The sequence below is a fragment of the Undibacterium sp. WLHG33 genome (assembly GCF_049544815.1).
GTDB lineage: Bacteria > Pseudomonadota > Gammaproteobacteria > Burkholderiales > Burkholderiaceae_D > Undibacterium.
Window position 1 is genome coordinate 1668898 of the sequence record NZ_CP186697.1, and the last position, 56740, is coordinate 1725637.

Below are 56740 nucleotides of genomic sequence, written 5' to 3' on the forward strand. Positions count from 1 at the left end.
CCATGGTATTGACCATGCCAATGATGAAACCGACGACATACAACCAGCGCATGCTCACCAACTCCAGCCACCACGCCACCGGTACGCTGACGACGGCCAATCCTATGATAGTTTCGCCAGCGATATAGACCGGCAATTTGCGCATACGGTCAAGCCAGACCCCGGTAGGCAGCGACAACAATACAAACGGCAGCGTTTCCATCATCGTCAGTATGCCCATCTGGCTGGCGCTGGCATTGAGCATCACCGCGGCGGTCAGTGGCAACGCCAGCATAGTGATCTGTGCGCCGAATGAGCTGATCAGTATCGACGTCCACAGGCGACGGTAGATCCGATCCCGTAACAGATCGTTGGCTGGCAGTGAAAATCGCTTTTGTAAAAAATTTTTGCGCATGAGTGGCGTCGGATTTTGTTTTGTTCACACGATAGTCCGGGACATGGTCGTGCAGACTGAGATCATCACATGCGGCACCGCGGTCATCCGCGATTACAATGTAGGACATCGGTACTGGGGATGCCGTCGTTTGCATTTTTAGCGCTGGTAGCCAGCATGCACAGGCATATTAGAGGTGTGCAGCATGAGGATGGTAGATATTTTTACGCAGTTTTAGTTCCGGTGAATAAGAAATATGTTTGCACAAGCAATAGTGGTAATCGACTTTGAAACCTCGGGCATGAGTCCGGAGCAGGGTGGTCGGGTGACCGAAGTGGCGGCTTTACGCGTGGTGGGGGGCGAAGTCGTTGATCGCTACGTGTCCCTGATTAATTGCGGCGTACGTATTCCGTATTTCATCACTGAGCTGACCGGTATCACGCAGGCCATGGTGGATCAAGCTCCGGCTGTCACAGAGGTGATGCCGGCGCTGGTGGATTTTATCGGTAACGATACTCTGGTCGCGCATAACGCGAGTTTCGATGAAAAGTTTCTGAAAGCCGAAAGTGATCGTCAGGGTTTGTGGCCCGAACATGATGGACTGGTTTGTTCAGTCAAGCTGGCGCGGCGGATTTTTCCGGGCATGGAGAGCTATTCACTGGGGCGGCTCGCGTCTGCACTCGGCATCCGTTTTCAGGGCGCTGCGCACAGGGCAGAGGCCGACGCCGAAGTCACTGCCGCGCTGATGCTGCATGTGGCAGAAGAGTTGCGCCGTCGTTATGCGGTGGCGGCGATTGATCCGCAATTACTGATTGCGGTGAATCAGCTCAGCGCTGCCAAGGTGCCGGCATTTTTGCGGAAACAGTTTGCCCTCGCGTAAGCTGGTCATCCGGCACCGTCAGCAGATTTGCTGCAGACGAGGCATAATCTCGACCTGATGTTGAATTGTTGAAGGAATGCTGACGATGAACCAGCCACAAAAATACCGGCACTACAAAGGTGGTGTTTATGAACTGGTCTGTGAAGCGATACAGGAATCCGATCTCAGCCCGGTGATCGTTTATCGTTCCCATAACGGTAGTATCTGGACTCGTCCGAAATCGGTGTTTTTTGAAACGGTGGAAGTGAATGGTGTTCATGTGCCACGTTTCGCCGCGATAGACGACGATGAGGTGCAGCGCTTGTCATCGTAAGATTGGGCAATAACGGGTGTCAGACGCTGAAATTGCGTTCATCAACTGCCTTCGGAACCCTGAAATATACTCCCCCCCAGTATATTTAAACCCCCTTTGTTTATAAGGACATGAAGGTGAAATTGGCACATACTCCCCAATTTATCGCTAAGACAAAGGGTGTCACAGCAAACTGATGCGACGGAACTGCTGCCCAGACGACACTCCCACACGATACCGTTGTCACGAGAGCAAACAGGTTTCATGCGAAAATAACACCACTCACTTACAGGAACAGGAGAAATGATGAAACGCTTTATTCTTGCCATATCACTGACTTTGCTCGGCGCACAGACGCAACTCAGCGCTCAGGAAGTGCTGCGCCTGTCCACCACGACCAGTACCGAAAATTCCGGCTTACTGAAAGCCATTCTGCCGGACTTTGAAGCGAAAACGCACATGAAGGTGCATGTGATTTCCGTCGGTACAGGCAAGGCGCTGGAACTGGCGAAAAACGGCGACGTCGATGTCACGCTGGTACATGCGCGTGCAGCAGAAGATAAATTCGTTGCCGAAGGTCACGGTATTAACCGCCGCGATGTCATGTATAACGACTTCATCATCGTTGGACCCACGGAAGATCCAGCCGGACTGAAAGGCAGCAAAGATGTGATCAATGCACTGCGCAAACTGGTGGCGAGCAAAGCGAAATTTATTTCGCGTGGTGACAATTCCGGTACCGATCAGATGGAGCAGGCGTACTGGAAAGAAGCGGGCGTAAAACCCGCGGGCAGCGCCTATGTATCTGCCGGTCTGGGGATGGGGGAAGTGCTGACGATGGCTGCGCAGATGCAGGCATACACCCTGACTGACCGCGCGACTTACGGAGCGTATAAAGCGAAAACTGGGTTGGCAGTGCAGGTCGAGGGCGATCCTAAAATGTTTAATCCTTACGGCATCATCGCGGTTAATCCTGCGAAGTACAAGGACATCAATATTCGTGGCGCCAATAGCCTGATCGAGTGGATGACCTCGGCAGAAGGTCAGAAAAAAATTGCTGACTTCAAGGTTGACGGACAGCAATTGTTTTTTCCTTCTTACAAAAAGCAATAATTAACAATAACAGGACTTACGCAAAACCGCTTCGGTGACGTTGTGGCTCCCGGTCGTACTGTCCGAATGCCTTCGTCGCCATGCCTTGCCGGAGCAATTTTGTGTAAATTCCAGACAATCGATAAGCGGATTTCCTTTTACTTTTCAGTTTTTCGTTTTTATGGCAAGGGTGTTCGTCAGTTGAAGACCCTGACCGATGTCTTACCACCATGAACAATCATTATGGATAGTGTTGATCTCGAAGTGCTCAAATCCTGCGATGCCTGGATCAGGAGCGGGCTCCGCTGCGAGTTGGTGACAGTGATCAAAACCTGGGGTTCCAGCCCGCGTCCCGAAGGTTCTATGCTGGGTATTTGCGAAGATGGTCGCGTGATTGGTTCTGTGTCCGGCGGCTGCATAGAAGATGATCTGATCGCCCGGGTACAGCAGCATGGCATTACCCGCATTGTCCCGGAAATTGTCACTTACGGTATTACCGCAGATGAGGCGCATCGTTTTGGTCTGCCTTGCGGCGGTACGATACAACTGGCGATAGAGCCGCTGACTGATCGCAGCAGAATAGGTGAATTACTTGACCGACTTGCCGGGCACGAACTCACAGCACGAACCGTGGATCTGGCCTCGGGTGACGTCACGCTGGCGAAGGCCGATGCAAACGCGCAACTGATGCTGACGTCTGAGCGCCTGATTACTGTACATGGCCCGCGCTGGCGCTTGCTGATTATCGGCGCTGGTCAGTTATCCCGTTTTCTGGCGGGCATTGCCGTTGGTATGGATTATCAGGTGACCGTGTGTGATCCGCGTGAAGAATATCGTGTCGGCTGGCAGGTGGATGGTGTGCAGGTCGTTCATGCGATGCCGGATGATCTTGTGCTGGAAATGCAGCTCGACAGCCGCAGCGCCGTGGTGGCTTTGACGCATGATCCTAAACTCGATGATCTGGCACTGATGGAAGCGTTAAAGACCGAAGCGTTCTACGTCGGTGCAATTGGTTCCCGTCTGAACAATGCGAAGCGGCGCGAGCGTTTGAAACAGTTTGATGTCAGCGACGCGCAACTCGCAAAATTGCATGGCCCTGTCGGCTTGTATATCGGTAGTAAGACACCGGCTGAGATTGCGATTTCAATTCTGGCGGAAATGACCGCCGTCAAAAACAAAGTTCAGCTTCCCGCCGGAACCCGGGTTGAAGAAGCCAAATTACTTGCGGCTCAGCTTGCCTCTGAAGCGTATTGCGGTGTCTGATCATCGCGAATCGCCGCGATATCCGTTTTCTGCAGCGCTGGGTATGTAATAAGCTGCGTAATAAGCTTAATGCACGGAGCGATTTCGCGTAGAATTCCACCCAATATTAATCGGGCAGGAGATTTTGCATGAGTATCAAATCAGATAAATGGATACGCCGCATGGCGGAGTCGATGAATATGATCGAGCCGTTTGAGGCTGGTCAGGTACGTGAACGCGATGGTCAGCGTATCGTCAGCTACGGCACTTCATCGTATGGCTACGATATTCGTTGCGCCGACGAATTCAAAATCTTCACCAATATCAACAGCACCATCGTCGATCCGAAAAATTTCGATGAAAAATCATTTGTCGATTTCAAAGGCGATGTCTGCATTATTCCGCCGAACTCTTTTGCGCTGGCAAGAACCATGGAATATTTCCGTATTCCGCGTAATGTACTGACGATTTGCCTCGGTAAATCAACCTACGCGCGCTGTGGGATTATCGTTAACGTGACGCCGTTTGAGCCTGAATGGGAAGGTTATGTGACGCTGGAATTTTCTAACACGACACCGTTGCCAGCCAAGATTTATGCCGGCGAAGGTTGTGCGCAGGTCTTGTTTTTCGAAAGCGACGAAGTCTGTGAGACTTCATATAAAGATCGTGGCGGCAAATATCAGGGGCAGTATGGCGTGACCTTGCCGAAAACCTGATGCGCTAAATTTCAGATTGTTGCAGGTAAGAAAACGGATGGCGAATTTGCCGTCCGTTTTTATTTGCTGACGCATTTTTCTCGTGCTTTAATCCATTTCGGCGAGTGTCTGATGCACGAATGCCGACAGAATCAATCGGGATTGCGGTGTCAGGTTAATGAACTCAAAACCGAGGCGGAATTCGTCGCCTGTTTCCGTGGCGGCCACTGAGCGCAGTATCACGTCCAGTACCAGATATTCATCGTTACCGGCGGCATTCACTTTGAATTTGATGACACCTGTATCGCCTTTTTTTCCTATGGATTTTTTCAATATCCCGGAGGTTCCCCCCATGCTGATATCTCCCAGCGTGGCGGCGGCAGTCTGCTCCGGATGGCCGATCGTGATGGATGCAATGATCCTGACCGTTGCCCTTGCACCCTGACGGATGGTTGTCGAGCGGACTTGTTTCGGATAGCTCAGATGCAGATAAGAAAAGGGTGTGTAGACATATTTGATCAGGTTGGCAGTGAATGCATAGGCTTTTTTACCTGGGAATGCGCGGATGATAAAAGCTTGTCCTTCCCGTATTGATGCAGCTCTTCCGTCGATCGTCGGTGCCGTGACGAGCAGTGATTTATTTTTCACATAGCCTATCAGTCTGACCGTGTAACGGGTCGCTGCCTGATCGTGAGTTTGCAGATGAAACACTTCGCCGACTGCCCAGCGTACGCTGTCGAGCTCAACGATGCTTTCCTTATTGAGCTCGGCAGGCTTTGATGTCGTATCCGGTGTGGTTTTGGTGCTGAGTTGCTCGAGGCTGGGTAGTTTTGACGGAATACTGTCCCACAAATGATTCGCATCACAGTAGCCGACTTCTAACAGATGATTCAGCTGCTGCTGATCCGTGACATGGACGCCTGATTTAAACAGTATCTGACCTGCCTCATTGTATATGGGCCAGTGAATGGTCTGACCAACACTAACGTCGGCGTGTTTCAGAGACATTAATCCTTGGATTTCACCCATCTGTTTTTTCCATCAATTGGCCGCAGCGCATTGTTATTCACTTGTTGACGGCAGGCTGACCAGAGATCAGGGCTTCCGACTGTTTTTTTACTGCCAGACCGTACAGTTATTCCGGTGTTGCATGATTGTTTGTAACAATAAAACAAGCGCCTGAAAATTGAAAGATTTTCAGGCGCTTTTGCTGTTGTATCAGAATCGGAGTGAGGCTTATTTGGTGTTTTCTGCGCCAAGTTTCACGCAGTCAACAAAGTAACCGAGTTTGCCATCCATCTCTGCTTTGACCAGTCCATGGCAATCTGTTTCAAAACCCGGGAAACGCTCATTGAAGTCGCGGACGAAACGCAGATAATCAACGATGGTGCGGTTGAAACGCTCGCCCGGAATCAGCAGCGGAATACCCGGTGGATACGGTGTCAGCAGAATCGCGGTGACACGTCCTTCCAGTTCATCGATGGAGACGCGTTCAATTTCCCGGTGCGCCATCATCGCAAACGCATCGGATGGTTTCATCGCCGGTTGCATATCAGACAGATACATTTCCGTGGTCAGACGGGCGACATCATGACCTTTGTAGGCTTCATGAATACCTTGGCAAAGGTCTTTGAGTCCGGCACCTTCATAGCGTGGATTTGCTGCCGCAAACTCAGGCAAAATGCGCCAGATAGGCTGGTTTTTGTCGTAGTCATCTTTGAATTGCTGCAATGCTGTCAGCAATGTGTTCCAGCGGCCTTTGGTAATGCCGATGGTAAACATGATGAAGAAGGAATACAGTCCGCATTTTTCAACAATGACGCCGTGTTCCGCCAGATACTTGGTCACGATGGACGCCGGGATACCGGTGTCGCCAAATTTACCTTCCAGCGACAAGCCCGGGGTGACAATGGTTGCCTTGATCGGATCGAGCATGTTGAAGCCCGATGCGAGGTTGCCGAAACCATGCCAGTTGTCTTCCGCACGGATCACCCAGTCTTCACGTGAGCCTATACCGTCGTCTGCAAATTCTTCCGGTCCCCATACCTGGAACCACCAGTCTTTGCCCCATTCCTGATCGACTTTACGCATCGCACGGCGGAAATCCAGTGCTTCCAGAATCGACTCTTCTACCAGTGCAGTGCCGCCCGGTGCTTCCATCATGGCTGCAGCGACGTCGCATGAGGCGATGATGGAATATTGCGGCGAGGTTGATGTATGCATCAGGTAAGCTTCATTGAAGCTGTCGCGATCCAGTTTAACGGTTTGCGATTCGCGCACCAGAATTTGCGATGCCTGAGAAATCCCTGCCAGCAATTTGTGTGTCGATTGCGTAGAGAAAATCATCGATTGCTTAGCGCGTGGCCTGTCTTTGCCTATCGCATGCATGTCTTTGTAGAACTCATGGAAGGTCGCATGTGGCAACCAGGCTTCGTCGAAATGCAGCGTGTCGATTTCGCCATCCAGCAAGTCTTTCAGCACTTCAACGTTGTACAGCACACCATCGTAAGTCGATTGTGTGATGGTCAGAATACGTGGCTTCTTATTTTTAGCTTCGCGTGCAAACGGGTTCGCCTCGATTTTGCGACGTATGCTTTCCATGCTGAATTCTTCCAGCGGAATCGGGCCAATAATGCCAAGGTGATTACGGGTCGGCATCAGGAAGACCGGAATTGCGCCGCACATAATAATCGAATGCAAAATCGATTTATGGCAGTTGCGGTCAACGACCACGATGTCGCCGGGCGCGACAGTGGAATGCCATACCATCTTGTTCGAGGTCGAGGTGCCGTTAGTGACGAAGTAGCAGTGATCAGCATTGAAAATGCGTGCGGCATTCCTTTCAGAAGCAGCCACCGGGCCGGTATGATCGAGCAACTGACCGAGTTCTTCCACCGCGTTACAGACGTCTGCACGCAGCATGTTTTCACCAAAAAACTGATGAAACATCTGGCCGATCGGTGATTTTAAAAACGCTACGCCGCCGGAGTGACCCGGGCAGTGCCACGAATATGAACCATCATTCGCATAATGCACCAGCGCGCGGAAGAATGGTGGCGCCAGACTATCCAGATACGATTTTGCTTCACGGATGATGTGGCGCGCGACGAATTCGGGCGTGTCTTCAAACATATGAATGAAGCCATGTAATTCGCGCAGAATATCATTCGGAATATGGCGCGACGTGCGGGTCTCGCCGTACAGATAAATCGGGATATCCGCATTTTTGTAGCGGATTTCTTCGACGAAGGCGCGCAGCGATTTCAGCGCGTAATCGGTTTCTTCGTCAGTACCGCCGCCAAATTCTTCATCATCAATCGAGAGTATGAAGGCAGACGCGCGCGATTGCTGTTGCGCAAACTGGGATAAATCGCCATAGCTGGTCACACCCAGCACTTCCATGCCCTCAGTTTCGATCGCATCGGCGAGCGCGCGAATGCCGAGACCTGAGGTGTTTTCAGAACGGAAGTCTTCGTCAATGATGACGATGGGGAAGCGGAATTTCATTGAGGTCTCCAAAAAAGCCTGGTACTGGGGAGACGCCTGGGCAAGTTAAATCAACCGCTTGCGCGCCGAAAAATTCAAAGAAGCGAATTCTCTCAGATATGTGGTCCGTTATGTGAAAAAAAACAGTGATTTTAAGCAATCGGAGTGTAATTTCACGGGATTGTCATTTACTGCGGAATATCGCTATTTTTTGATGTTAAAAAAGCTAATTGAGGCGCGTTTTCCTGATTAAAAACGCTATATAAAAACAAAAAAGTGAGTACCGCTGCCGATACTCACTTTCGCGGTCAGCATGCGTATGACTCAGAAGCGATAACTTGCCGCAGAGAAGACGGTGACCGGTGTTTTGTCAAAAACGAACGGACTTTTCGCTGCATCGCCAGACAAGCGGCTGATGGAGGCGCCGGTCGTCAGCGACCAGTTGGTATCGATAGTCCAGTGCCAGCTCGCACCAAGGCGGACATCGGTGATACCGGCGGAAGGCGTGAATTGCGCATAACCGCTGGCAGCCGACTGACGTGCATTCACGCCGAAATAGGATTGTGCATAATGACTATTAGCCCAGTTTGCACCGATGCTGGCTGAGATCCGGTGATCTTTGTTGAGCGCGGTTGTTGCACGGGCACCGAGGCTGACTTGCAAGCCATTATGATCGACGCCGGAACCATAGCGTAACGACGACACCAGAGAATAATTCGGATTGAACGAGTAATTCAGGAATGCGCCGGGTTCCAGCGCGGTGCTGACGTCGCCGAGTCCACGCAATTTGCCAGAACGGGATTCGTCACGCGCAGCTTCCAGCGACATGCGCAGGCCATATTGCAAGCTGGCGTTTTTAGAGAAGTTATAGCCCAGGCCGTTGAATGCGCTGAAAAACGCGCCATTTTTCCATTGTGCGTCGAACAGGGGATAAGCGGCAACGCGGTGTTCATCGGAACCTTTGTATTTAGGGATGAACAATACGGCACCGCCGAGGGAAAAGTTCACATCTTTCGCTAAATACGCTTCAGGAACCAGATTGACGAATTCCGCTGTCTGCGCCTGCGCTGAACAGGCACTGACCAGTAAAATAAGACTGATAAGTTTTTTCATTCTGATCTCTCAATATTAAATATGAAACCAGGCGAGCCCGGCAAGCGCTACACCAATACCGGCCACACCATACGATGCATATTGCAACCATTTCTTTTTAGTCAGTAATGTGATGGCGGCCAGCGAAATAGCAATCTGCACCGCCGTCATTGCCTGCGCCCAGCGATGGTGCTGATGCAAGGCGTTTTCTGATTTTTCTTCCCATTCTTTCGATTCAGCTTCGAGTTTTTCCGCGTCTTTCTTGATTGCTTCTTTCTCGCTTTCGTAACGGGCTACCTTGACTTTGTATTTTTCTGCGTCGGCACCGGGCAATACCATGGCGAGTTCAGCCAGATTTTGCTTACTCGATTTTGACTGATAAAAATTCCATTGGTTCGCTGCTTCAGTCTTTTTGATCGCTGCTTCATTTTTAAACATGGCTGCGTCATTTTGTGTAGCGCCACCTTCGTAACCAAACAAGGCGCCGACGGTTGCCATAATCGCGGTCATGACCGCAATACGGCTGGCAAAATCATCGTTACCATGCGCTGCATGCTCTAATTCATGGTCATGTGGGCCGTGTACGTGAAAGCCGTGTCCTGACATCGTGTTTCCCTTTAAATTTTTTCGTATGTAACGAATGCGTAATGTAATTGTTTTTGTTCTGAAAAATGCTCTTCGCGTTGCGTTTCTTTCCATACCTCTGGCGCTATCGCCGGAAAGAAAGCGTCGCAGGCAAATGCCTGGCCGATTTCGGTGACGATCAATTTATCGGCGAGCGGTAATGCCTGCTGATAAATTTGCGCACCGCCGATGATGAAAGCATCCTGACCATGTGTTGCCGCCTGTGCCGCCTCTATCGAAGGATAGGTTTCTACTCCTTCATGCTGCCACGCCGGATTGCGGCTGATGACGATATTACGCCGGTTCGGCAGTGGTCGCCCGATGGACTCAAAAGTCTTGCGTCCCATAATAATCGGATGACCGCTGGTTGTCCGTTTGAAATGTGCCAGATCTTCCGGCAAATGCCAGGGTAGGGCGTTATTGATGCCTATGCCTGACTGGCTATCCGTGGCGACGATAATGGTCATGGATGACATGCTGATGACTTTCGTTTCTTTTTTTACACCGCAACCGGTGCTTTGATATGCGGATGGAATTCGTAGTTGCGGAATTCGAAATCCTCAAACTTGTAATCGAAAATCGATGCTGGCTGGCGCTGAATGACCAGCTGCGGCAACGGTAGCGGCGCACGCGATAATTGCAAATCAACCTGTTCCATGTGATTTGAATACAAGTGGCAATCACCGCCGGTCCAGATAAAGTCGCCAACACCAAGACCTGTTTGCTGCGCAATCATGTGCGTCAGCAGGGCATACGAGGCGATATTAAACGGCACCCCGAGGAAAATATCGGCGCTGCGCTGATAAAGCTGACAAGACAGTTTGCCGTCGGCGACATAAAACTGAAACAGCGCATGGCAAGGCGGCAGTTTCATTTGTGGAATATCGGCCACATTCCATGCCGAAACGACTAAACGACGCGAGTCAGGATTGCTTTTGATTTGCTCGATCAGCTGCTGGATTTGATCGATATGCTGGCCGTCCGGCGTGGGCCAGTTGCGCCATTGCGAGCCATAGACAGGCCCGAGATCGCCATTCTCATCGGCCCAGTCGTCCCATATAGAAACGCCATTGTCTTTGAGATACTTGATATTGGTGGACCCGGCCAGGAACCAGATCAGCTCATGAACGATGGATTTCAGATGCAGTTTTTTTGTCGTGACCAGCGGAAAACCCTCATTCAGGTCAAAACGCATCTGATAGCCGAAAACGGACACAGTGCCGGTACCGGTACGGTCAGTTTTTTTTGTTCCGTGATCGCGTACGTGACGCATGAATTCGAGGTATTGACGCATAGAAATGGGGTAAAACTGTACGAAATGAGGCAGCAGTATACATCAGGCGGGCATCTGCCTGCAGGCGTCGTTGTGTGAACAATAGTATTTGTTGCACTGCATACGATACGGCAAGTGTTGCGCTGCGGGAAAAACGAGTATTTTTGATACTCCCTCTATAAATTAGCAAAACCGGCTGAATCTCAGCATCAGCATTGGGGTTTTTTATATACTGGGGGGAGTATTTTTAAGCCGGATTAACTCTCTGTCAGCAGCGGATCGTTAGAATGATTATCGCCCGGTGCGACCAGCGGTAATCTGATTTCAAAGCGGGAACCCTGATCCGGTTTGCTCGAGACATGAATCGTGCCGCCAAGTACATTGGTGATAATGTTAAACGTGATGCTCAGGCCAAGACCGCTGCCGCCCTGACCAAACTTGGTGGTGAAAAACGGCTCAAAGATGCGGTTGATAATTTCTGGTGGTATGCCCTTGCCATCATCGGTGAAGATGATGAGGACGAATTCACCTTGTTTGACTGCAGTACAGTGCATAACGCCGTGGCTACGACCTTCTAACCCGTGGATGACGGAGTTATTGACGAGATTATTGAAGACTTGTCCCAGTAAGCCCGGATAACTATTGAGCTCGATATCGTCAGGAATATCCAGCTCCAGTGTGAATGGTGTTTTGCGCAGACTGGAATGCAGCAATGCAGATAATTCCTGCAGTGTGACTTTCAGGCCAAAAGTACGTCGTTGCGCGCTCGACTGATCGACTGCGACCTGCTTGAAATCACCGACCAGATGCGCGGATTGCTGTAAGCCGCGCAATAACAGTTTGGATGAATCCAGTGCGGTGGTCGCATAACGGGTCAGGTCGGAACGTCTGATTTGATTATCTTCCACCATTTTCAGCAACTGACGGGTTTCTTCTTCGAGTGTGCTGGCGACCAGCAGACAGTTGCCCAGCGGTGTATTCAGCTCATGCGCGACCCCGGCGACCATGGAACCCAGTGCTGCCATGCGTTCTACCCGCGCCAGCTCAGATTGCGCGGTGTTAACGTTGTGCAGCGCAGCTTCAAGGTTGCGGTTAACCGATTCCAGTTCTTGCGTTCTTTGCCGTACTTTGGATTCCAGCGTGCCTGAGTATTCCAGTAATTGCTGGTTTTTGATTTCGAGTTCGCCAAAGGAGCGTTTAAGCGCCTGACGGGTCATTTCCAGACTGTTCGCGAGGTGACCTAACTCATCTTCGCGATTGAGGTTGATCGGTGCATTCAGTTCGCCATTGGCGAGGCGGTCAGACTCATCCATCAGTAAGCGCACTGGTTTGACCAGACGCCATTGCAATACCATCAGAATAAAGACGATTGCCAGAAACAGTGAGAGCACGGCGGTTGTCACATAACGGCGGAAGTCAGAACGCAGGCTTTCGCGCAGTAAATCTTCAGCAAGTGTCAGTTTGACTTCACCGATGACCTGGCCGCCGTGCTTGATCTCACGAACCATGCTGGTGAATGGTCCCACCTGGTTTTGCATGTGAACGTCATTTTTAATGAATTCTTTGCGGTCTGGCAGGGTGATGACTTCGATCTTCGCAACGCGCGGATCGGAATAAACAACTTCGCTCGAAATATTCGCGATTTCCGGTGTGATTTGCCATAACGGTTCGCTCAGAATCACAGACAAAATATCAACCAGACGCTTGTGATCTTCGTTATTGCGAATCCTTGCCGCGTTTTCTATCGTGCTCAGATGGTAAGGAACGAGAATGGCTGCGGGAACTGCGACACCGAAGATGACCGCGAGGATAATAGCAAGGCGTAGGGTGATGCGGCTGCGGATGGAAGAAAGAAAGTTTCGAAACCGCATTACTATGTCCTTGAACGTCACAGTTGTGTGGAATGCCGGGGGGATCAGTTGTACTGGTTGCGAACTGATCCTGAGCACAATGTCAGACGAGTCAACCGGGCGACCGGAGATGCAGGATGCTGCATCGGCAAATCGGTAGACAATCAGGAAATATTAAGAGGTTTTTTGTTTTTGAGCAAGATATGCATGTGATTGTTTGTGCAATCCACATGCATTGCGTTGAGATAGCAACAAATAGCTTTTTTATTTGGCTTCTTCTATCCAGGCGGCCTGGATTGCTTCGAGAACTTTTTCTCCGCCACGCGCGTGATCGTCGTCAAACTCTGCAAGATCGACGATGCGGTTATGCAGGTCAGTGAAGCTTAAGCTCAGGGGATTAACATCCGGATATTGATCGTATAAAGCTTCGGCGATGCGATGTATTTCAGACCATTTCATGGTGGCCACCTTGTTCAGTGATTTTCGCGGGCGTGATTGATCGTGTATTTCGGAATCTCTATCGTGATGTTCTGCTTGCCCAGTTTCACCTGACAAGACAGACGGGAAGTAGCTTCCAGTCCCCATGCGGCATCGAGTAAATCTTCTTCATCGTCAGACGAGGCATTCAGTGACTGGAAGCCTTCGCGTATGACCACGTGGCATGTGGTGCAGGCGCATGACATTTCACATGCGTGTTCGATTTCAACATCGTTTTCAACCAGGGCTTCACACAGGGATTTACCTTCCGGTACTTCGATCACGGTACCTTCGGGGCAAAGTTGAGGGTGGGGCAGAACGGTAATTTGTGGCATGTCAGTCTCAGTATTAGTCAGTGTTGGCCAGTGGCGATGCGGCGGAAATCAGGCGATCTCGTCAAGTGTTTTTCCAGCCAGGGCAGAGCGTACGCTCTGATCCATGCGGCGTGCCGCAAACTCTTCGGTACCGTGCGCCAGATCGGTAATCGCGTTATGTAAAGCCTGGTGGTCGTCTTGCTGTGCCAGATGTTTTACTTGTTGCATCAGTTGCGAGATAGCATCGTATTCAGCGTCTGAAATCAGATGACGATCGGCTTCTAATGCCGATTGGGTTGCCAGCAAAATTCTTTCTGCCTCGACCTGCTCTTCGCGCAACGCCCGTTGCTGCATATCTTTATCTGCGGAACTGAATGAATCCTGCAACATGCGTGTGATGTCGTCATCGGCCAAGCCATACGACGGTTTGACGGTAATGCTGGCCTCAACGCCGGAGCGCAATTCGCGTGCAGAAACTGAAAGTAATCCGTCGGCGTCTACCTGATATGTGATGCGGATACGTGCGGCACCTGCCGCCATTGGCGGAATGCCACGCAATTCAAAACGCGCCAGTGAGCGGCAGTCGCTGACCAGTTCACGTTCGCCTTGCACGACATGGATCGCCATTGCCGTCTGGCCATCTTTGAATGTCGTGAATTCTTGTGCGCGGGCACAGGGAATGGTGGAATTACGTGGAATAACTTTTTCTGCAAGTCCACCCATGGTTTCCACGCCCAGCGACAGCGGAATCACGTCCAGCAGCAGCCAGTCATCACCGGGTGCGCGATTGCCGGCCAGCAGATTAGCCTGTATTGCTGCACCGAGAGCAACGACTTTATCCGGATCGATATTTGCCAGCGGCATCGTATGGAAAAATTCACCGACTGCTTTACGTACATGCGGCATACGTGTCGCACCGCCGACTAGTACCACGCCATCGATGTCATCCGCCGACAAACCTGCATCGCGTAAGGCTTTGCGGCAAGGTGTAATGGTTTTCAGCACCAGATTCTGCGTCATCTCTGCGAACTGCGCGGCGCTGATCTGCAGATGTACGCTTTCGCCTGAATTCAGTTTTGCGTCGATATACGTGCTGGTCTTGCTGGATAAAATTTCTTTGGCTTCGCGCGCCTTGATCATCAGCGTGCTGGTATCTTCGTCAGATAACGGGGCCAGTTGCGATTCCTGCAAAATCCAGCAAAACAGCCTATGATCAAAGTCATCGCCGCCGAGAGCAGAATCGCCGCCGGTCGATAAAACTTCAAATACGCCTTTGCTCATTTTCAGTATCGAAATATCGAAAGTCCCGCCGCCCAGATCATAGACTGCGTAAGTGCCTTCCGATGCATTATCCAGACCGTATGCAATCGCAGCGGCGGTTGGCTCATTCAGCAATCGCAATACATTGAGACCAGCGAGTTTGGCGGCGTCTTTGGTTGCCTGCCGTTGCGCATCATCAAAGTAAGCAGGAACGGTAATGACAGCACCGACCAGATCGTCGCCCAGTACATCTTCGGCTTGCTGACGCAGTGTGGCGAGAATCTGCGCGGATACTTCGACCGGACTTTTAATGCCGGCGATCGTGTTGATCTGCACCATGCCCGGGGCATCGAAAAAATCGTAAGGCAGACTCTCAGCGTGAGCGATATCTTTCAGACCGCGGCCCATAAACCGTTTGACGGAGACAATCGTATTTTTCGGATCGTTACTTTGTTCTGCCTGTGCTTTAAAGCCGATATGTGCATGACCGTTAGGAAGATAACGGACGACAGACGGAAGCAAAGGGCGTCCTTCTTCATCATTCAATACTTCGGGAATACTGTTGCGTACAGTCGCGACCAGAGAGTTAGTCGTACCAAGATCAATTCCGACTGCCAGACGGTGCTGGTGCGGAGCTGTGGACATGCCGGGTTCGGAAATCTGCAGTAAAGCCATGGTGTTATCTACGTGGATGGCAAGCCATCAGATGGGCGCAGTCATGCGCGGGGTTATTCGGATTCAGTCTTCCAGCGCTGCAATGTCGGTGATGAATTTTTCCAGGAACATGCAGGTGCGTATGTGCAGCGTTGCAGCCTTGTAGTCCTGCGCGTCAAGCGCTGAGCCAACTTGTTGTAATTCTGATTTCAGTGCGCCATGTAATTCATTTTCAAGTGCCATCAGGGCACTGATGTCGTTGGCATGACGCGCATCTTCAAACGCTTCGCGCCATTCCATTTGTTGCATCAGGAAGGCGGGAGGCATACTCGTATTCGATTCTGTCTGCAAATCTATCCCCTGTAACTGACAGAGGTAGCTTGCGCGTTTCAGAGGCTTTTTCAGCGTTTGATAAGCCTCGTTGGCGCGTGTTGCCCATTGCATTGCGACACGTTTTTCTGTTTCACTGGCTTGCACAAACTTGTCCGGATGAACGGTGTTCTGGACTTCGCGGTAAGCGCGGTCGAGTTGTGCGCTATCCAGTGCGAACTGTTGAGGCAGGTGAAACAGCTCAAAATGATTTTGCATGCTGAACCTTAAATCCGGAAGCTTTCGCCGCAACCACATTCATCCTTGACATTCGGATTGTAAAACTTGAAGCCTTCATTCAGACCTTCGCGAGCGAAGTCGAGTTCGGTACCGTCGATGTAAGGCAGGCTTTTCGGATCGACAAATACTTTGACGCCATGAGATTCGAAAATCTGATCATCACTACCGACTTCATCCACATATTCAAGTTTGTATGCCATACCTGAACAGCCGGTCGTGCGTACGCCAAAGCGCAGGCCTATGCCTTTGCCGCGACGCTCCATATAGCGGGAAACGTGTTTTGCTGCTTTTTCTGTCAGTGTGATTGCCATGGTATTTCCAATCTCTACGGCAGCATCGCTGCCGTATTTTTAGTCAAGCCTGATGCTGCCTTGTTGATACTGATTGATACGTATTGCGGATCTGCTTATTGTGCGCCGTGCTTGTTTTTGTAATCCAGCACTGCTGCTTTGATCGCATCTTCCGCCAGAATGGAACAATGGATTTTGACCGGCGGCAAAGCAAGTTCTTCTGCAATCGCGGTATTTTTAATTTCCAGTGCCTGATCCAGCGTTTTGCCTTTCACCCATTCAGTAACGAGCGAAGAAGAGGCAATCGCAGAGCCGCAGCCATAGGTTTTAAATTTTGCATCTTCAATCACGCCATCCGCGCCGACTTTAATTTGGAGTTTCATGACGTCGCCGCAGGCAGGTGCGCCAACCATACCGGTACCAACGGTTTCGTCGCCTTTTTCAAAAGCGCCGACGTTGCGTGGATTTTCGTAATGATCTAAAACTTTATCTGAGTATGCCATGATGATGCTCCTGAATTTTTTACTATCTGTTTTTCTGGTGAACCATATCACCAGAATCCGGATATGTTAATGAACGTGCTGCCTTAGTGTGCTGCCCACTGAATTGTCGAGATATCGATGCCTTCTTTATACATATCCCACAGTGGTGATAATTCGCGCAGCTTTTCTACTTTGGTTTTCAGCAGATTGATCGCGAAATCAATGTCTTCTTCAGTAGTGAAGCGGCCGATCGTAAAGCGTATCGAGCTGTGTGCAAGTTCATCGCTGCGACCAAGTGCGCGTAATACATACGATGGCTCCAGACTTGCGGAAGTGCATGCGGAACCGGATGAAACAGCGATGTCTTTAACCGCCATGATCAGGGATTCGCCTTCAACATAGTTGAAGCTGACGTTCAGATTATGCGGTACACGGTGCGCCATATCGCCATTGACATAGGTTTCCTCGATTTCATTGAGACCTTTGGCCAGTCGATCACGCATCGCACGCACATGTGTGAGTTCACTTTGCATTTCTTCTTTCGCGATACGGAAAGCTTCACCCATGCCTACGCATTGGTGCGGTGCCAGTGTGCCGGAACGGAAGCCGCGTTCATGGCCGCCACCATGCATTTGCGCTTCAAGACGCACACGCGGTTTGCGGCGGATGTACAGCGCGCCTATGCCTTTTGGGCCGTAAGTCTTATGGGCAGAAAAAGAGACCAGGTCGACTTTGACTTTTTCCAGATCGATCTCTACTTTACCGGTCGCTTGTGCTGCATCTGAATGAAAAACGATGCCTTTTTCGCGGCACAGTTCACCGATTTCAGCAATCGGCTGAACCACACCGATTTCATTATTCACCCACATCACCGAGACCAGAATCGTGTCTGGGCGGATGGCTGCTTTTAATTGCTCAAGCGTGATCAGACCATTGTCCTGTGGTTGCAGATAGGTTGCTTCAAAACCCTGGCGTTCCAGTTCGCGCACTGTATCGAGCACGGCTTTGTGCTCGGTTTTCACCGTAATAATGTGCTTGCCTTTGGCTTTATAGAAATGCGCTGCACCTTTTAAAGCGAGGTTGTTACTTTCCGTCGCGCCGGATGTCCAGATGATTTCGCGTGGATCAGCATTGACCAGTGCTGCAACATTGGCACGTGCTTCTTCCACTGCGGCTTCTGCATCCCAGCCATACATATGACTGCGTGATGCTGGGTTACCGAATTGCGCGCGCAAAAACGGAATCATCTTGTCAGCGACACGCGGATCAACCGGCGTCGTTGCCGAGTAATCCATGTAAATCGGAAAGTGTGGTGTTTTCAGCGTGTCGATCAGACTTTGTTCCAGAGGGGCATTCATTCAAGACTCCAAATATTCAAGTGGCAGTGTGATTGGCATGCGGCTGACGCATAACAATGACCTGGTTTTCCGAGATTTTCTGTTTTTGCTGATTGACCAGATCCTGCAGGGAAACTGAGTCAAGATAGTCGACCATTTTAGCGTTCAGCGTCGCCCATAAATCATGCGTCATGCAGTGCAGGCCATTTTCATGATCGCTACCATGACAACTGCCTTTGCCGCCGCATTGCGTGGCATCGAGCGGTTCATCAACGGCAATGATGATGTCTGCGACCGTGACTTGTTGGGCTTTGCGGGCCAGGTTATAGCCGCCGCCGGGGCCGCGTACTGATTCGACGATTTCATGCCGACGCAGTTTGCCAAACAGTTGTTCGAGATACGACAGGGAAATATCCTGACGTTGGCTGATACCGGCGAGCGTGACAGGACCCTTGTCCTGACGCAATGCCAGATCAATCATTGCCGTAACGGCAAAACGTCCTTTAGTAGTGAGGCGCATACGCTAGCTCCTGGTGCCTGAGACAGAAATTCCTGAATGCCCTGAGTTGTTGAGCATTTTGATCAAGTATAGCAAACTTGAGTAATTCTGTCAGGCAAGGGCTTTTTTTCCGATGGCGGGGAAGGTGCAGCGGGTGTCACGGCTTGCCGCGAATGTCAGCGCAGATCAGGATTGCAGAAATAGCTGTTCAACTTTTTCGCGTGCCCACGGCGTTTTGCGTAAAAATGTCAGGCTCGATTTTACACTCGGATCAGAAGTGAAGCAGCGCACCGGGATTTTTTGCCCTAATACTTCCCAGCCGTACTGATCAACCAGACGGTGAAGAATTTGCTCTAAGGTAATGCCGTCGAGACTGCGTTTTTCCATGATATGTGCCAATATTTATGCTAATAAAGGGGAGTATGAGTGATTTTACGGCGAATGTCCGCGTAAAGTCTGGGCTCTTAAATATACTCACCCCAGTATATTCAGCTGGTTGAAGTTGTTTGTACCTCTCTTTGACCTCATAGCGGCTGTCGTTGAGCGGTGCTACGACGCCGCCACCGTGTCTGCTGACACGAATAAAAAAGCCCCGGCAAAGTAGCCGGGGCAGAAGGCTGGAGGCAAACCCTGATTCAGATATCGAAGCTGATTCCCTGCGCCAGCGGCAGCGAGTTGCTGTAATTAAAGGTATTGGTAGCGCGGCGCATATAGGCTTTCCATGCATCCGAACCGGATTCGCGACCACCGCCGGTATCTTTTTCGCCGCCAAAAGCCCCGCCGATTTCTGCGCCTGACGGGCCGATATTCACATTCGCGATACCGCAATCGCTGCCAGCTGCAGAGACGAAGGTTTCGGCTTCACGCATGTCGGTGGTGAAAATCGCGGAGGATAAACCTTGCGGAACCGCGTTATTCCATTCGATCGCCTGTGCCAGATCGTGGTAGCGGACGATGTACAGAATAGGCGCGAAGGTTTCGTGATGCATGGCTGTCGTCTGTGCCGGCATTTCTACGATTGCCGGGCGCACGTAATAGCCGGCTTCGCAGCCGGACACAGTAACGCGTTCGCCGCCAAACACTTTTCCATGTTCAGTCGAGGCAGTTGCCAGCGCAGTTTGCATTGCGTCAAACGCTGCCTGGTCAATCAAAGGGCCGACCAAGGTGGTTTTTTCTAGCGGTGAGCCGACAGGCAGGCCGGCATAAATTTTCTGCAGGCGCGGCACCAGTGTGTCGTAGATGCTGTCATGCACGAACAGGCGGCGCAGGGTGGTGCAGCGTTGTCCGGCCGTACCCACCGCTGAGAAAGTGATCGCACGTACCGCCATTTCCAGATCGGCGCTGGGCGCGACGATCATGGCGTTGTTGCCGCCGAGCTCCAGTATGCTGCGTGCGAGTCGCTGTGCGCATACGGCGGCGACCTGTTTTCCCATGCGTGTGCTGCCGGTGGCGCTGACGAGTTTGATGCGTGGATCGGCGACCATGCTGGCACCGGCATCACGACCGCCGATAATCAGTTCGGCTAAACCTTCGGGTGCATCGCTGCCGAATCTGGCAACGGCCTTCATGAATAAAGCATGGGTGGCAATCGCGGTCAGCGGCGTTTTTTCTGATGGTTTCCAGATCACGCTGTCCCCGCAAACAAAGGCCAGCGCGGCATTCCATGCCCAGACGGCAACCGGGAAGTTAAATGCCGAAATTACGCCGACTACGCCCAGCGGCAGCCATTGTTCCATCATCCTGTGTCCCGGACGTTCCGAGGCGATGGTCAAGCCGTAAAGTTGACGTGAGAGCCCGACAGCGAAATCGCAGATATCGATCATTTCCTGCACTTCGCCCAGACCTTCCTGCAAAATTTTTCCAGCTTCGAGCGTGACGATTTTACCCAGCGCTTCTTTGTGCGTGCGTAACTCGTCACCAAACAGGCGCACCAGTTCACCGCGGCGTGGTGCCGGCACTTGTCGCCATTGCTGAAATGCCGCATGTGCGCGGCTGATGCGGGCATCGATCTGCGCAGCGGAGTCGGCAGTCAGACTGGCGAGCGGCGTGCCATCGACAGGGGAAATGCTGTGCAGTTCTGTTCCCTGATAATGGCGGAGATCAACTCCCATGCTATTGAGTAAGGTGTGAAGTGTCGCGTTGTCCATAATCATGATTGCTCATTTTGGGGGAAGCGGGTCTTCTTGTGGATGACCCGCTTCGGTTAAAAATAATAACGTCACAGCAGAACGGCAGCCTGCCGGAGATCAGACAGCGTAATACTGACCAAAACGGTTACTTAGGAAATCAGATAACTTCGTTTGCTCTTGTCGCACCAGCCCGCGTTGTGGCAGCTTGCCGCTGACCACCAGATCCACCATCGCGCAGATGCCGGAAGCGGTTGTTAATTGTATGGCAGACAGCAACTGACCATTTACATTCTGAGCATAGATTTTTTTCGCGTACGATTCTTGTTCGAGTCGGCCAGCGCGCATACCGACCACGCTGACGAATACCAGCACCACGTCTTGCTTGGTCATAGGAATGGACGTTTCCAGCACGTCTTTCAGTATCGGGCGGCGTTCGATTTTCCCGAGTTCCAGATCACGGATCAGCATTTTGACGATGTCGCGATGGCCTGGGTAGCGCACGGTTTTGTAATTCAGATTTTGTACCTTGCCCTCCAGACTTTCGCAGAGTGTGCCGAGGCCGCCGGAAGTGTTAAAGGCTTCATAGTCGATGCCATCGAGTGAAAAATGTTCGATTTCTTCGAGTGCGGCGGTTTCACGTAGCTGGCCATCGACGATCGCTTCACAAGGATTGCAGTATTCGTTGATCAGACCGTCAGTGCTCCAGGTCAGGTTGTATTTGAGTGCATTGTTCGGAAATGTCGGCAGGGCACCGACGCGCATGCTGACATCACGCAGGGTGTCGAAACGCTGAGCGACATCGTTGGCAACGATAGAGATAAAGCCCGGTGCCAGACCACATTGCGGCACAAATGCCGAATGTGCTCCCTCGGCCAGTTGCTTGACGATGCGTGTGCTTTCCACATCTTCGGTCAGATCGAAATAATGCGAATTTGCCTCGCGCGCAGCACCGGCAATAATGGGCGTCAGAAAATAGGGACAAGCGGACAGCGTTACCTGATGGCCGCGTATCAGTTCAGTCACCGCAGCTTTGTCGCTCAGATCGGCCTGCACGATACGGGTGTGTGGAAATGCGGCCTGTTCTACGTACTTCAACCGTTGTGGGTCGCGGTCTGCCACCGTGATTTCGTAGTCGCCAGTGTGCGACAACAGGTTCAGAATTGCGTCGCCGATTTTACCTGCGCCGAGCAGGATGAGTTTGCTTGTCATGATGTTCTCCAAAACCTGATGGATGTTGTAAAAAGGTGCTGGAGCAAGTGTAGATGTAAATTTTGTCAGATAATAGCAGGTGAAATATCGTCAAAATGTAGTTAAATAATTCAATATGACGATATGTAAAAACAAAATGACGATATGAAACCTGCGCTCGATGAGATTGATCAGAAAATACTTGCCTTGCTGATGGATGATGCACGCACGCCGGTGACGACGATTGCCCGGCAGGTGGCGATTGCCCGTACGACCGTTATTGCCAGAATCGCGGCATTAGAAAAACGCGGCATCATCGAGGGCTACGGCGTCAGGCTCAGTCATACGATGCGCCAGCCTGCAGTCAGGGCGTATGTGGGAATGTCGGTTGAGGCGAAGTACGCACCATTGCTGATTCGTCATTTGCAGCAATTGCCGGAAACCGAAACCTTGTGTGCGGTTAGCGGAGCAATTGACTACATGCTGACTTTGCGCTGCGATACAACAGAAACGCTGGATCGTTTGCTGGATCAGATCGGTGCAATGGATGGGGTGCGGCAGACTTCGACTTCAGTCATCCTTAGTAAAAGAATAGACCGCGCTGCTTTATGATACTGCTGGAGACGAGATACTCCCGGTGAGTATGCTTAAAGAGTCCACGCCGTTACTTGAGTCCGGCGCGATGGCATAGGGGAGTATCTTACGAAATCAGGGCTTGTTCAGGAATTGCTGGACGCTTTAATCTGCGCTTTTTTATCGTAAGCACCGGTTTTTTTCGCGACGTTATTGTCTGAAAAATGGGTGTTCGACTGCTGCAGGATTTGCAAATGTACCGATGCGCGATCAACGCCACCACGATCAAGCTGTGTCTGAACTTGCGCACTTGCGCTGGCAGAGGCAGATTCCTGAGCGACGTCAACGGTGTTTCTGTCTTGCGGATTCTGCGGAATTGTCATGGATGTCATGGCCAACACGTTGCTGCAAAAGACAGTACCAGCCAGCATGGTGGCTGAAAGCAAACTCAGGAGTAGCGGTTTTTTTGACATGATTACCTGCTGATATGTGAATGCTGCAAACGAAAGTAAATGCAACTATAAGGTAAGTGTTGTGACTTGCCAAACAATTTAGTGTAAATTTTTTTTCAGATCGTCAGTTTATTTGCTGATTCAGACCAGCAAGGCTGGTTTTTTATACATTTTTGTTTTTGCTTGCTGAAGGTTCCGGTCCTGACGGTCAAATGCCAGTTTTTCTTCGGCTGTCAGACGTTTTCCTGTAATTTCCACGGTGTGTACAGTGGATGCGGATTGCGCAAGGTCGAAAGCGATCTTCTGTTGCTCCGTCATTCTCTGGGCTGTTATTGTAACGACAGGAATCAGTGGGTCGTTGATGGCTGTTTGCTGGAATGCTGTTGTCAATGCGATGGCTGCGGCAAATCCAGCGATGCTGAAGATGCTTAATTGTGAAGTTGTCAGTGATTTCATGGTTGCTCTCCGGTTGTTTGATTGGTGTTGCGATGGTTGTACTGTAAATAACGCTCCAACATATCGCCAGCGAGATGCGATGAAATGCAGAAAGCCGGGAATAAAGCTAAAAAAACAAGGACTGAAATGCGATGCATCAAGTACAACTTTGATGAACAGAGAGTAAGAATGACATTTTCCCGGAGGCGATATGCCTGAATTCAGAAGTATTTGTCTGTGCTTGATACTGAGTGCATTGTTGCCCGCAGTGGTGCAGGCGCAGTCCTGGGGCAGCTATCCGGCAATGCCGCCAGCGGTGGTGGAGGCAGTTCAGGCGGTGAAAGATCAGGCTCACCATGAAGCACCAGATCCTTTTCGTCTGTTTGAGCAAACGGAGCATGCGCAGATCAAGGACTGGCTGCAACGACAGAATGCGCTGACTGACAATGTCATTACACGTATTGACGGCCGGGAATCCTTACTGGCGCGTTTGCGGGGGCAGATGTTGTCTGAAGTGCCGAGCGTTCCTGTTGCCGGGAAGGCCGCTGTGATTGGGGATATAGAAACCACTGACAGCAGGATCTATGTTCAGACGGGTGCAGATCAGCGCAGCCGCGTGCTTATTCAAAACAGAGTCGTTGGCGCTGAGCGGGTCTTGTTTCTGACTGGAGACAATGAGCATATACAGCGCCTGTTACCCGCGCCCGACATGAGCAAACTGGGCGTGCTGACACAAATCAATCGTCATGGTCGCACAGAATGGTCACTCAGTCTTATCCAGATCAGTGACGGTCAGTTATTGGATGATCGCATTACGCCGGCTGATGATGCTGAAAATAATGCGTTCTGGAAAGCGGATAGCAAGGCAGTTTTTTATACCCGCTATGCTGATCGCCAGAACAATGGAATTCAGCAGGGAAAGATCGAAATGGCGCAGCACATCATCGGCGAGCCGGTGCGCATTGATAAAGTGGTCGTCGGTGCTGGTATGGCAAAACCTGTCCGCTTGTCGTCTGACGACACTGTGCGCATGAAAATCGTACCGGACGCGGCGCTGGTATTCGTTGAAGTGACGCACGCGAACGGCAAAGCAAAAAGCTACTTTTACGCAAAACAAAGTGATGTGACTGGTGTTGGCACAGCCTGGAAATTGTTTGCGGCGCCTGCGGATAAAATCGAGAGTCTGGCGTTCGCCGGTGACGCAATCTATCTGTTATCGCGTAAGAAAACGATTAATGGCAGTCTGTTAAAAGTCGATTTAAAAACGCTGAAGCTGAGTCAGGCAAAGCCATTGGTGAAAGATGGAGCCGCGATCTTGCATGAATTATTCGCAGTAAAAGACGCGTTGTATTGGCATGCAAGTGAAGCGGGAGTGAGTCAATTGCTGAAAGCTGACGCGAATAGCGGGAACATCAGCGCTATCGTTTTGCCTTTGCGGGGACAAGTCAGTGAAATATCGTTGGAGCCCGCCTCTGGTCAGCTTTCCTTTATTCTGCAGTCTGCCAGTGTTGCACCAGCCAGATATCGCCTTGGTAAAGACAGACAGCTTGTTTCAGTCTTGCCCGCAGGAACGGCAGCGCAGCCAACTGCCGATATTCTGAGTAAAACTTTCTATTTGGCCGCAGCCAATGGTGAGCGTATTCCTTTAACACTGATTTATCACGCTGGCCTGGAAATGGATGGCAGTCATCCTGCGTTACTGGTGACCGACTATGCGACGCCGCCAATCTTTGCCCCCGGGTTTGATGCAGGCAGAATGGCGTGGCTGGAGCAGGGCGGTATTGTGGCGATCGTGCAAATGCGTGACGCTACAAATGGCAGTGATGGCAAGCAATCCAAATCAGTGAAATATCCTTTGTCGGGGAACATGCATGCACAAAGTGCAAATGTGATTCTGGCGGCAGAGTATCTGGTCAGGGAAGGCTATACCTCGCCCGAAAAACTGACAGCGGAGGAGGTAGATTCCGCGAAAGATGCTGTGATGAAAGCGGCCTTGCGCCGTCCGGATTTGTTCGCAGCAGTGCATGTGCACAATGTCCGTAGTGAGGCTTTGCCAGCCACAGATCAGAAAAATACTCCGAAAAAAAATCGCACGACTAATGCTGACACCGTATTCGCGTTTGATGAATTGCGTTCTGGCGTGGCCTATCCTGCGATGCTGATATCCGCGGATGTCACTGATGCTACCGCGCCACTGTGGATGTCTGCCAAATTAGCCGCTGGTATGCAAATACTGAGTACCAATAAAAATCGCCCGGTATTCCTACGCACTTCCGGCAAGAAGCCGGGGGCTGATGAATTGTCAGTGTCGGCTGAACGCGCCGACGCGTGGGCGTTTCTGTTGTGGCAGGCCGGAGTCAGGAAGTTTTCTTTTGGTGCCGGGAAATAAGCGGACAGCGACAACTTTGCTATCCGCTTACTGGGGCAGTTTAGCTCTTGTCAGCAAGCCGCATAGTTCACAGTCACAACGTGAACTGCAAGGCCGCCTAATGAGGTTTCTTTGTATTTTGCCTGCATGTCGGCACCGGTCTGACGCATCGTTTCTATCGCATCGTCAAGCGTGACCTTATGCTGGCCATCGCCGCGCAGTGCAAGTGAAGCCGCCGTGATGGCTTTGACTGCTCCCATGCCGTTGCGTTCTATACAGGGAATCTGTACCAGCCCGCCGATAGGGTCGCAGGTCATTCCCAGATGATGTTCTATGCCGATTTCAGCCGCAGCCTCGATCTGTGCGTTGGTGCCACCGAGTGCTGCTGTCAGACCGGCGGCGGCCATTGCGCAGGCGACGCCGACCTCGCCCTGGCAGCCTATCTCTGCGCCGGAAATGGAGGCATTTTTTTTGCACAACATTCCAATTGCGGATGCAGCGAGCAAAAAGTTACGTATACCTTGCTCAGGGTTAGATGGCTTACAGTCTTCGGCATAATAGCGCAACACCGCAGGAATAATGCCGGCGGCACCATTGGTCGGGGCCGTCACAACGCGGCCACCGGCCGCATTTTCTTCATTGACGGCCATTGCGTACAAGCTGACTCTGTGCAAGCCATCATGTGGCAACACATCTGCGCTGGAATTCGCCGCGCGCCATAGATTCGCAGCGCGCCTCTTTACCTGCAAACCACCGGGTAATTCGCCGCTCATCTGTAAGCCACGGGCGATACAGGCTTTCATCACCGCCCAGATGTTATCGATACCCGCGTTTAACTCTTCGTCACTGCAGTGACAGTTTTCGTTCGCGCGTAACATCGTTGTGATCGACAAGCCCGTACGTTGGCCATGAGCGAGTAAATCTTCCATGGTGTTGAACGGGAATGGTACTGGTATTGCTGTGCTTTTTCTCTCAGTCGGAGTGGCTGCTAATTCCTCTTCAGAGTAAATAAAACCGCCGCCGGTGGAGTAGTAAGTTTTTTCAGAAATACTGCCGTCGCTGCGCGTGAGGAAAAATTTGAGACCATTCGGATGGCCGGGTAAGACTTCCTGTTTGAACCAGAGCAGATCGGTTTGCGGATCAAATGCCACGCTGTGCTGCCCGAGTAAATTCAGTTGTCGGGTCTGCTTCAGAATGGCAAGCTTTTCTTCGACGCTTTCTGGCGCAACATCTTGCGGAGTTTCTCCCATCAGGCCAAGCAGCACTGCTTTGTCGGTGGCGTGACCGACACCAGTCAGGGCGAGTGAACCATACAGCGCAACCTGCACTTTTGTTGCCAGATGCAGATCGGGTGTTTCTAGTAAAAAGCGCCTGCCAGCCAGCATGGGGCCAACGGTGTGAGAGCTGGAGGGGCCGACGCCAATTTTAAATAAATCAAATACACGCATGTCCATCGTCGTTACTCCAGTCTCAAATTTTTATTATGCAACCTTGTCTAATCCTTTGGCTGCTACGGTGATATTTTTCAGCATGTCAGCGACCAACGCATCGAGGCCAATATTCGCTTGCCATTTCCAGTCCTTCTGTGCCTGACTGTCGTCCAGACTTTGTGGCCAGGAAGCGGCAATTGCTTGTCTGCTGTCCGGGGCGTAGTGTATTTCAAATGCAGGCAAATTTTGTTTGATTGCAGCGGCCAATTCACGCGGATTGAAACTTAAACCTGCGACATTATAGGAGGAACGTACAGAAAGTTTGGTGGCGTCCGCATCCATCAGTGAAATTGTGGCGCGGATCGCATCTGGCATGTAGATCATCGGCAGCGTGGTTTCTGATTCCAGAAAACATTCATAAGATTCGCCACGCAGTGCAGAATGGAAAATCGCAATCGCATAATCAGTGGTGCCGCCGCCTGGTGGAGACTTATAACTGATGATGCCGGGATAGCGAATGCTGCGGACATCGACGCCATATTTTTCGAAATAATATTCGCACAGACGTTCACCGGCGAGTTTGCTGATGCCGTAGATTGTGCTTGGATCCATTACCGTGTATTGCGGCGTATTGACCGGCGGTGTGTTCGGGCCAAACGCGGCGATGGAGGAAGGCCAGAATACTTTCAGTGGTTTTCCCGCCTCACCGCGGATGCGCGCGATTTCCAGAATATTCAGCAAGCCGTCCATGTTCAGTTCCCAGGCTTTCAGCGGCGCTTTTTCACCAGTTGCCGATAACAGTGCTGCCAGCTGATAAACCTGCGTGATGTTGTACTGTTCTATCACTTCGCTGATACGGGCTGCATTCAGTACGTCGATGATTTCATAAATTTTTGCGCCGTACAGGCTGGCGGGGCTGATATCGGCTGCCACCACGTTGTCCGCACCATGCTGCAGTGCGAGTGCTTCAACCAGCTCGCTGCCGATCTGACCATTCGCGCCAATAACTAATATTTTTTCCATGTTGATTCCTTATTTAATCAGACCCAGTTCGCGGCCAGCTTGGGCAAAAGCAGCGAGTGCGGTGTTAAGTTGTTCTGTGGTGTGTGCGGCAGACAGCTGGACGCGAACCCGGGCTTGCCCCATCGGCACGACCGGATAGAAAAAGCCGGTGACAAATACGCCGAGCTCATACAGGCGCGCGGCAAATTTTTGCGCAACTGGCGCATCGAACAGCATGACCGGGACGACAGGATGTGTACCCGGTTTAATCGTGAATCCCAGCGATACGATCTCACGGCGGAAGTGTTCGGTATTCGCATGCAGACGATCCCGTAGTTCTGTTGAAGAAGACAGACGTTGCAATACCGATAAAGAGGCACCGGCGATTGAGGGCGCAAGCGTATTCGAGAACAGGTAAGGGCGTGATTTCTGACGCAGGGTGTTGATCACTTCTTTGCGCCCCGCTGTAAAGCCGCCCATGGCGCCACCCAGTGCTTTGCCCAGCGTGCCTGTGATGATGTCGACACGCCCGATGACATTATGATGTTCATGCGTGCCGCGTCCGGTTTTACCCATGAAGCCGGAGGCATGACATTCGTCTATCATCACCAGGGCGTCATATTTATCTGCCAGTGCGCAGATTTTATCGAGTTGGGCAATCGTGCCGTCCATTGAGAATACGCCATCGGTCACGATGATGCGGTGGCGTTTATCTGCAGCAGCTTGCAGTTGCGTTTCCAGATCAGCCATGTCGTTGTGTGCATAGCGATAGCGTGCAGCTTTACAGAGGCGGATGCCGTCGATAATCGATGCGTGATTCAGTGTGTCGGAAATGATGGCGTCATTTTCGTCAAACAGGGGTTCAAATACACCACCGTTAGCGTCGAATGCGGCAGCATACAAAATGCAATCTTCGGTACCGAGAAATTCTGCGATCGCTTTTTCCAGTTGCTTGTGTACCGTTTGCGTGCCGCAGATGAAACGTACCGATGACAAGCCATAGCCAAATTGTTCGGTCGCAGCGATGGATGCCTGCACCATCGCTTCGTCGCCGGACAGTCCCAGATAGTTATTTGCGCACAGGTTGATTAACTGGCGACCATCGTCGCAAGTGACAACCGCACCCTGACGCGAGGCGATCACGCGTTCGGTTTTATATAAACCTTGCTCGCGTAAATTGTTGAGATTTCCGGCTAAGTTACTGAAAAAGTGTTGTCTGGATGTTGTCTGGCTCATGGTTGTCTCGGTAAATGCTGTGGCTGAGTGGTTTCTGCTGTTAGACTGAGAAAAGAAATTTTTAACTTATTTTGAAAGAATTAAAAATTTCAATATGTAGAACATAAATTCGATATATCGAATGCTAAGCATTAATGTTTAATGACGCAAGAGCCTTTATGAAAAAAGTTTTATCGAATACGCCGCCAGAAGTTGGCGCAACCTTACAGAAATTGCGTCTCGACCGCGGTCTGACACTGGAAGATTTATCGCGTACGGCAGGTGTCTCCAAGTCGATGCTGTCGCAGATTGAGCGTGAAAAAGCCAATCCCACCATTGCTGTTGCCTGGCGACTGGCAAATGCGCTTGGTGTCACCATGGCGGAATTATTGTCATCCGAAGTCCCGCAGCAGGACGTGATCCGATTACTGGAATCGCATGAAACGCCGACCCTCTCTGGCGAACATGCCGGTTATGTCCTGCGCATTCTTGGTCCTATGGATCTGGCAGGTAAATATGAATGGTACGAGCTGACATTGGCACCCGGCGGTGCATTGGTATCGAACCCGCATGACCCCGGCACGACTGAACATCTGACGGTTCTGCAGGGAAGCGTAGAAATTGAAGTGGATAATACGCGCAAGAAAGTCAAAGTCGGGGGGACGGCCCGCTACGAAGCAGATAAGAGTCACGCCATCAGAAACACCGGTAAAACTGAAGCAAAAGCATTGATGGTGGTGATACACCGTTGAGTCAGCTCATTGCCGCCGAATGACAGATGGGCTGACGCAAGACTTGCCACAGGCTGCAAACGACCGTTTTTTTGCTGAGAAGGGTAAGGCAGTTCATCCGGAAAGCTAAATTTTAGTAACAAAATGCAATATGAATCCTGGGCAAAGTACTTGCTTTGATAAGCTCATCGATATTATTCAAAAGGCATTTTTTTAAACAGGAGTGTTGTATGTCGCAACCGCAACCGGGATGGCTTGCTAAAGAGCGTACGATCGCAGGCGAGGGTTTTAACCGCTGGCTGGTGCCGCCAGCTGCATTGGCAATACATCTGTGCATTGGTATGGCATACGGCTTTTCAGTATTCTGGTTACCCTTATCGCGTGCCATAGGGATGAAAAATCCGGTCGCCTGTCCTCAGGAAATGAGCTTGCTGACTGAGTTGTTCACCAGCGATTGCGACTGGCGCATTTCCACGCTTGCGTGGATGTACACCCTGTTTTTCGTCTTTCTCGGCAGTTCGGCCGCCTTATTCGGTAAATGGCTGGAACATGCCGGGCCTCGCAAGGCAGGTATTGTGTCCGCTGTCTGCTGGTGTGGTGGTCTGGTCATTTCCGCGTTTGGTATTTACATTCATCAGATGTGGCTGATGTGGCTGGGCGCCGGTGTGATCGGTGGTATCGGGCTGGGGCTTGGCTATATTTCGCCAGTTTCCACTTTGATTAAATGGTTTCCCGATCGTCGCGGTATGGCAACTGGCATGGCGATCATGGGGTTTGGTGGCGGTGCTATGGTTGGTGCCCCTTTGGCCGACTGGCTGATGCGTTTCTATGCAACACCGGTATCCGTCGGTGTCTGGGAAACTTTCCTGACGATGGCGGCGATTTACTTTGTCTTTATGCTGGCCGGTGCTTTTGCTTATCGCGTTCCGGCTTCGGGCTGGGCGCCACCGGGCTGGGCACCTGTACCTGCACAGATCAGCAACGTTATGATCACCAGTCGGCATGTGCATCTGGAGAAAGCCTGGAAGACGCCGCAGTTCTGGCTGATCTGGTGCGTATTGTGTCTCAATGTTTCAGCAGGGATAGGTGTTCTGGGTATGGCATCGCCGCTCTTGCAGGAAGTATTTGGCGGCAAGCTGATCGGTGTTGATCTCGCTTTCAATGAACTCAGTGTGGAGCAGAAAACGCAGATTGCAACGATTGCGGCCGGCTTTACCGGTTTGCTGTCTTTGTTCAATATCGGCGGGCGTTTTTTCTGGGCTTCCTGTTCTGATTATCTCGGCCGCAAGGCAACGTATTTCATATTCTTTGCACTCGGTTTCGTGCTGTATTCCGCGGTACCCAGTGCAGGTAAGGCTGGCAGCCTGGCGCTGTTTGTGCTGGCATTCTGCATTATTTTGTCGATGTATGGCGGTGGCTTTGCCACGGTTCCTGCGTATCTTGCCGACATGTTCGGCTCGCAGATGGTGGGCGCAATTCATGGTCGCTTGCTGACAGCGTGGGCAACCGCCGGCGTGCTGGGGCCTTTACTGATTACTTATATCCGCGAATACCAGATCGCCAACGGGGTACCGAAAGCGCAGGCTTACGATGTCACGATGTATATCCTCGCCGGAATGTTGGTTCTGGGCTTTCTCTGCAACGCACTGATACGCCCGGTGCAGGCAGAGAATTTTATGAGTGACGAGGAGCTGGCATTCGAACGTAAGCTCGCACATGACCGTAATCTTGCCGTCAATAGCAGCGGAATGATTGCAGTCGCGCGCGAAGCCAGTCACCCAGTCTTACTGATCGCCGCCTGGGCTGTTGTCGGTATTCCTATGCTGGCAGGAATCTGGATCACTTTTCAGAAAGCCATCGTGCTGTTTAAATGACAGCCCGGCAAAGGGGTTCTGAGGAATAAAAATCGCACAGGTTTGTACAAAGCCGGCCAGCGTGGCGCGCTCGCTGACAACGCCGGGGCTTACTTTCATTCGTTTTGCCTGGGTTTTGAGGGGGTAAGGGCGATATAATAGACGGAAAATTCATCCAACCTCTTAATTTACTTCAGTCATCTTATGCAATATGTTTCAACCCGCGGACATACCGCCGCACAAAATTTCTCGGAAATTCTCTTAGGTGGTCTGGCGCCGGATGGCGGATTGTATTTGCCCACCAGCTATCCACAGGTCAGTGGCGCAGAACTGGATGCATGGCGCGGTTTGTCATACGCTGGTCTGGCGTTTGAAGTCTTGAAAAAATTCGCGACCGATATTCCGGCGGAAGACCTCAAAGCGATTGTTGAAAAAACCTACACGGCAGATGTCTATCGCAATGCGCGTCAGGGTGAAGACGCAGCGCAAATCACACCACTGCGCGTGCTCGAAGATAAAGAGGACCGCAAGCTGATCCTGCAAGCTTTGTCGAATGGCCCGACGCTGGCATTCAAAGATATGGCGATGCAATTGCTCGGCAATCTGTTTGAATATGCGCTGGCCAAAAAACAGGCCGAACTGAATATTTTTGGTGCCACTTCCGGTGATACCGGCAGCGCTGCTGAATATGCGATGCGTGGCAAAAAAGGCATACGCGTTTTCATGCTGTCGCCGCATAAAAAAATGAGCGCATTCCAGACCGCACAAATGTTCAGCCTGCAAGACCCGAATATTTTTAATATCGCTGTCGAAGGTGTGTTTGATGATTGCCAGGATATGGTGAAGGCTGTTTCCAATGATCTGGCGTATAAAGAACGTCAGAAAATCGGCACGGTGAATTCGATCAACTGGGCGCGTGTGGTTGCACAGGTGGTGTACTACTTCCGCGGTTATCTGAGTGCGACGACCAGCAATGAGCAAAAAGTGTCGTTCACCGTGCCTTCGGGTAATTTCGGCAATATCTGTGCCGGACACATCGCACGCATGATGGGCTTGCCTATTGATAAGCTGGTGGTGGCAACCAATGAAAATGATGTGCTTGACGAGTTTTTCCGCACCGGCGTGTATCGCGTGCGTAAATCGGCTGAAACCTGGCATACGACCAGCCCGTCGATGGATATTTCCAAAGCCTCGAACTTTGAACGCTTCATTTACGATCTGCTCGATGGCGATGCAGCAAGGGTCAAAGCCTTGTTTGGCAAAGTGGAAACGGCTGGCGGTTTTGATTTGTCCGGTCAGCCTGGCAGCGATGGCGATGAATTTAAAAAGGTAGCCCGTTTCGGTTTTCAATCCGGTAAATCGGTACATGCAGATCGCTTGAATACCATACGTCAGGTTGAAAAAAATTACGGCATCACAATTGATACGCATACGGCCGATGGTATCAAGGTCGCGCTGGAGCATATAGAAAATGGTGTGCCTATGATCGTGCTGGAAACCGCCTTGCCAGCCAAATTTAATGAAACTATCCGCGAAGCGCTGGGGCGTGATGCGGAGCGTCCGGCTGGTTTTGAAAATATCGAAGCGCTGCCGCAACGCTTTGAAGTGATGACCGCTGATGTGGAAAAGATGAAAGCCTATATTGCGACAAATACTGGTCTTTAAACAGAACTGTCTTCCTGTTTGTTAATGCGCCTTTTCGCAGTTTGTAGCCTGCGAAGGCGCATTTTTATTGGGTGCGTGTATTTTTTTTGATGGCGATTTTTTCGATTTGTTTCTGACGACATCATTAACGGGAGCGGAAAATGTCCCGCAAGTGACTCAGTAATCGCGGCCCGAACACATTAATCAGCAAACCACACATCACGATCACCGCGCCCGCGATCTGCAGCGGACTCAGCGCCTCACCAAGTAAGACCCACGCGGCTGTCAGGCCGATGACCGGCACCATCAAGGTCAGTGGTGCAACCATGTGTGTCGGCAGGCTTGCCAGTAAGCGTCCCCATAAAGTATAGCCAATCAGGGTCGCGGCGAACGCCAGATAAACAATGGTCAGCGCCGATGGCAAGCTCATATTCTTCAGGCTGTGGCTGATCTGTTCGCTGCCTTCAAACCAGAGTGACAGCAGGAAAAACGGAATCACCGGCACCAGTGCGCTCCAGGAGACAAGACTCAGCACGGCGGTCGGGCCGATTTTCTTGCTGATCACATTCCCGCTTGCCCACGAAATCGCGGCGCAAATGGTCAGTGCAAAACCCGCTAAGGTAACCTGACTGGCCGAGCTGGCGATGCTGGCGCTGCCGAGCAAGACCAGCCCACAGCTGGCAATCAGCATACCCAGCAAATTGCTGAGGCGCAGTTTGTCGCCAAAAACAAGTGCCGATAAACCTACTGTAAAAAAAGCCTGCGCCTGCAATACCAGTGAGGCCAGACCCGCTGGCATCCCGATAGCCATGGCGGAAAACAGAAAAGCGAATTGCCCGAGGCTGATGGTCATTGCATAGGCGATCAGCAGCTTTAGTGGTACTTTGGGGCGCGGTAAAAACAAAATCGTGGGAAACGCGACCAGCATGAAACGCAGGGTTCCCATCAGAAGCGGTGGAATGCCGCGCAGGCCGATTTTGATGACGACGAAATTCATTCCCCACAAAAAGACTACGATCAATGCCATCAGAAGGTGGCGGGGGCTTAGGCTGTTCTGCGACATATCGTCCGTCAAAAAAGTGGGGAAAAGGCAGTACTCTGTTTCTCTTACTCTTACTAATTTTAAGATCAGCGCTGATCTGCTGATCGTCCTTGCAAGCTTTGCAGCAATGCTTGATGCGCGACCAGATCCGCAGGGCGGTATTTTCTGACGGTGCTTGCCGGATAATTGCTCAGGTTATTGCCACCTTTCCAGTTCTGTGCAGGGCGCACCGGACGCGGGCTGAAGCCGCCGCCACAATTCGGACAGACATTCTGCAAAATAGTTTCTGCGCAGTCGGCACAAAAAGTGCATTCAAAACTGCAAATCCGCGCATTCCTTGTGGCTGGCGGTAAATCGGTATCGCAATGCTCACAGCCGGGACGAAGTTCTAACATGATGATCAAAATGGTCGTGGAGAAAGTATGCCTTTAGCATAACAGCCTCAGCCGGCGATCAACATATTTTTAGCTGGCTTTTGCTGCCCATGTCGTACGGTGCGCCACATTTTTTTTGTGGTGCGTTGTTGTCGCGTCATTCCGGAGGCGCTATACATATGCTCTGTAGCGCCTATAGATACTCCCCCGAGTATGTTTTAAGCGCCTTATTTTATGCTGACAATAAGGCGAAAATTGCACATACTCCCTTCTTTTCTCATTTTTTGAGGTTTCCTGTGGTGCGTACGACATACTTTGCGCCAGTAATAGGTGAGGCCATGCCGATTATCCATAGTCGTATGTATCGTATGTAGTATGTATAAGGTGAATGATGATGCGTAATTACCCTTACCGAATTCTGAACGTGTTTGCCGAGTCTGACTTTGGCGGAAATCCCCTGTGTGTGTTTGAACATGCGGAAGGCTTGTCGGATGCAGAAATGCAGGCGCTGGCCTTGCAGTTTAATTTGTCGGGAACCACGTTCATTCTGTCGTCCGGTAAGGCGACTGCGCGCATGCGGATTTTTACACCGGGCACAGAGATGGCGTTCGCAGGTCATCCCAGTATCGGTACTGCCCACGTGGTCTCTGCACTTTTTGGCGCAAGCGATGCGCTGACACTGGAATGTAAAGCGGGGATCGTATCGCTGAACCTGCACGATCAGGTCTGGACGTTTGCCGCACCGCAGGCGGTGCGGACGCGGCCGTGTGAGTCGAGCCCGGCAGAAATCGCGCATCTGCTTGGTTTGCATGAAGACGATTTATTGTCGGCGCCGCTGTGGGTCAATACCGGGTCTGATCAGTTGTTGGTCGCATTGAAAACGCTGGGCGCAGTTCGTAGTGCGCGACCGGATGCTGCCTTGCCTGGTGCCTGGCCTGTAAGCAGTCTGGGGCGGCGTACCGCGTATGTGTTTGCGTTTGATGCCGCTGATGCTGGTGCGGATGCGGACGCAGCGTGTCGTCAACTGGTGACTGCGCGTTATTTCTTTGTTCGCCCTGAAGGCGGTATCGGTGAAGACCCTGCAACCGGCTCCGCTTGCGCCAATCTGGGTGGCTGGTGGCTCGCTGCCGGGCGCGATCTGCCCGCGAGCTTCGTGGTGGAGCAGGGGACGCAGATGCGACGGCCGAGTCAGCTTTATCTGGATGTGGCAGGAGATACAACCATCAGGGTTGGCGGCAAAGTCATCGAAATCGGTCGCGGCATGATTCAAATCAGGTAAAAAGACGGGGAATCCGCAGAAAGCACGGGTAGTGTTGCGGGAAATCCTTTAAAATAGCGTCTTCATTCAAATGCAGTCAGTGGAGCGCCGCCTTAAGCGCCGGCGCTGAGCCCACTACAGGATATTCCCCTATGAGCATGTCAAATACATTAGAAATCGTCGCAGAACTGCGCGCTGGACGCATGGTGATTCTGGTTGACGAGGAAGACCGTGAAAATGAAGGTGATCTGGTGATGGCGGCAGAATTCGTCACGCCGGAAGCGATTAATTTCATGGCGAAATATGGCCGTGGTCTGATTTGCCTTACACTGACGGAAGAACGTTGCGAAGAGCTGAATCTGGCGATGATGACCAGCCGTAACGGCACGTCGTTTGGTACGAATTTCACAGTATCGATTGAAGCTGCAGAGGGTGTGACTACCGGTATTTCAGCAGCTGATCGTGCACGCACTGTGCAAGTGGCGGTGGATAAGAAATCGACCGCGCATGACATCGTGCAGCCAGGTCATGTGTTCCCGTTGAAAGCGCAAAAGGGAGGTGTGCTGATGCGCGCTGGTCATACGGAAGCCGGTTGTGATCTGACGGAAATGGCCGGGCTGACACCGGCTTCAGTGATCTGCGAGATCATGAAGGACGACGGCACGATGGCACGTCTGCCGGATCTGATCGAATTCGCGAAAGAGCATAATCTTAAAATCGGTACGATTGCAGATCTGATTCATTACCGCAGCCAGACTGAAAGCATCGTTGATCGTGTTGCCGAACGGAAGATGGATACGGTGCATGGTAGTTTTCAGGCAGTGGTGTATCGCGATAAGCCAAGCGGATCAGCGCATCTGGCGTTGATTCACGGTGATATTTCGGCAGAAAAAGAAACTCTGGTACGCGTGCATCAGCCAGTATCGATTCTGGATTTACTGGAGAGTAAGGCGACCACGCATTCCTGGAATATCGCAGCAGCGATGCAGACGGTGCAGGCAGCGGATTCTGGCGTCATTGTGTTGTTAAATTGCGAGGAAACTGCCGAGCAGATGTTTGACCAGTTTAAAGCGTTGCAAACGCCGGACAGCCGCCCGGCGACAGGTCGTGCTGCCCGCATGGATTTGCGTAATTACGGTATCGGTGCACAAATTTTGAAAGATGTTGGTGTACGTAAGATGAAGCTGCTGGCGAGTCCGCGTAAAATGCCGTCAATGACAGGGTTTAATCTGGAAGTAGTCGGTTACATGGATAAGCCGGAAGCAGCGCAATAACATTGCTCAGTCGTTTCTGGTTTTCTGGCCTCTAATTTCGTTACCCACCCCATTCAGGCGCGTCAGCGCGAGAGAGAATATTATGACAGTAGGACATTACGAATCAAATCTGGACGGCGCCGGTGTACGCGTTGGTATCGTACAGGCACGTTTTAACGAAGTCGTTGGCAATGGTTTGCTGACTGCTTGCCTCGCTGAACTCGCACGTCTTGGTGTGATGAACGAAGATATTTTGCATGTAACCGTACCGGGTGCACTGGAAGTGCCGCTGGCATTGCAAAAGCTGGCAGAAACTAATCAGTTTGACGCGCTGATCGCATTGGGTGCGGTGATTCGCGGCGAAACCTATCATTTTGAATTGGTATCGAATGAATCCGGTGCTGGTATCACCCGCGTCGGTCTGGATTCCGGCATTCCTATCGCGAACGCGATTCTGACGACAGAAAACGATGAGCAGGCGGAAGTACGCATGTTTGAAAAAGGCACAGATGCGGCCCGTGTCGCGGTTGAAATGGCAAATCTGACGCTGGCACTGGAAGAATTGGCTGAAGCCACAGAAGAAGTCGATTACGACGCTTAAGTCGAGTACAGACCGGCCTCGCTGTGTTGATACAGAGCCGGTGCTGTCACCGCAGTTGAAGAACAGGTAAGATCAAGCAAGAGAACATATGAATAATAATTCCATACACGCCAATCCTAATAAGAGCCGTTCACCACGTCATCGTGCGCGCGAATTTGCGTTGCAGGGGCTGTATCAGTGGTTGTTGAATAACGAAGATTCCGGCGTGATTGATGCGCATATCCGTCAGGCACATGGCTTTGATAAAGCGGATCGTGAGCATTTTGATGCTTTATTGCATGGCTCCATCAACAATTCCATCGCTTTGCGCGAAGACTTCGCGCCCTTGATTGACCGCCCTGTGGCTGAATTGTCACCGATAGAACACGCAGTGTTGCTGATCGGCGCGTATGAACTCAAAAATCACATAGAAATTCCTTACCGTGTTGTGATTAATGAAGCAGTAGAGCTGACCAAGTCTTTCGGTGGCCTCGATGGCCACAAATATGTCAACGGCGTTTTAGATAAGCTGGCAGCTAAATTGCGTCCGAATGAGGTCGCTGCTAAGTAAATTTCGTATTCAGGTAATACAGATCACACCGCCTTTTTCTACGACAGAAAACAGGCGGTTTTTTTTCAGGATTTCATTTGTATGCATAATAATCTCGCCTCCCGTCTCGATCATATCGCTCCGTTTCATGTGATGGAGCTCATGAAAATGGCTTCGGCACTCGAAGATCAGGGGCGTCATCTGATCCATATGGGAATCGGTGAGCCGGATTTCACTGCGCCGCAGGCGGTGATTGATGCCGCCGCCAGAGCGATGGCGGAAGGTCGCCTGCAATATACTTCGGCGCTTGGCCTGCCAGCGTTACGGGAGGCGATTTCAGCGTATTACTTACAACAGTGTGGCCTGACGATTCCTGCTTCGCGCATTATCGTGACAGCCGGAGCCTCGGCGGCACTGTTGCTCGCCTGTGCGGCTTTAGTCGAGCCCGGCAAAGAAGTGCTGATGCCGGATCCCTGTTATCCGTGTAACCGTCATTTTGTGGCGGCGTTTAATGGTCTGGCGAAACTGGTCGCTAGTGGTGCCGAGGATCGCTTTCAGCTTTCCGACCGGATGGTGCGTGAACACTGGGATGATAATACCAGCGGCGTCTTGCTGGCATCGCCATCCAATCCAACCGGCACATCAATCAGCACATCTGAACTGACGGCGATCATTGCCAGCGTAACGCAGCGCGGCGGCTTTACGATTGTCGATGAGATTTATCAGGGACTATCCTATGACGCCGCACCATTTTCTGCACTGTCTCTGGACGATGATGTGGTTGTAATCAACAGCTTCAGCAAGTATTTCAATATGACGGGCTGGCGTCTGGGCTGGATTGTTGTACCGGAACGCATCGTGCCTCATATCGAAAAACTGGCGCAAAATCTGTTTATCTGCGCTTCTTCTGTCGCCCAACATGCAGCGTTAGCCTGTTTTGAACCTGAAACCATGGCTATTTATGAAAGCCGCAAGGCAGAATTTAAGCGTCGCCGTGATTACATCGTACCTGCTTTGCGGGAACTGGGTTTTGGTATTCCGGTCATGCCTGACGGGGCATTTTATGTTTATGCTGATTGCTCCCGTTTTACCACTGATGCCGATGCGTTCGCCAAAGAAGTGCTGACGGAGGCAGGGGTCGTGATCGTCCCCGGACTGGATTTTGGTCCGGCAACCGCCGGCACCTATGTCCGGCTCTCGTATGCGAACTCATTTGAGAATCTGCAGGAGGCAGTGGCAAGGCTCAGCCGGTTTTTGCAATCCAGACCGGCATCCAGATAAAAAAACAGCCTGACGTTCAGTCAGGCTGTTTTTTTGAGAGGCGGGGGACTTAAAGCGCAGCAACCTGTTCGGTATGCGTGGTTTTCGCTTTTGCTTCGGTAGGTTCTGTCTTCATTGCCGGTGCCGCTTCCAGTGGGCGTGGAGACGGTGTTGCGGTAGCCGGTGCCGCAAAGCTTGTCGGCACTTTCTTACCTACAGAAACATCTTTCAGGCGTTTGTATTCGGTCAGAACCCGTGAGCCATAGCCGGAATCAGAATCAAAAGCACCTGCGCCAACGTACATTTTCAGGCCAGCTTCAACAGAGCCTGTGCGTGACACATAGTCCTTCAGAATCAAAGCGCCGACTTTGATATTGGCGACCGGGTTCAATGCCGCTTTGACGCCGCCCATATCCTCAAATTTCTCCTGGTGAACTTTGGACATCACCTGCATCAAGCCTTGCGCACCGACAGGACTTTCCGCAAATGGATTCAGCCCGGATTCGATGGCCATCACTGACAGAATCAGCAGTGGATCAAGCTTGATTTCTTTGGCTGTCAGGTACGCCGCTGACACCAGCATATTGGTTGCATCGCTGGCGACACGGTAGCGTTTTGATAGCCAGTTGGTGACCCATTCCTGCTGACGCTGATTGCCCAGCATTTTGGCATCGTCTTCAGAGTATCCTGCCGCTTGTGCATTGGCGCTGGTATTGGTCTTGCCAGGTGCCTGCATCAGCATTGCCAGGCTTGGTGGTGGTACTTCCGCTTCGGCGGTGGCTCCGGCTTCAGCGAAGGGAGACAGGTTCTTAAATTTGTCTGCCAGTTCAGGTTTGATGAACATCATCGCCAGCATAGCGATGGAGGTGATACCGAAAGCCATGAACAGATGGCGCATGGAGGTGATAAAACCGCTGGTTGTATCACGCGCTACAGACTGCAGCGCGGCGCGCTTCTCTTGCTTGGTTAAATTACTTTGTTGTACAGCTAAAATAAAACGTTGAAACATATTACCTCCTGAATATACGCGTCGCAAAAAAGCCGAACGACAAGCCGTTTGCACATTTATACTTTCGCGAATCAGAAACATCGTTTTCGTCGCAGGTTGCGATCGGAAAACGCCGGAGTTGTCTATCAAATTAAGTCCGTCAGACTTGGTACTGGAGTGTCCAGTGATAAACAACTATTTTCGGGGGAAGGCAGACGCCTTTTGAAAACAATCCTTACAATGTTATATGGGGCCCGATCCCCGTGAATGATGTTACCGATAATGGCGAAACTTTCTTTGCATCGAAAGTGGCGGAAGTTTTGACTTCTGCATCAAGTTGGGCGAATTGTAGGGGCGGTTTTATATCGAGTCAATACTATCAAAAACGTTTAATATAACTTATAGATATAATAAAATATACTGCAACGCAGCAAAATTCAATAAAATCAAGCACTTGGCGAAATAAGCTTGATCATCTGATTCAGACATGTAAAAAAGCGAAAAATGATTAAATATTCTGATTTGAGAGATTTTATTTCTCAGCTGCAACGAATCGACGAATTAAAGCAGGTAGATATAGAAGTGTCACCATATCTGGAAATGACGGAGGTCTGTGATCGCACCCTGCGCGCAGAAGGTCCTGCACTTTTATTCAATAAACCTGCGGGTCACAGTGTTCCTGTGCTGGCAAATTTATTTGGCACACCGCGTCGCGTTGCGCTCGGTATGGGAGCAACTGATGTCAGTGAATTGCGCCAGATCGGCCATGTGCTGTCGGCATTGAAAGAACCGGAACCACCGAAGGGCTTCAAAGACCTGGTGGGTATGGGCTCTCTGGTCAAAGCAGTGTGGGATATGGCGCCGAAAGAAGTCCGTGGCGCGAAGTGTCAGGAGATTGTATGGGAGGGAAATGATGTTGATCTTTCCCGCCTGCCGATACAGCACTGCTGGCCGGGTGATGTCGCGCCGCTGATTACATGGGGATTGGTGATTACCAAGGGGCCGAATAAGAAGCGTCAGAATCTGGGTATCTATCGCCAGCAGGTGCTTGGGCGGAATAAGGTGATTATGCGCTGGCTTGCTCACCGCGGCGGTGCGCTGGATTTCCGCGAACATTGCATTATTAATAAAGGCAAGCCTTATCCTATCGCTGTCGCACTTGGTGCTGATCCTGCCACAATTTTAGGCGCGGTGACGCCGGTACCGGATAGTCTGTCCGAATACCAGTTTGCCGGTCTGTTACGTGGCAGCCGTACTGAGTTGGTCAAAGCAATCGGCAGTGAATTGCGCGTACCGGCCTCGGCAGAAATTGTACTGGAAGGGCATATCTATCCGGATGAAGGTCATCCTTCCGGCTATGAGCATGCGCTGGAAGGACCTTATGGCGACCACACTGGTTATTACAATGAGCAGGACTGGTTTCCGGTATTCACCATCGATCGTATTACTATGCGACGCGATCCTATTTACCATTCCACCTATACCGGCAAACCTCCGGATGAGCCCGCTATACTCGGTGTCGCTCTGAATGAAGTATTCATTCCTTTGCTGCAAAAGCAGTTCAGCGAGATTACTGATTTTTATTTGCCACCGGAAGGTTGCAGTTACCGTATGGCGGTCGTGCAGATGAAAAAATCGTATGCCGGGCATGCCAAGAGGGTGATGTTTGGCGTCTGGAGTTTCCTGCGTCAGTTTATGTATACCAAATTCATTGTGGTGGTGGATGAAGATGTGAATATCCGCGACTGGAAAGAGGTAATTTGGGCTATCACTACCCGTGTTGACCCATTACGCGACACCACACTGGTTGATAACACGCCTATCGATTATCTGGATTTCGCCTCTCCGGTAAGTGGTCTGGGCAGTAAGATGGGAATCGATGCGACTAATAAATGGCCGGGTGAAACCGACCGTGAATGGGGAACGACGATCACGATGACAGACGAAGTCAGAGACAGGGTTGATCAGATCTGGCAACAGCTGGGGCTGTAGCGCAAAGTATTGCTCGTGCTGCATTTATGCAAAATGATGGTGTGGAGCGGAAAATCATTGTGATGGCAGTTACAGTACGATGTTTTTTTGCATACTCAGTTGGATATATATAAGGAGTGTTGCTCGCTGCTGCGGCATACTGCGTTTCAGTTTGCCGCAGCAGCACCATTCTTGGTGCTACCGCGACCATATGGCGAGAGACTTTGTCTCGCAGGATTTTTTTAAGTGACATCGATTGCACGGAAACTCGTACAAATACGCGGCGGATTACGCTATAATGCTGATTGGCGGGCCCCTGCGCATTGCGGCATGGCCAATCTGGTCAGGTCGGGAACGAAGCAGCCACAGTCATTTACCGCAAGTGCCGCAGATCAGGCTCGCCAACCAGTTTCTTCTTCTGTCAGACTTCATCTGATAATCTCACTTTTACTTCCACTGCTTACTTCTGACTGATAAACAACAGCCTGAATCGGTTGCGCGCCCTGATTCTGTTTGCTTGTTTTACGTTCAGTAGTTTCACTGTATCTTGGCTTTGTCCCGGGACATTCTTCCGGCGGTTTTCTGTTTTTCACATCAGACAACATATATATGGCGAAAACTATTCATTCCATCACAAAAGATTTTTTATCCTGGTTTGCGCGTCCCTTGCTTTTCAGTGGCTTGCTGTTGTCGATACCGGCTTTTTATTTGCTGATGATGGATGAACTGCCAATGGCACGTACAACCGGACATGCTTTGTATGCGTGTGTTGCCTTGTTTATCGTGCTGGATATGTATATTCAGTATCGCAAACAAGGCAGACATCGCCCGCTGAAGAGTGAGCTGGCGCTGGATGCCGTGATCGCTGTTGCATGTCTGGTGTGCAGTCTGCCGCTGGATCTGAAGTGGAGTGCGGTGGAATGGTTACTCAGGCTTGCCTTATGCGCTGTTATTTTGCTGAGGATATCGATGCTGGTGTTGCGCTATGTGAAGCCCAGTCATCTGGTGCAGATCATCTTACTGGCGTTGTTCGTGCTAAGCGCAGCGGGTGGCGGGTTTTACTGGCTGGAGCCGGGAGTTAAAAGTTATGCTGATGGGGTGTGGCTGGCTTTCACCACAGTGGCGACGGTGGGATACGGCGATATGGTTCCGTCGACGCCGGCATCAAAAATTTTTGCGGTGTTTATCGTATTACTGGGATATGCATTATTTTCTGTGGTCACTGCTAATATTGCCGTTTTGTTTGTTGGCGAAGAAGAGGAAATGTTTGAGCGGGAGCTGCAACTTGATATCCGCGCATTGCGTCAGGAAGTGGCGGCTCTGCGCCAGGAGTTACATCACCGCGATGCTATCCTGAGACGGCTCGAACATTACATCAATGATCGTGAAAACAGTCGGATCTAAGCTCTGGTGGGATTCTTGCTGCCAGACTGTCGGCGTGATTTTAATTTCGTACTGCAGCATTAAGGTCAGGCGCAGCGGGCTGCGTGGTCATTATTCTGATAAAGCCTCTTGATTTTGGTGATCGATATTTACAATATCAAAGATATCAGTCACTTTTACGTTTGCCGAATAGGGTAAAATCGCAGGATGTCCTATCAAGTTCTCGCCCGAAAATATCGTCCCAAAAGCTTTGACACGCTGGTGGGGCAAGAGCACGTGGTCCGTGCTTTAACGCATGCGCTGGAGCAGCAGCGGCTGCATCACGCCTATTTGTTTACCGGAACGCGTGGTGTCGGCAAGACCACGTTGTCGCGCATTCTCGCCAAATCTTTTAATTGTGAAACAGGAATCACCGCAAATCCTTGCGGCGTCTGTGATGCCTGTACCGCTATTGATGCCGGCCGCTTTGTCGATTACATAGAAATGGATGCCGCATCTAACCGTGGTGTCGATGAAATGGCATCGCTGTTGGAGCAGGCAATTTATGCGCCGTCGAATGCACGATTTAAAGTGTATATGATCGACGAGGTGCACATGCTGACCAACCACGCGTTTAATGCGATGCTGAAAACGCTGGAAGAGCCGCCCGAGCACGTCAAATTTATTCTGGCAACCACCGACCCGCAGAAAATCCCGGTCACGGTCTTGTCGCGCTGCCTGCAATTTAATCTTAAACAAATGCCGCCCGGCCATATTGTCGGCCATCTGGAAAATATTCTCGGGCAGGAGCATATTGAATTCGAGCAGCCCGCGCTGCGTCTGCTGGCGCAAGGCGCGCACGGCTCCATGCGGGATGCCTTATCCCTGACGGATCAGGCAATTGCGTACGCCGCGGGTAAGGTGAGTCTTGATGCCGTGCAAGGAATGTTGGGTGCGCTGGACCAGTCGTATCTGATTCGTTTACTGGATGCACTTGCTGACAATGATGGTAAAGCCTTGCTGGATGTCGCTGATGAAATGGCGGCGCGCAGTTTGTCGTATAAATCTGCTTTGCAGGATCTCGGCACTTTGCTGCATCAGCTGGCAATTGCACAGATGGTGCCGGCTGCAGTAGCCGACGATTTGCCTGAACGCGAGCATGTGCTGCGACTGGCAAATGTATTTAATAAAGAAGAAGTGCAGCTGTTTTATCAGATCGCTGTGCATGGCCGGAATGAACTGGCGCTGGCACCGGATGAATATGCCGGTTTCAGTATGACGCTGTTACGTATGCTGGCGTTCCGTCCGGTCGATGGTGGTGTGCTGATGCAGTCTGGCGGCACGGGTATTGCTCCAGCTCCGCGATCTGGAAATGCGATGCCTGCGCCCCCTGGCAGAGTGGCAGCTCCTGCTGTACCTGCGACAGCGGTCACTACTTCTAAACAAAACTCTGGGGTGGCTCAGCAAAATATGCCGGCACCACCTTCCGCAACGATCAACGGCGCAGGTACTGCTAACTTTGCACCTCCCGTGGCTGGAGTAGCAGCATCGAAACCAGTCAGTCCGGCAATGGCTGCGCTTGCAGCTGCGCGTGCGGCCAGTGCAAAAGCCGGGTCGGCGACGAAACCTGCTGTGGTGTTGAACCCGGCAAAGGATGTCGTACCGGCCCCGCCATCAATTACCCCAGCGGCTTCTGCAACGTCTGCGCCGGTCTCTGTTGCTGCGAACGCTGTCATTGCCCCTGTTGTTGAGCCTGCTCCGGTAAGCAGGCCTGCGGCCGCAAGAGCATCGCAGGAAATGGAGCCGGTTGGCATGGATGATATGCCACCACCGTGGGATGACGATGTCTGGCAGGCGTCCGTACCCGCAACCGAGCCGTCCGCCAGTCCGGTTGTGGCACGCTCCGTCCAGCACACTGCTGCCGCTGAATCTGCGGCAGTGGTTCCTCCAGTGATGACGCTGGCAAACACTGCGCCAGCGTCTGAGGATCGTACTTTGTGGTCAGGCCCGGTTCCGGAGTTGAGCTGGGATGGCGATTGGCCAGTGCTGGCCGCGAGTCTGCCTGTGCGCGGCGTGGCGCAGCAACTGGCGCAGCAAAGTGAATTGATTCATTGCAGGCCAGATGGCAATGCGTTCGTGTTTGAACTGCGCGTGCCACTGTCGACCTTGTTGTCCGCAGGCAGTGTTGATAAGTTATCGGCCGCCTTATCTGAACGTTTCAGTAAAAACGTCAGGGTGGAAAGCAAGATCGGCGCGGTAGAGCTGACTGCTAACGCAAAAGCGGTTGCTGATCGCGAAGTCCGGCAACAACAGGCTGAGCAGGCAATACAAAACGACTCTTTTGTACAAACCCTGATGCGTGAATTCGGCGCCACAATTGTGACTGGCAGTGTGCGTCCGGTCTGATCTGGTTTGTTCATTCTTTTTTTCTAATTTATTTATTTCCTTAATTTTCAGGAGCAATTCTTATGATGAAAAATCAACTCGCTGGCTTGATGAAACAAGCGCAGGCTATGCAAGACAACATGAAAAAAGCTCAGGAACAACTTGCCCTGATCGAAGTGGAAGGTCAGGCGGGCGCCGGCATGGTGAAGGTTGTCATGACATGTAAAAACGATGTGAAGCGCGTGACCATTGATCCATCCCTGTTTGGCGATGATAAAGATATGCTGGAAGATCTGGTGGCGGCGGCGTTCAATGACGCGGTACGTAAGGCAGAAGCAACATCGGCTGAAAAAATGTCAGGTCTGACAGCGGGCATGCCTTTGCCTCCTGGCTTCAAAATGCCATTCTGAGCGTGAAAAAAAACGGTAGCCTTGAACATCTGGCGGAAGCCCTGCGCCGCTTACCCGGCATAGGGCCGAAGTCGGCGCAGCGCATGGCATATCATCTGCTGCAGCATGACCGCGAAGCTGCATCCGGGCTCGGCCATGCTTTGCTGAACGCGGTTGACCGCATTCATCACTGCGCTTCCTGTAATACATTTACCGAGATCGACATCTGCGAGACCTGTCAGGACACAGAGCGCGACGACAGTATGCTGTGCGTCGTCGAGACGCCGTCGGATCAGATGATGATAGAACAGACCCTGACATTCAAGGGAATGTATTTTGTGCTGATGGGGCGTTTATCGCCGCTGGATGGCATAGGTCCGAAAGACATTTACCTGGAAAAATTAATCGCACGTGCGACCAATGGCATAGTGAAAGAAGTGGTGCTGGCGACGAACTTCACTAACGAAGGTGAGGCAACCGCGCACTACATCAGCGAAACCCTGAAAGCTCGTGGTCTGAAAGTCAGCCGCCTGGCGCGTGGTGTACCTGTCGGTGGTGAGCTGGAATATGTTGATGCCGGCACGATTGCCCGCGCCATGCTTGACCGGCGCATCACCTGATGTGAACGCAATGCTTGTAATGCTGATGCAAGTTTTCTCCGGACACTGAAACTGACTTCCTTTTACATTCTTTTACCTCATGACGCAGAATCGCAAGGGCCCTCTGGCTGGCATCAAAGTTCTTGAACTGGGTACCCTGATTGCGGGACCTTTTTGTGCACGTATGCTGGCGGAATTCGGTGCCGATGTGATTAAGGTTGAATCGCCGGATGGTGGTGACCCTCTGCGTCAGTGGCGCGTGTTAAAAGACGGCACTTCACTCTGGTGGAGTGTGCAGGCGCGGAATAAAAAAAGTATCACCCTGAATATGAAAAGCGAGGAAGGGCAGGAGATTGCCCGCCGGCTCGCGCTGGACGCCGATATCATTATCGAAAATTATCGCCCCGGTGTGCTCGAAAAGTGGCAGTTGGGCTATGAACAATTGAAGGCGCTGAATCCGGCGACGATCATGGTGCGTTTGTCTGGTTATGGTCAGACCGGTCCGATGAAAGATCAGCCGGGCTTTGGTGCGATCGGTGAGTCTATGGGTGGTTTGCGTTATGTATCGGGTCACGCTGACCGGCCACCGGTGCGGGTCGGTATTTCTATCGGTGACTCAGTCGCAGCCTTGCATGGTGTGATCGGTGCGATGATGGCTTTGCGCCATCGTGATGTTACAGGTGGACGCTGGAACGGAAAATCTGGGGAGCACAGTGTCGCAGGGCAGGGGCAGATGGTGGATGTCGCCTTATATGAATCAGTCTTCAATCTGATGGAATCGCTGGTGCCGGAATTTGATGTGGCTGGTGTTGTTCGCGAACGCACTGGCGGAGCGTTGCCCGGCATCGTGCCATCGAACACCTATACCACGGGCGACGGCGAAAATATTGTGATCGCCGGCAACGGTGATGCGATTTTTCACCGGTTGATGAAGGCAATACAGCGCGATGATCTGGCACATGATCCCGCGTTGGTGAGGAATGACGGTCGTGTGCCGCGCACGGCGGAAATTGATGCGGCGATACAGGACTGGTGTGCAACACAAGATATCGATAGCGCCTTACAAATACTGAAGGCGGCGGATGTGCCGGTCGGAAAAATATACTCGGTGCGCGATATGATGAATGATCCGCAATTTCAGGCGCGGCAAATGTTTGAGCAGCACCATTTCGCGGATGGTGAGGGAATTAAGTTGCCCGCGATTTCACCAAAGTTATCAGAAACGCCGGGGCATACCGCATGGCTCGGCCCCAAGCTGGGTGAACACAATCACGAGGTATTAACTGCGCTCGGTTACTCAGAAGCAGACATCGCAGAATTACAAAATAAAAAAATTATTTAATCGGAGATCGCAATGAATCGTCAGTTCTGGAAGCAGTTTCTGATTGCCCTTACACTATTTTTACTGGGCTATTTCACGTTTAACGGCAAACTGTTCGCCGCAGAGTTGGCGTCATTCGTGACTGCTGTCGTGGGCTAAAAAACGATTTGAATCCTTGCTTCCTTGCATCGGGTCAGGCAGTGAATATCAGCCTGAATTCTGATGTTCAGAGATTCAGGCTGATCTGATGCTGCGTTGTGAGTCTCTATGAGTCTGCGAACAGCCTGTTATTCTGCTGCTTAATCAGAGCTTGCCTCATCAGCTCAGCGTTTTAATATATTCCCGGAAGCCGGTCAGCAGCATTTCTATCGACATTGCGGCAAGGATCAAGCCCATCAGTCGTTCAAATGCCGTCATAACATGCGCGCCCAATACCCGTTGCATACGTTCTGCGCTCAGTAAAACAATCAGCCAGACGACCGCCACGGCGGTCAGCGCGCCCAGATGTACCAGCATTTCCTGATTATTGTCAGATGAAAACAGCAGCACCGTTGCCAGTGCAGACGGGCCCGCCAGCGCTGGAATCGCGAGCGGCACAATAAACGGTTCGTGCTTATCTTCGGTGTCGCCAAAAATCCCGCCTTCCTGCGGAAACACCATACGCAGCGCGATCAGAAACAGAATCACGCCGCCGCCGATACGGATAGAAATTTCTGATAGTTGCAATGCCGTCAGAAAATTTTTGCCGAAAAACATAAACAACAGCAGCAAAACAAATGCGATACCACATTCGCGCACGATGACGCGCCAGCGGCGTTCCGGTGAAACGTGGGACAGTGCGCTGACGAAAATCGGTACGTTACCGAACGGGTCGGTAACGATGACCAGAAGGATCAGGGTTTGAAAAAAATCTTGTGCCATGAATTACATTTTCTATTGAATGGAAAAAACGGAATGTGCTGATGCTTGCGATCAGCGTCGTGCTGACAGTGATGACGGGAACCGGTACTTCAGATGGTCAGTGTTTATCAGCTTGCAGTGCTTATTATGCAGAGTCGCAAGCGCAAGAGACTCAATTTTCCTGTGCTTTGAGTGTGGCTGTCAATCCAACTGCTCGCCAGCCGGTGGTTCTGCAGGAAATAGAATTTTCGCACCAGAGCGATACCGCTTAATTAGCGTTACTATTACTCCCGTTGCGGGTATCTGCCTGTTTGTTATATTTTTGAATGTGCTGTTGCTCTCTCAGTTCAGAGACGAACAGTGCTGCGCTGAATGGTATGAGTGATGACTGAAATAAAAGAACGCCCGGATACGCCCTGTGTGGCAGTGTGTTCCACGACCTTCGATGAGATTTGTCGCGGCTGCGGCCGCACAGTGACCGAGGTGGCAGACTGGGTATTTATGAGTCCAGAGCAAAAAGAAGTTGTCTGGCAACGTATTCTGTCGCAAGGCTATCCGCGGCGAAATACCTGAGAAGGACATTGCGGGTAATTACCGTATCGTAAGCACACGTTCTTTTCCTGTAATGACTCTTAACTCAACAAAAAACGTGACAACATAAAAATACAGGACTTACGCAATTTGCTCCGGCAGGGTATGGCGACGAAGGCAGTACGAATGTATGGTCGGGAGTCATAATACTGTCGTGGCGGCTTTGCGTTAGCCCTGACATACTGAAAACGGAGACCGGGTAATGTCAGACATAAAAAAAACAGGGCGTCGCCGCTTTATTCTGGGCGCTGCCGGTGCAGCCGGGGCTTTGCTGGTTGGATGGGGGCTGATGCCGCCACGCCAGCGTCTGAACGCGGCACATTCTTTGCCTGTGGTGAATGATGAAGTCGCGCTCAATGGCTGGATAAAAATTGCCAGAGATGGCAGCGTCACTGTTGCCATGCATCGCAGCGAAATGGGGCAGGGCATACATACCGCACTGCAAATGCTGGTGGCGGAAGAACTCGATGTCGCGATGGCGCAAGTCAAAACCATGCCAGCGCCCATCGATAAAATCTACGGCAATCTTTCTATGCTGGCAGATGGTCTGCCTTTTCACCCTGACGATCAAGGTGTGATCAAACAATTCGCTCAGTGGATGACATTGAAAACCGCGCGCGAACTGGGTTTGCAGGTGACGGGTGGTTCGTCCAGCGTTAAGGATGCATGGCTGCCGCTGCGTGAAGCTGGCGCAGCAGCACGTGCGATGCTGATTGCCGCGGCGGCGAAAGAGTGGAACGTGCCTGCAGATCAGTGCACGACCGCGAATGGCATGGTGAAGCACACATCCGGCAAGCAAAAGTCTTACGGTGAGCTGGCAGCCAGTGCAGCTGAAACCGAGCCCGCGCAGATACGGCTGAAAGCGCCTGCAGAATTTAAACTGATCGGCCATCCCGAGCCGCGCACCGATGCCAAAGCTAAAGTGGATGGCAGCGCGCAGTTCGGGATCGATGCGCACCCAGCCGGAATGTTGTTTGCGGCGTTGAAATTAAGCCCGGTCATCGGCGGCAAGCTTAAGCGTGTCGATCCGCAGCCGGTGCTTGCGATGCCTGGCGTCACGCATGTGGTGGATTTTTCTGAGGCCGTTGGTGAGGCCGGTGTCGCAGGTGTTGCTGTCATCGCCAAAAACTATTGGACGGCGAAAACGGCTTTAGCCGCATTGCCGGTCGAGTGGGATGCCGGTGCGCTCGCGCAGTTATCGACGGAATCAGTCTTCAAAGAGCTGGCAGAAAAACTCGATAGCGAATCTGGCTTCACCTATTACAAACAAGGTGATCCTGCGGCGGTGTTGGCTGAGTCTAAGGATGCAGCAACGGGTACTTCCGTCGCAAAAACGATCAAGGCAGAATATCGCGCCCCGTTTCTTGCGCATGCCACGATGGAGCCGATGAATTGCACGGCGCAACTGAAAGATGGCAAGCTGGATTTATGGGTATCGACCCAGGTGCCGAGCATTGCTGTGGCGGTGGCCGCCAAAGTTGCAGGTATCAGTGCTGAACAAGTGCAGTTGCATATGTGCTTTCTGGGTGGTGGTTTTGGTCGCCGTTTAGAGGTGGATATGGTGGTGCAGGCGGTCGCCATTGCCAAACAGACGCAGGGCTTGCCGGTCAAGCTGATCTGGAGCCGCGAAGAAGATATGGCGCATGACATGTATCGTCCGGCAGCACTGGCGCGGTTTACGGCGGCACTTGATGATAAGGGCAAGGTACTCGCCTACGATAATACATCGGCGTCCGCGTCCATCGTGCATCAGGTGCTGAAACGGACGTTTGGTTTGCCCGGCGCAGGACCGGATAAGACGACGGCGGAAGGTGAATTTGACATGCCGTATCACATTGCGCATCAGAAAATTGCCCATGTGATTGTGCCCACGCCTGTGCCGGTCGGCTTCTGGCGCTCAGTCGGACACTCGCATAACGCGTTTTTTAAAGAGAGTTTCATTGATGAGCTGGCGCATGCTGCGGGTACAGATCCGGTCGATTTTCGTCGTGCGTTGCTGGCCAACCGCAAGCGTCATCTGACCGTGCTTGATGCCGCGATGAATCAGGCTGGTAAGCCCGGAGAAGGCCGCGCGCACGGGGTCGCTTTGCATCAGTCGTTCGGCAGCGTTGTGGCGGAAGTTGCGGAAGTCTCGGTGCAGGATGGCCAAATCCGCGTGCACCGGGTGGTCTGCGCGGTCGATTGCGGCATTGCGGTGAATCCCAACATCATCAGGCAGCAAATGGAGTCAGCAGTCATTTTTGGCCTGAGTGCGGCACTGTACGGCGAAGTGACGATCAAAGACGGTAAGGTGGTGCAGAGTAATTTTCATGATTATCCGGTGCTGCGTATCAACGAAGCGCCGCAGATTGAGGTCGTGATTATTCCGAGTGCAGAGCCGCCTGAGGGTATCGGTGAGCCGGGCGTGCCGCCAATTGCACCCGCAGTGGCGAATGCGGTGTTTCAGCTGACCGGGCAGCGTTTGCGCAGTTTGCCGCTGAAACTGGCCTGAGCAGCCTAAATATACTGGGGGGAGTATTTTTTTGCCCCCCCTTTGTTTATGCTGACGTTAGGGTGTTTTTCAGAAAAACAGAGGGGAGTATAGTAAAAGTTCACTTTTTTTGTTATTTTTAAGTAACAAATAATCATGTTGTCATGTTCCCGCTTTATACTGCTTCGCTTCGGATGATCTGCGTAATAACAACGCTGACAATCAAGGTAAGAAAGGCCGCCAGTGTTCCGGTGTGCCGGTTTTCCTGATAATGCAAGCGGCTATCCAGAGTATTCAGAGTGGATTTTCAGAATTAACCGAATTATCAGAACTAATAGACAGGCTTATGTTTACTTCTCAATCGATTTCAGTGTTGCCAGCGGCATCTCGTCAATCCCGTCGTTCGCGTGGTTTTACGTTGATCGAAATTATGGTCGTGGTCGTGATTATGGGTATCCTGGCGGCGCTGGTCGTGCCCAAGCTGATGGGGCGTACCGATGACGCGCGTATCTCAGCGGCGAAGCAGGATATTTCGACCCTGATGTCGGCACTCAAGTTATACCGCCTTGATAATCAGCGTTACCCAACAACAGAACAGGGTTTGCAGGCTCTGGTTACCAAGCCGACTACCGGTCCTGCCGCCAATGGCTGGAAAACCGGCGGTTACATAGAACGATTACCGAAAGATCCATGGGGTAATCCTTATCAGTACCTGTCACCGGGTATTAAAGGCGAAGTCGACGTTTTCTCACTCGGTGCAGATGGTCAGCCCGGCGGCGTGGATAAAGATGCTGACATCGGTTCTTGGGATCAGTAAGTCCTGCATTATTTCCCATTCATGACACTGCGAAACAGGCAGCGTGGCTTCACACTACTCGAATTGCTGGTAGTGATGGTGATCGCCGGTCTGATGCTGGGTGCAGTCGCGTTTAATGCGATGCCGAGTCCGCGTCAGCGCGTCGAACAAGACGCGAATCGTATCGCCTTGCTGTTGCAACTCGCGCGGGATGAGGCCATTCTGCGCAATCTGCCCGTCGCCTTTGAAGCCGATCAGTACGGCTATCGTTTTCAGGTACGTGAAGACCGGGTCTGGCTGCCGTTGCGCGACGAGATGCTGCGTGATCGCGCGTTTGGTATTTCTCCACTGGAACTGAGTATGGAGCCGCCAAGCAATCAGGCGGCAGCGGTGCGGGTTGTGTTTGGCCGCGAGCCTGTCGATAAGCCTTTCATTATCACTTTACGTGTGCCGGATGGCAGCGTGCGTATCCGCGCCGATGGTGTCGGACATTTTTCCGTAGAATGAAATGCGCCTGAAATTCTCCCGTCACGCTGGTTTTACCCTGCTTGAAGTGCTGGTGGCGCTGGTCATCGTCGGTACTGCACTGGGCGCGAGCCTGCGTGCTGTCGGCAGCCTGACGCAAAACAGCAATGACCTGCGTATCTCGCTGATGGCGACATGGTCGGCGGAAAACCGCTTGTCGCAAATCCGTCTGGCGCGCGAATGGCCATCGCTGGGGGAGCGTACGTTTGAATGTCCTCAGGCTGATTTAAAACTGACTTGCGAAGAGCATGTGATTGCGACGCCGAATCCTTCATTTCGGCGCGTCGAAGTCTTCGTTTATGAAACAGATAAACCTTCGCGCCGCATTATCAAGCTGACCCAGGTGGTGCCGAATGCCTTGTAATCGCCGGCCCTCCGCAATGCGCGGTTTTACCCTGATTGAATTACTGGTCGCGATCACGATACTTGCGATTGTCGCCGTGCTTGGCTGGCGCGGTCTGGACGGTATTGTGCGCGCACGCGTTGCGCTGAATGCGGAAATGGCGCAGACACGCGGTATTCAACTGGCCTTTGCCCAGATCGAAAATGACTGCGCGCATCTGATGGATGCGAACTTGCTGCAAGGGCGCAGCGTATTGCGTGCTGCCGGCAGCAAGCTGATGCTGATCCGTTCGGTACTCGAAGATAACCAGCCGCTACGGTATCAGGTGATTGTGTACAGCGTGATCGATGGCAAACTGGGGCGGCGTGAACTGGCGCCGACCCGCGAAATTGCGGCATTAGAAAACGATTGGCAAAGTGCCGCCGCTGATACCGATATAACGCCGGTTATACAGTTACAGACCGATGTGACATCACTGGCGATGCGCACCTGGACACAAGGTGAAACTGGCTGGCGTATCGACGGTACAGATATACAAAACCCTGCGACGGATGGCGCAGCAAAGAACCCCGCGATCAAGAGTGCGAAACTGGCCGGACTGGAAGTGTCGATGCAAGTGCAGGGGCGTGAAGCGCCGATGACTAAAGTGTTTTTGCTGGGGGCAAGCTGATGCAGATCGCCTTTTATCATCCCCGGCAACGTGGTGTTGCTGTTGTGACTGCGTTGTTGCTGACGACACTGGCGATCACGATTGTTGCCAGTCTGTTCTGGCAGCAGCAGGTGCAGGTGCGTTCGATAGAAAATCAGCGCATGCAGTTGCAAAAAAAATGGATATTACGTGGTGCTATCGACTGGGCAAGGCTGATCCTGCGTGAAGATAAAAAACAGAGCAATGTTGATCATCTGGGTGAGCCGTGGGCAGTCAGACTTGAAGACACGCGTCTCGATCAGTATGTCGAAAATGGTCGGGCCGACACTGATGCCAGCGATGCAAGCTTGTCCGGTCAGGTCATCGATGCACAGTCTTTGTATAACTTAAATAATCTGGCGACAGATGGCGTGGTGGACCCGCGTGAAACTGCTGTCTTTGCCCGCCTGCTGACGAATTTGCGCTTTTCTGCTGAGCTGGCACAACGGACTGCCAGCGCGATTGCTCAGACGCAGCCGAAAGCAGTAGTACCAAAGGGGGCGCCGGACAGCACGCCAGCGAGTTCCTCTGCCGACTCCGGTGGAATATCAGCGAACGGAGGAAGTGTAAAAACAACATCAGAAGAGACGCAAGCTGCAGTACAATTCCTGCGGTTTACGCAGGTTGATGATTTATTGTCCGTGCCGGGCTATACGCCGGAGATGGTGAATAAATTGCGTTCGTATGTGATCGCCTTGCCTCGCAAATCCGGTATTACGACCATCAATCTTAATACGGCTCCTGCCGAGGTGCTGGCTGCGCGGATAGAGGGGATGAGTCTGTCGGATGCGGCGCTGATCGTGGCCAGCCGCGAGCGCGCTTACATCAGTGGTTTTCCTGATTTTGAAACGCGTTTCCCTGATAAGGCAAAAATGACTTCAAAAAAAGAAGTCGATACCTCAACCAATTATTTTGTGGTGAACGGTAAGGTTAAAATGAACCGCTCGCTGATGGATGTCAGCGCGTTGATAGAGCGGGCAGAGGATGCATCGACGACGGTGCTTTGGGTAAGAGACAACTAAATTACATGGCAAGTACACTCACTATTTCTTTACCCTCGCGGGTCGCTGCGCAGAGCAGCCCGGACTGGTCTTCGCAGACGTTGCCGTTTGCCCTGTTTTCAGCAGAGGGCAATATACTCCAGCAAGGTCTGCAAACGCTGGCAGAGTTGCGCGCTTTATCTGTTGGTGTCCGTCAGCTTCACTTATTGCTGGCTGCCAGTGATGTCAGTCTGCTTGCGGTTAAAGTGCCGCC

At 51.6% G+C, this 56740-nt stretch carries 59 protein-coding genes and 1 other RNA gene (2 of these 60 running past the window's edge); 32 read left to right on the top strand and 28 right to left on the bottom strand.

Going from position 1 to position 56740, the window contains the following annotated elements:
• A protein-coding gene (locus ACOTSW_RS07610; RefSeq protein ID WP_423681970.1) for an MFS transporter crosses the window boundary here: on the bottom strand, window positions 1-394 show its 5' end (the start). It extends 899 nt beyond the left edge of the window; the window shows 394 of its 1293 coding nt (coding positions 1-394); its start codon is at window positions 392-394; its stop codon lies off the left edge, out of view.
• Between the two features lie 235 nt (window positions 395-629).
• Between ACOTSW_RS07610 and ACOTSW_RS07615 the strand changes: the two genes are divergently transcribed.
• From ACOTSW_RS07615 to dcd, 5 genes are all read left to right on the top strand, one after another.
• A complete protein-coding gene (locus tag ACOTSW_RS07615; RefSeq protein WP_423681971.1) occupies window positions 630-1253 on the top strand; it encodes a PolC-type DNA polymerase III in 624 nt (207 codons plus the stop codon).
• A gap of 85 nt (window positions 1254-1338) precedes the next feature.
• Window positions 1339-1566, top strand: a complete 228-nt coding sequence (locus tag ACOTSW_RS07620) for a DUF1653 domain-containing protein (protein ID WP_423681972.1) — start codon at window positions 1339-1341, stop codon at window positions 1564-1566.
• Window positions 1567-1851: 285 nt separating this feature from the next.
• On the top strand, window positions 1852-2658 hold the full coding sequence (locus tag ACOTSW_RS07625) for a substrate-binding domain-containing protein (protein ID WP_423681973.1): 807 nt from the start codon (window positions 1852-1854) through the stop codon (window positions 2656-2658).
• A gap of 222 nt (window positions 2659-2880) precedes the next feature.
• Window positions 2881-3900 (top strand): XdhC family protein, encoded by a 1020-nt coding sequence (locus ACOTSW_RS07630; RefSeq protein WP_423681974.1) that lies wholly within the window; start codon window positions 2881-2883, stop codon window positions 3898-3900.
• Between the two features lie 128 nt (window positions 3901-4028).
• On the top strand, window positions 4029-4595 hold the full coding sequence (dcd, locus tag ACOTSW_RS07635; RefSeq protein ID WP_423681975.1) for a dCTP deaminase: 567 nt from the start codon (window positions 4029-4031) through the stop codon (window positions 4593-4595).
• An 87-nt stretch (window positions 4596-4682) separates the two neighbouring features.
• Here the strand turns inward: dcd and ACOTSW_RS07640 are convergent, their stop codons facing one another.
• The 18 genes from ACOTSW_RS07640 to ACOTSW_RS07725 all read right to left on the bottom strand — a co-directional run bounded on the left by ACOTSW_RS07640 (window position 4683) and on the right by ACOTSW_RS07725 (window position 22159).
• Window positions 4683-5603, bottom strand: coding sequence for a flagellar brake protein (locus tag ACOTSW_RS07640; protein WP_423681977.1), 921 nt, complete (start codon window positions 5601-5603; stop codon window positions 4683-4685).
• Between the two features lie 207 nt (window positions 5604-5810).
• Window positions 5811-8081 (bottom strand): Orn/Lys/Arg decarboxylase N-terminal domain-containing protein, encoded by a 2271-nt coding sequence (locus ACOTSW_RS07645; protein ID WP_423681978.1) that lies wholly within the window; start codon window positions 8079-8081, stop codon window positions 5811-5813.
• 303 nt (window positions 8082-8384) lie between these two features.
• Window positions 8385-9173, bottom strand: coding sequence for a MipA/OmpV family protein (locus tag ACOTSW_RS07650; protein ID WP_423681980.1), 789 nt, complete (start codon window positions 9171-9173; stop codon window positions 8385-8387).
• Between the two features lie 15 nt (window positions 9174-9188).
• Window positions 9189-9758 (bottom strand): DUF4337 domain-containing protein, encoded by a 570-nt coding sequence (locus tag ACOTSW_RS07655; protein WP_423681982.1) that lies wholly within the window; start codon window positions 9756-9758, stop codon window positions 9189-9191.
• Window positions 9759-9769: 11 nt separating this feature from the next.
• Complete coding sequence (locus ACOTSW_RS07660) at window positions 9770-10252, bottom strand: dihydrofolate reductase (RefSeq protein WP_423681983.1); 483 nt, start codon at window positions 10250-10252, stop codon at window positions 9770-9772.
• Between the two features lie 23 nt (window positions 10253-10275).
• Entirely contained in the window at window positions 10276-11070 is a 795-nt protein-coding gene (locus ACOTSW_RS07665; RefSeq protein ID WP_423681984.1) for a thymidylate synthase, read from the bottom strand.
• A gap of 236 nt (window positions 11071-11306) precedes the next feature.
• The gene (locus ACOTSW_RS07670; RefSeq protein WP_423681986.1) at window positions 11307-12920 is read right to left on the bottom strand and encodes a sensor histidine kinase; all 1614 of its coding nucleotides are present in this window, start codon (window positions 12918-12920) and stop codon (window positions 11307-11309) included.
• 243 nt (window positions 12921-13163) lie between these two features.
• Window positions 13164-13358: a Fe-S cluster assembly protein IscX gene (iscX, locus tag ACOTSW_RS07675; RefSeq protein ID WP_423681987.1), complete on the bottom strand. Its 195-nt coding sequence runs from the start codon at window positions 13356-13358 to the stop codon at window positions 13164-13166.
• A gap of 14 nt (window positions 13359-13372) precedes the next feature.
• Complete coding sequence (fdx, locus tag ACOTSW_RS07680) at window positions 13373-13711, bottom strand: ISC system 2Fe-2S type ferredoxin (RefSeq protein ID WP_423681988.1); 339 nt, start codon at window positions 13709-13711, stop codon at window positions 13373-13375.
• 48 nt (window positions 13712-13759) lie between these two features.
• The gene (gene hscA / locus ACOTSW_RS07685; RefSeq protein ID WP_423681990.1) at window positions 13760-15625 is read right to left on the bottom strand and encodes a Fe-S protein assembly chaperone HscA; all 1866 of its coding nucleotides are present in this window, start codon (window positions 15623-15625) and stop codon (window positions 13760-13762) included.
• Between the two features lie 63 nt (window positions 15626-15688).
• Window positions 15689-16192, bottom strand: coding sequence for a Fe-S protein assembly co-chaperone HscB (hscB, locus tag ACOTSW_RS07690; protein WP_423681992.1), 504 nt, complete (start codon window positions 16190-16192; stop codon window positions 15689-15691).
• An 8-nt stretch (window positions 16193-16200) separates the two neighbouring features.
• Window positions 16201-16524: an iron-sulfur cluster assembly protein IscA gene (iscA, locus tag ACOTSW_RS07695; RefSeq protein WP_423681993.1), complete on the bottom strand. Its 324-nt coding sequence runs from the start codon at window positions 16522-16524 to the stop codon at window positions 16201-16203.
• A gap of 95 nt (window positions 16525-16619) precedes the next feature.
• Window positions 16620-17006, bottom strand: coding sequence for a Fe-S cluster assembly scaffold IscU (gene iscU, locus ACOTSW_RS07700; protein WP_423681994.1), 387 nt, complete (start codon window positions 17004-17006; stop codon window positions 16620-16622).
• Window positions 17007-17089: 83 nt separating this feature from the next.
• Window positions 17090-18343 (bottom strand): IscS subfamily cysteine desulfurase, encoded by a 1254-nt coding sequence (locus tag ACOTSW_RS07705; RefSeq protein WP_423681995.1) that lies wholly within the window; start codon window positions 18341-18343, stop codon window positions 17090-17092.
• Between the two features lie 16 nt (window positions 18344-18359).
• Complete coding sequence (gene iscR / locus ACOTSW_RS07710; RefSeq protein ID WP_423681996.1) at window positions 18360-18842, bottom strand: Fe-S cluster assembly transcriptional regulator IscR; 483 nt, start codon at window positions 18840-18842, stop codon at window positions 18360-18362.
• Window positions 18843-19007: 165 nt separating this feature from the next.
• Window positions 19008-19208, bottom strand: a complete 201-nt coding sequence (locus ACOTSW_RS07715; RefSeq protein ID WP_423681997.1) for a VF530 family DNA-binding protein — start codon at window positions 19206-19208, stop codon at window positions 19008-19010.
• 248 nt (window positions 19209-19456) lie between these two features.
• Entirely contained in the window at window positions 19457-20968 is a 1512-nt protein-coding gene (locus ACOTSW_RS07720) for an aldehyde dehydrogenase family protein (RefSeq protein WP_423682275.1), read from the bottom strand.
• Window positions 20969-21067: 99 nt separating this feature from the next.
• Entirely contained in the window at window positions 21068-22159 is a 1092-nt protein-coding gene (locus ACOTSW_RS07725; protein ID WP_186883593.1) for a saccharopine dehydrogenase family protein, read from the bottom strand.
• Between the two features lie 144 nt (window positions 22160-22303).
• On the opposite strand from ACOTSW_RS07725, the gene ACOTSW_RS07730 reads away from it, so the two are divergent.
• Entirely contained in the window at window positions 22304-22750 is a 447-nt protein-coding gene (locus ACOTSW_RS07730; RefSeq protein WP_423681999.1) for an Lrp/AsnC family transcriptional regulator, read from the top strand.
• Window positions 22751-22857: 107 nt separating this feature from the next.
• Here ACOTSW_RS07730 and ACOTSW_RS07735 read toward each other — a convergent pair whose 3' ends face one another.
• Window positions 22858-23184 carry a hypothetical protein gene (locus ACOTSW_RS07735; RefSeq protein ID WP_423682001.1) on the bottom strand — a complete coding sequence of 109 codons (327 nt, stop codon included), beginning with the start codon at window positions 23182-23184 and terminating at the stop codon, window positions 22858-22860.
• A gap of 120 nt (window positions 23185-23304) precedes the next feature.
• Window positions 23305-23619: a hypothetical protein gene (locus ACOTSW_RS07740; RefSeq protein ID WP_423682002.1), complete on the bottom strand. Its 315-nt coding sequence runs from the start codon at window positions 23617-23619 to the stop codon at window positions 23305-23307.
• 190 nt (window positions 23620-23809) lie between these two features.
• Here ACOTSW_RS07740 and ACOTSW_RS07745 point away from each other — a divergent pair, with 190 nt between their 5' ends.
• Window positions 23810-25987: a hypothetical protein gene (locus tag ACOTSW_RS07745; protein WP_423682003.1), complete on the top strand. Its 2178-nt coding sequence runs from the start codon at window positions 23810-23812 to the stop codon at window positions 25985-25987.
• A 50-nt stretch (window positions 25988-26037) separates the two neighbouring features.
• On the opposite strand, the gene ACOTSW_RS07750 is transcribed toward ACOTSW_RS07745, so the two are convergent.
• Genes ACOTSW_RS07750 through kbl form a run of 3 tightly spaced genes read right to left on the bottom strand, consistent with a single transcriptional unit; the run spans window position 26038 to window position 29634 of the window.
• A complete protein-coding gene (locus tag ACOTSW_RS07750) occupies window positions 26038-27420 on the bottom strand; it encodes an L-serine ammonia-lyase (RefSeq protein ID WP_423682004.1) in 1383 nt (460 codons plus the stop codon).
• 27 nt (window positions 27421-27447) lie between these two features.
• Window positions 27448-28419, bottom strand: a complete 972-nt coding sequence (locus ACOTSW_RS07755; RefSeq protein WP_423682005.1) for an NAD-dependent epimerase/dehydratase family protein — start codon at window positions 28417-28419, stop codon at window positions 27448-27450.
• A gap of 9 nt (window positions 28420-28428) precedes the next feature.
• Entirely contained in the window at window positions 28429-29634 is a 1206-nt protein-coding gene (kbl, locus tag ACOTSW_RS07760; protein ID WP_423682006.1) for a glycine C-acetyltransferase, read from the bottom strand.
• A 158-nt stretch (window positions 29635-29792) separates the two neighbouring features.
• Between kbl and ACOTSW_RS07765 the strand changes: the two genes are divergently transcribed.
• The 3 genes from ACOTSW_RS07765 (at window position 29793) to thrC (ending at window position 33862) form a co-directional block, all read left to right on the top strand.
• Window positions 29793-30365: a helix-turn-helix domain-containing protein gene (locus ACOTSW_RS07765; RefSeq protein ID WP_423682007.1), complete on the top strand. Its 573-nt coding sequence runs from the start codon at window positions 29793-29795 to the stop codon at window positions 30363-30365.
• A 209-nt stretch (window positions 30366-30574) separates the two neighbouring features.
• Window positions 30575-32218 carry an OFA family MFS transporter gene (locus ACOTSW_RS07770; RefSeq protein WP_423682008.1) on the top strand — a complete coding sequence of 548 codons (1644 nt, stop codon included), beginning with the start codon at window positions 30575-30577 and terminating at the stop codon, window positions 32216-32218.
• Window positions 32219-32401: 183 nt separating this feature from the next.
• A complete protein-coding gene (gene thrC / locus ACOTSW_RS07775) occupies window positions 32402-33862 on the top strand; it encodes a threonine synthase (protein WP_423682010.1) in 1461 nt (486 codons plus the stop codon).
• 124 nt (window positions 33863-33986) lie between these two features.
• Here the strand turns inward: thrC and ACOTSW_RS07780 are convergent, their stop codons facing one another.
• Complete coding sequence (locus ACOTSW_RS07780) at window positions 33987-34868, bottom strand: EamA family transporter (RefSeq protein WP_423682011.1); 882 nt, start codon at window positions 34866-34868, stop codon at window positions 33987-33989.
• A gap of 101 nt (window positions 34869-34969) precedes the next feature.
• A complete protein-coding gene (locus ACOTSW_RS07785; RefSeq protein ID WP_423682013.1) occupies window positions 34970-35278 on the bottom strand; it encodes a DUF1272 domain-containing protein in 309 nt (102 codons plus the stop codon).
• A gap of 373 nt (window positions 35279-35651) precedes the next feature.
• Here ACOTSW_RS07785 and ACOTSW_RS07790 point away from each other — a divergent pair, with 373 nt between their 5' ends.
• The 5 genes from ACOTSW_RS07790 (at window position 35652) to ACOTSW_RS07810 (ending at window position 40179) form a co-directional block, all read left to right on the top strand.
• A complete protein-coding gene (locus tag ACOTSW_RS07790; protein ID WP_423682277.1) occupies window positions 35652-36536 on the top strand; it encodes a PhzF family phenazine biosynthesis protein in 885 nt (294 codons plus the stop codon).
• 131 nt (window positions 36537-36667) lie between these two features.
• A complete protein-coding gene (gene ribBA / locus ACOTSW_RS07795) occupies window positions 36668-37789 on the top strand; it encodes a bifunctional 3,4-dihydroxy-2-butanone-4-phosphate synthase/GTP cyclohydrolase II (RefSeq protein WP_423682015.1) in 1122 nt (373 codons plus the stop codon).
• A gap of 82 nt (window positions 37790-37871) precedes the next feature.
• Window positions 37872-38369: a 6,7-dimethyl-8-ribityllumazine synthase gene (gene ribH, locus ACOTSW_RS07800; protein WP_186883573.1), complete on the top strand. Its 498-nt coding sequence runs from the start codon at window positions 37872-37874 to the stop codon at window positions 38367-38369.
• An 88-nt stretch (window positions 38370-38457) separates the two neighbouring features.
• The gene (nusB, locus tag ACOTSW_RS07805) at window positions 38458-38919 is read left to right on the top strand and encodes a transcription antitermination factor NusB (RefSeq protein ID WP_423682016.1); all 462 of its coding nucleotides are present in this window, start codon (window positions 38458-38460) and stop codon (window positions 38917-38919) included.
• Between the two features lie 81 nt (window positions 38920-39000).
• The gene (locus ACOTSW_RS07810; protein WP_423682017.1) at window positions 39001-40179 is read left to right on the top strand and encodes a pyridoxal phosphate-dependent aminotransferase; all 1179 of its coding nucleotides are present in this window, start codon (window positions 39001-39003) and stop codon (window positions 40177-40179) included.
• 49 nt (window positions 40180-40228) lie between these two features.
• Here the strand turns inward: ACOTSW_RS07810 and ACOTSW_RS07815 are convergent, their stop codons facing one another.
• The gene (locus tag ACOTSW_RS07815; RefSeq protein ID WP_423682018.1) at window positions 40229-41167 is read right to left on the bottom strand and encodes a transglycosylase SLT domain-containing protein; all 939 of its coding nucleotides are present in this window, start codon (window positions 41165-41167) and stop codon (window positions 40229-40231) included.
• Window positions 41168-41653: 486 nt separating this feature from the next.
• On the opposite strand from ACOTSW_RS07815, the gene ubiD reads away from it, so the two are divergent.
• The 8 genes from ubiD (at window position 41654) to ACOTSW_RS07855 (ending at window position 49332) form a co-directional block, all read left to right on the top strand.
• On the top strand, window positions 41654-43138 hold the full coding sequence (gene ubiD / locus ACOTSW_RS07820; RefSeq protein WP_423682278.1) for a 4-hydroxy-3-polyprenylbenzoate decarboxylase: 1485 nt from the start codon (window positions 41654-41656) through the stop codon (window positions 43136-43138).
• 286 nt (window positions 43139-43424) lie between these two features.
• An RNA gene (gene ffs / locus ACOTSW_RS07825) (signal recognition particle sRNA small type) lies at window positions 43425-43523 on the top strand.
• Window positions 43524-43726: 203 nt separating this feature from the next.
• A complete protein-coding gene (locus ACOTSW_RS07830; RefSeq protein WP_423682020.1) occupies window positions 43727-44521 on the top strand; it encodes a potassium channel family protein in 795 nt (264 codons plus the stop codon).
• Between the two features lie 186 nt (window positions 44522-44707).
• The gene (locus ACOTSW_RS07835; protein WP_423682022.1) at window positions 44708-46885 is read left to right on the top strand and encodes a DNA polymerase III subunit gamma/tau; all 2178 of its coding nucleotides are present in this window, start codon (window positions 44708-44710) and stop codon (window positions 46883-46885) included.
• Window positions 46886-46947: 62 nt separating this feature from the next.
• A complete protein-coding gene (locus ACOTSW_RS07840) occupies window positions 46948-47274 on the top strand; it encodes a YbaB/EbfC family nucleoid-associated protein (protein WP_423682023.1) in 327 nt (108 codons plus the stop codon).
• Between the two features lie 2 nt (window positions 47275-47276).
• A complete protein-coding gene (gene recR, locus ACOTSW_RS07845; protein WP_423682024.1) occupies window positions 47277-47873 on the top strand; it encodes a recombination mediator RecR in 597 nt (198 codons plus the stop codon).
• A 79-nt stretch (window positions 47874-47952) separates the two neighbouring features.
• Entirely contained in the window at window positions 47953-49194 is a 1242-nt protein-coding gene (locus ACOTSW_RS07850) for a CaiB/BaiF CoA transferase family protein (protein WP_423682025.1), read from the top strand.
• Between the two features lie 12 nt (window positions 49195-49206).
• Window positions 49207-49332: a hypothetical protein gene (locus tag ACOTSW_RS07855; RefSeq protein WP_423682026.1), complete on the top strand. Its 126-nt coding sequence runs from the start codon at window positions 49207-49209 to the stop codon at window positions 49330-49332.
• Between the two features lie 159 nt (window positions 49333-49491).
• Here the strand turns inward: ACOTSW_RS07855 and ACOTSW_RS07860 are convergent, their stop codons facing one another.
• Window positions 49492-50094, bottom strand: coding sequence for a MarC family protein (locus ACOTSW_RS07860; protein ID WP_423682027.1), 603 nt, complete (start codon window positions 50092-50094; stop codon window positions 49492-49494).
• A gap of 41 nt (window positions 50095-50135) precedes the next feature.
• Here ACOTSW_RS07860 and ACOTSW_RS07865 point away from each other — a divergent pair, with 41 nt between their 5' ends.
• The 9 genes from ACOTSW_RS07865 to gspL form a co-directional block, all read left to right on the top strand.
• Window positions 50136-50345, top strand: coding sequence for a hypothetical protein (locus tag ACOTSW_RS07865; RefSeq protein WP_423682028.1), 210 nt, complete (start codon window positions 50136-50138; stop codon window positions 50343-50345).
• 112 nt (window positions 50346-50457) lie between these two features.
• Entirely contained in the window at window positions 50458-50646 is a 189-nt protein-coding gene (locus ACOTSW_RS07870) for a DUF1289 domain-containing protein (protein WP_423682029.1), read from the top strand.
• 220 nt (window positions 50647-50866) lie between these two features.
• Window positions 50867-53155, top strand: a complete 2289-nt coding sequence (locus ACOTSW_RS07875; protein WP_423682030.1) for a molybdopterin cofactor-binding domain-containing protein — start codon at window positions 50867-50869, stop codon at window positions 53153-53155.
• A gap of 325 nt (window positions 53156-53480) precedes the next feature.
• Window positions 53481-53951, top strand: a complete 471-nt coding sequence (gene gspG, locus ACOTSW_RS07880; RefSeq protein WP_423682031.1) for a type II secretion system major pseudopilin GspG — start codon at window positions 53481-53483, stop codon at window positions 53949-53951.
• Window positions 53952-53972: 21 nt separating this feature from the next.
• Window positions 53973-54437: a GspH/FimT family pseudopilin gene (locus ACOTSW_RS07885; protein ID WP_423682032.1), complete on the top strand. Its 465-nt coding sequence runs from the start codon at window positions 53973-53975 to the stop codon at window positions 54435-54437.
• A 1-nt stretch (window position 54438) separates the two neighbouring features.
• Window positions 54439-54819 carry a type II secretion system minor pseudopilin GspI gene (gene gspI / locus ACOTSW_RS07890; RefSeq protein ID WP_423682034.1) on the top strand — a complete coding sequence of 127 codons (381 nt, stop codon included), beginning with the start codon at window positions 54439-54441 and terminating at the stop codon, window positions 54817-54819.
• Window positions 54809-55468: a PulJ/GspJ family protein gene (locus tag ACOTSW_RS07895; protein WP_423682035.1), complete on the top strand. Its 660-nt coding sequence runs from the start codon at window positions 54809-54811 to the stop codon at window positions 55466-55468. The genes gspI and ACOTSW_RS07895 overlap by 11 nt, the downstream gene beginning before the upstream one ends.
• Window positions 55468-56508: a type II secretion system minor pseudopilin GspK gene (gspK, locus tag ACOTSW_RS07900; RefSeq protein WP_423682036.1), complete on the top strand. Its 1041-nt coding sequence runs from the start codon at window positions 55468-55470 to the stop codon at window positions 56506-56508. The genes ACOTSW_RS07895 and gspK overlap by 1 nt, the downstream gene beginning before the upstream one ends.
• Before the next feature lie 5 nt (window positions 56509-56513).
• Window positions 56514-56740, top strand: the 5' portion of a protein-coding gene (gspL, locus tag ACOTSW_RS07905) for a type II secretion system protein GspL (RefSeq protein ID WP_423682037.1). Its footprint extends 1027 nt past the window's final position; only the first 227 of its 1254 coding nucleotides appear in the window; it begins with the start codon at window positions 56514-56516; the stop codon falls past the right edge of the window.

Coding starts and splice junctions, on each gene's coding strand:
- ACOTSW_RS07615 (WP_423681971.1), top strand. CDS start 630: ATGTTTGCACAAGCAATAGTGGTAATCGACTTTGAAACCTCGGGCATG.
- ACOTSW_RS07620 (WP_423681972.1), top strand. CDS start 1,339: ATGAACCAGCCACAAAAATACCGGCACTACAAAGGTGGTGTTTATGAA.
- ACOTSW_RS07625 (WP_423681973.1), top strand. CDS start 1,852: ATGAAACGCTTTATTCTTGCCATATCACTGACTTTGCTCGGCGCACAG.
- ACOTSW_RS07630 (WP_423681974.1), top strand. CDS start 2,881: ATGGATAGTGTTGATCTCGAAGTGCTCAAATCCTGCGATGCCTGGATC.
- dcd (WP_423681975.1), top strand. CDS start 4,029: ATGAGTATCAAATCAGATAAATGGATACGCCGCATGGCGGAGTCGATG.
- ACOTSW_RS07640 (WP_423681977.1), bottom strand. CDS start 5,603: ATGGGTGAAATCCAAGGATTAATGTCTCTGAAACACGCCGACGTTAGT.
- ACOTSW_RS07645 (WP_423681978.1), bottom strand. CDS start 8,081: ATGAAATTCCGCTTCCCCATCGTCATCATTGACGAAGACTTCCGTTCT.
- ACOTSW_RS07650 (WP_423681980.1), bottom strand. CDS start 9,173: ATGAAAAAACTTATCAGTCTTATTTTACTGGTCAGTGCCTGTTCAGCG.
- ACOTSW_RS07655 (WP_423681982.1), bottom strand. CDS start 9,758: ATGTCAGGACACGGCTTTCACGTACACGGCCCACATGACCATGAATTA.
- ACOTSW_RS07660 (WP_423681983.1), bottom strand. CDS start 10,252: ATGTCATCCATGACCATTATCGTCGCCACGGATAGCCAGTCAGGCATA.
- ACOTSW_RS07665 (WP_423681984.1), bottom strand. CDS start 11,070: ATGCGTCAATACCTCGAATTCATGCGTCACGTACGCGATCACGGAACA.
- ACOTSW_RS07670 (WP_423681986.1), bottom strand. CDS start 12,920: ATGCGGTTTCGAAACTTTCTTTCTTCCATCCGCAGCCGCATCACCCTA.
- iscX (WP_423681987.1), bottom strand. CDS start 13,358: ATGAAATGGTCTGAAATACATCGCATCGCCGAAGCTTTATACGATCAA.
- fdx (WP_423681988.1), bottom strand. CDS start 13,711: ATGCCACAAATTACCGTTCTGCCCCACCCTCAACTTTGCCCCGAAGGT.
- hscA (WP_423681990.1), bottom strand. CDS start 15,625: ATGGCTTTACTGCAGATTTCCGAACCCGGCATGTCCACAGCTCCGCAC.
- hscB (WP_423681992.1), bottom strand. CDS start 16,192: ATGCAAAATCATTTTGAGCTGTTTCACCTGCCTCAACAGTTCGCACTG.
- iscA (WP_423681993.1), bottom strand. CDS start 16,524: ATGGCAATCACACTGACAGAAAAAGCAGCAAAACACGTTTCCCGCTAT.
- iscU (WP_423681994.1), bottom strand. CDS start 17,006: ATGGCATACTCAGATAAAGTTTTAGATCATTACGAAAATCCACGCAAC.
- ACOTSW_RS07705 (WP_423681995.1), bottom strand. CDS start 18,343: ATGAATGCCCCTCTGGAACAAAGTCTGATCGACACGCTGAAAACACCA.
- iscR (WP_423681996.1), bottom strand. CDS start 18,842: ATGCGCCTCACTACTAAAGGACGTTTTGCCGTTACGGCAATGATTGAT.
- ACOTSW_RS07715 (WP_423681997.1), bottom strand. CDS start 19,208: ATGGAAAAACGCAGTCTCGACGGCATTACCTTAGAGCAAATTCTTCAC.
- ACOTSW_RS07720 (WP_423682275.1), bottom strand. CDS start 20,968: ATGGACAACGCGACACTTCACACCTTACTCAATAGCATGGGAGTTGAT.
- ACOTSW_RS07725 (WP_186883593.1), bottom strand. CDS start 22,159: ATGACAAGCAAACTCATCCTGCTCGGCGCAGGTAAAATCGGCGACGCA.
- ACOTSW_RS07730 (WP_423681999.1), top strand. CDS start 22,304: ATGAAACCTGCGCTCGATGAGATTGATCAGAAAATACTTGCCTTGCTG.
- ACOTSW_RS07735 (WP_423682001.1), bottom strand. CDS start 23,184: ATGTCAAAAAAACCGCTACTCCTGAGTTTGCTTTCAGCCACCATGCTG.
- ACOTSW_RS07740 (WP_423682002.1), bottom strand. CDS start 23,619: ATGAAATCACTGACAACTTCACAATTAAGCATCTTCAGCATCGCTGGA.
- ACOTSW_RS07745 (WP_423682003.1), top strand. CDS start 23,810: ATGCCTGAATTCAGAAGTATTTGTCTGTGCTTGATACTGAGTGCATTG.
- ACOTSW_RS07750 (WP_423682004.1), bottom strand. CDS start 27,420: ATGGACATGCGTGTATTTGATTTATTTAAAATTGGCGTCGGCCCCTCC.
- ACOTSW_RS07755 (WP_423682005.1), bottom strand. CDS start 28,419: ATGGAAAAAATATTAGTTATTGGCGCGAATGGTCAGATCGGCAGCGAG.
- kbl (WP_423682006.1), bottom strand. CDS start 29,634: ATGAGCCAGACAACATCCAGACAACACTTTTTCAGTAACTTAGCCGGA.
- ACOTSW_RS07765 (WP_423682007.1), top strand. CDS start 29,793: ATGAAAAAAGTTTTATCGAATACGCCGCCAGAAGTTGGCGCAACCTTA.
- ACOTSW_RS07770 (WP_423682008.1), top strand. CDS start 30,575: ATGTCGCAACCGCAACCGGGATGGCTTGCTAAAGAGCGTACGATCGCA.
- thrC (WP_423682010.1), top strand. CDS start 32,402: ATGCAATATGTTTCAACCCGCGGACATACCGCCGCACAAAATTTCTCG.
- ACOTSW_RS07780 (WP_423682011.1), bottom strand. CDS start 34,868: ATGGCATTGATCGTAGTCTTTTTGTGGGGAATGAATTTCGTCGTCATC.
- ACOTSW_RS07785 (WP_423682013.1), bottom strand. CDS start 35,278: ATGTTAGAACTTCGTCCCGGCTGTGAGCATTGCGATACCGATTTACCG.
- ACOTSW_RS07790 (WP_423682277.1), top strand. CDS start 35,652: ATGCGTAATTACCCTTACCGAATTCTGAACGTGTTTGCCGAGTCTGAC.
- ribBA (WP_423682015.1), top strand. CDS start 36,668: ATGAGCATGTCAAATACATTAGAAATCGTCGCAGAACTGCGCGCTGGA.
- ribH (WP_186883573.1), top strand. CDS start 37,872: ATGACAGTAGGACATTACGAATCAAATCTGGACGGCGCCGGTGTACGC.
- nusB (WP_423682016.1), top strand. CDS start 38,458: ATGAATAATAATTCCATACACGCCAATCCTAATAAGAGCCGTTCACCA.
- ACOTSW_RS07810 (WP_423682017.1), top strand. CDS start 39,001: ATGCATAATAATCTCGCCTCCCGTCTCGATCATATCGCTCCGTTTCAT.
- ACOTSW_RS07815 (WP_423682018.1), bottom strand. CDS start 41,167: ATGTTTCAACGTTTTATTTTAGCTGTACAACAAAGTAATTTAACCAAG.
- ACOTSW_RS07830 (WP_423682020.1), top strand. CDS start 43,727: ATGGCGAAAACTATTCATTCCATCACAAAAGATTTTTTATCCTGGTTT.
- ACOTSW_RS07835 (WP_423682022.1), top strand. CDS start 44,708: ATGTCCTATCAAGTTCTCGCCCGAAAATATCGTCCCAAAAGCTTTGAC.
- ACOTSW_RS07840 (WP_423682023.1), top strand. CDS start 46,948: ATGATGAAAAATCAACTCGCTGGCTTGATGAAACAAGCGCAGGCTATG.
- ACOTSW_RS07850 (WP_423682025.1), top strand. CDS start 47,953: ATGACGCAGAATCGCAAGGGCCCTCTGGCTGGCATCAAAGTTCTTGAA.
- ACOTSW_RS07855 (WP_423682026.1), top strand. CDS start 49,207: ATGAATCGTCAGTTCTGGAAGCAGTTTCTGATTGCCCTTACACTATTT.
- ACOTSW_RS07860 (WP_423682027.1), bottom strand. CDS start 50,094: ATGGCACAAGATTTTTTTCAAACCCTGATCCTTCTGGTCATCGTTACC.
- ACOTSW_RS07865 (WP_423682028.1), top strand. CDS start 50,136: ATGCTTGCGATCAGCGTCGTGCTGACAGTGATGACGGGAACCGGTACT.
- ACOTSW_RS07870 (WP_423682029.1), top strand. CDS start 50,458: ATGACTGAAATAAAAGAACGCCCGGATACGCCCTGTGTGGCAGTGTGT.
- ACOTSW_RS07875 (WP_423682030.1), top strand. CDS start 50,867: ATGTCAGACATAAAAAAAACAGGGCGTCGCCGCTTTATTCTGGGCGCT.
- gspG (WP_423682031.1), top strand. CDS start 53,481: ATGTTTACTTCTCAATCGATTTCAGTGTTGCCAGCGGCATCTCGTCAA.
- ACOTSW_RS07885 (WP_423682032.1), top strand. CDS start 53,973: ATGACACTGCGAAACAGGCAGCGTGGCTTCACACTACTCGAATTGCTG.
- gspI (WP_423682034.1), top strand. CDS start 54,439: ATGCGCCTGAAATTCTCCCGTCACGCTGGTTTTACCCTGCTTGAAGTG.
- ACOTSW_RS07895 (WP_423682035.1), top strand. CDS start 54,809: ATGCCTTGTAATCGCCGGCCCTCCGCAATGCGCGGTTTTACCCTGATT.
- gspK (WP_423682036.1), top strand. CDS start 55,468: ATGCAGATCGCCTTTTATCATCCCCGGCAACGTGGTGTTGCTGTTGTG.